Source organism: Streptomyces sp. cg36 (genome assembly GCF_041080675.1).
Lineage (GTDB): Bacteria > Actinomycetota > Actinomycetes > Streptomycetales > Streptomycetaceae > Streptomyces.
The window spans coordinates 7811042-7868712 of the sequence record NZ_CP163520.1 but is presented as its reverse complement, the minus strand read 5'-3'; the positions used below and the strand labels follow the sequence as shown (position 1 = coordinate 7868712).

Here is a 57671-nt window from a genome sequence, read left to right as displayed (position 1 = left end):
CAGGTAGTCGAGGGACATCGCGCCGTCGGGCACCGGCACGACGGCCGCGAGTTCGGCCAGGTACTCGGGGTAGTCAAGCAGGCGTTCACGCTGGACGAGACCGACCGGAACGCCGTCGAGGAGGGCGAGGAAGTCCTCGCACGGCTCCTCGCCCCGGGCAGCCGGACCGAAGTCACGGGCCACCGCTTCCGGTGTGGTCTCGTGATTCCACCAGCGGTGTACGTGGGGCTGCTGAAGCCACGTACGCAGCAGGGGGAAGTCCCGCTCCTCCATGCGACGCCATGTGATCACCATGAACACTCCGGGGGTGTGGATTCGGTGATCTCCATGGACACTCGGCTCCCAATTCCTCACGAACCACACGGACGATACGAACCACCACTGGGCCATGCGGACCATCGGGGCCGTCCTACCGGCACCCGGTGCGTCGTGGTGGTCAGACACCGAGGCCGGACAGGACTTCCGCGCCCGGGAGTTGGGCCAGTGCGCTGCCGGGAAGGATCAGCTTGCCCCGGCGCTGCCCACTGCCGACCAGGACGTACGGGGTATGGGCCACGGCCTCGTCGATCAGGAGCGGCCAGCCGAGGGGCAGGCCGACCGGGGTGACCCCGCCGTACTCCATGCCGGTCTCGGCGACCACCAGGTCCAACGACGCGAACGACGCCTTGCGCGCCCCCAGGTGCCGCCGGACGGCGTTGTTCACATCGACACGGGAGTCGGCCAGCACCAGGCACGCGGCCAGAACGGTGTTCCCGCCCCGCTTGGCCGCCACCACCACGCAGTTCGCGGAGCTCTCCGGCGCCACGTCGTACGCCTCGCAGAACACGGCGGTGTCCGCCAGGTCGGGCTCCGTCTCCACGTACAGCACGGACTCGGCGGCCTCCCGCACCGTCCAGGCCCCCAACGCCCCGGCCACGGGTCCCACCAGCCGGTCACGGACCTCCAGCGCCATGCGCACAGCGGCGAAATTCCCGAACGGGGCCTGCACCTGGTTGCTCATGGGGCGACGATAGCCAATCGGGCCGCCTCACCGGGACTCCGGCCGCCGAGCACGGCCCCCTTCTCCACCGCTCCAACGCCGCCGCCGACTCCGCTTCGAGTGCGGTGGATCCGCCGAGTGCCTCAGCTGGTACGAGCCCGGGCGGAACACGATGTACTCGCCCCATCTCTGGCGCAAGGGCGGCGCGGTATTCGATGTCGTGAGGTACAGGTCGGCCGCCCACCAAGTGAGTCCTGGGAACAGGTGATGGTGGGCGGCCGACGTACGAACAGGGATGTCTACAGGGTGGCGATACCCACGGTGATCCCTCCAGCTGCGCACACGATCCAGCCCGCAAGGGGCCGCCACAAGGTGGTGGCCGCGAGAGCGGTTGCGGCGGGGATCATGACCCCCAGGAACAGCAGGGTGGAGAGGGTCCCCCAGCCCATGTGTGCTCCGGTGACAGCCCATCCGGTGGCGGCGGCGGCCAGGGCTGCGGCGAGATGGCCATAGCGGACGTCAGTCAGCTGGGGCCAGTCACTCGGGCGCTCCTGGCGACGGCGGACGAGCCGGTAGCGGAATATGACGCCCAGTTCCGCCAGTAGGACTGCCGTCGCAATGGCGTTGACGAGCATGGTGATCCTCCATGGTCAGAACTTGCAGTTCTTCTTGATGCCCTCGATGCCCACTAGCACACCGACCATCTTTCGGAACGACGGGGTCATCTTGCGGCGCTTGGAGTAGTTGTAGATGAGCTGTGCTGTCTTCTTGAATCCGATCCTCTTCGCCAGACGGACGGCGGTGATGACACGCCCGGTCGAGCCCGCCGGGGTGAAGCCGAGGATGAAGGGGGCGACGCCGTACACGCTGCACTTGAAGATCTTCCCGGTGGTGGACCACCAGGAGGGGTCGATCACGATGGGGAAGGCACTGTTCGCGTCGAAGTCGACGTGCTGAACGAGCTTGCTGCCGACGACCCTGTAACTGGTCGCGACGTCCTTGCCGTTGGCGTCCTTGGCCCAGGGAGCGGCGAAGAACCCGGCCGGTTCCTTCGCGGGTGCCTTGTCCGCGTTCTCGTCTCCCGCCGAGAGGATGGATACCGAGCCGTCGTCGTGCGTGACGGCCTTCATCCCCGCGGGGATGCTGAATCCGGTCTCGTAGTCGTGCGGCGCGGAGCTGCTCTTGAGGATGTTCAACGTGCGCGAGCCACCATCGGTGGTGGGCTGCACGACCGTGTCGACGGGACCGGGAGAGGTGTAGACGACGTTGCCGCCCACCTGGGTGCCCTTGGTGGTGGCCTCGGGGATGGAGAGCTTGTTCGGCATCTGGGCGTTTTTGATGTCGATGCCGTTGCTCTTGCCGTCCCAGGGAACCGAGACGGTGTTCTCCTCGGTCGCGGCGATCGAGGCGTACGTGTCGTCGGACGCGGTGGCGGCCGTGACGTCGGCGGCGTCGGAGTACAGGTTCGCCAGCCCGAGTGCGTGTTCGGCGGCGGTGGGCTTCCAGGAAGTGTCCACGGTGAAGCGGACCGGATCGGACCAGCCGTTGGCGTAGTGCGTGCCGTCGAATGTAGTCGTACGGAAGCTGTAGGTCCTGCCGGAGACGAGCTTGCCGGCCGGGACCTTCACGCTGGAGGTGCTGTTCGACGGCACCGGATCGGCATTGATCGTCGCGACGACCTTGTTGGTCGAGGTGTCGGTGATCTCGTAGGTGCCGACGACCTGGTCCTCGCCGTTGGTGTCCACGGTGGAGAACCGGAGGGTCGGCGTGGTCGAGTTCACCTTGAAGATGCCGCCCTGAGACAGGAAAGGTGTGCCGGCCTGGAGGTTGGTGCCGTTGTAGGGCCGGTAGTTGTAGGTGACTTCGAGGGTGGGGACCTGGTCCTGGTTGGGGGCCTCGGAGGAGTAGAACCGCTTCCACGCATAGGTGTCGGACTCGTCCGCCGCCTTCAGCGCGATGGACCCCTCGGTGGCCTGCGCCGAAGACCACGTCTGTGCAAGCTTGGTGACGTCCGCGCTCACCCATCCCGCGTTGGAGCACGAGGCGGACTTGGTCTCGGAGGAGGTGGCGATCTTCTCCGTCAGCTGCGGCTGCCTGGTCCAGCGCGTGTTCTTGTCCGCCGGGTCAGCGGCCCACACCTCCCAGCCGCGCTTCTCACACGACCACGAGTGGTAGTTCCACAGTTTCAGCGTCGCCTTGGAGACCAGGGAGTTGGCAAAGTTCGAGGTACGGAAGGTCACGAAGGAGCGCGCGGTGCGCTTGGTGGAACCCTCGTAGTCGCCGGGCCAGCCGAGTTTCAGATCGGTGTTGGCGGACTGGTCGGCGGTGTCACCGCCCTGCACGAAGGTGTCGAACAGGGTGTCCAGCGTGTCGGTGGCCGGATCGATCGTCACCGGGTAGCGCGTCGCGGGATCGATCAGCCACTTCGCGTCGGGGGTGAGCGTCAGTTCTACGGTGTTGCCCCTCTGAGCAACCTTCATCTCGACCGGCTTGGTGTTGGCGTGCTCCAGCGACTTCTCGTCGACGGTCGCATCCCACATCACCGGCGAGGGCATCCGCGCCTGCTCCTCGCCCCGAGCATCGTTGAAGGACACCGAGCCGTCGTCGTTCCTCTCGGCTCTCACCCCCTCGGGAACGGTCATGGGAAGCACCATCGGGGCCCCGCCCTCGGGCGCCTTGTTCAGCCGCAGGAACTGCTCGAACCCTGTCCGGGTGGCCTCCACGATCACGTCACCGCCGGGCACCGCTTCCTTGTAAGTGGCTACATTTCCGTCCAGGGTCGGGGCGGGCAGACCGCCCTTCCACCGCACCGCCAACCGGTTCTTGCCCGTGCCGAGGGTGATGAGGTCGCGGGCCTGGGACGCCGGGGCCTTGGCCGCGCCCTCGATCGACTGCGGCAGCACACCCCCCTTCCCCGCCAGCTGCAGCTGCTTGGGGTGCGCCTCGGCGGCTGCTCCGCCGTCCCTCATGGCCTTGAAGTCGACGTCGACGTCCACCCACCGCCCGTCACGGATCATGCGGATCGGGCCGGCGGCCATCTCCCGGGTGAGAGCGCCGTCGGGGTTGGCGTAAACGGTGTCGGTCTCGGTGCGCAGCTGCAGCACCTCAACGCGGCGGTCCTGCACGGCTGCCGCAGCCTGTGCGGCCTCAACGCTCTCGGCTTCCTTGATCGGATGAGCCTTGAACGCCGCCAGCTCCTTGTTGAGATCCGACAACGCCTGCTCGAACTCGGCGGCTTCGTTGTCTTCGGCCGAAGGCTTGGCGACGGTGTGCGGTGTAGACGCCAGGACAGCGCCTACGGTCAGCATCGCTATACCCGCGGTGCGGGCACGCCAGCTGTACTTCACGTGGTGACTCCAGGTTCAGGCATGGCGATTCGGCCCCCCTTGTGCTTGGGCACGGAGAATCGCTGCGATCGCCCTGCGCGTCGCAAGCGACGCGAGATGACCGCTCCAGGAATAGATCTTTGACCGGGACTTTACTTTACTTGACCATCCCTTGAGCAAGTGGGGGTGCAGGTGGCGTAAACATCGATAAAACGGGCGTCGTTCGTCCATAGACGAGCGGGTGGTGGCAGCCGGGGCAGCCCTTAGCAGAGCTCCAGGACGAGGCCGCGATGCCGGCCGCGCTCGACGCGGAGGTCCATGGTCAGCCCAGCGGTACTTCCACCGGGGCGGGCCGAGGGTGCAAGAGCAACGCCCCAGCGCCGCCCCTCCCGTCCGCCGGGCCCGTCAAGCCACGGCGAACGACATCACCGCCAGCGGTGCGGACGTCGGGCTGGTCGAGCCGCCTGCGGGTTCCACCGTGATGCCCATGCCCGATGCCCGGTCTACCGGTCCGGACAGGAGCACCGCTTCGCTGCTCCGGGCGGGGTCCATCAGGCCCGCCGGCCGCATTCGTCCGGCGTCGTCGAACCACAGCTGGTAGACCTTGCCCGCAGGCGGCCGGGCGAGGCCGGAGGCCACGAAGACCGCCTTGTTGCGGCTGCGGGCGATGACCAGCGTGCCCGTTCCCCGCCCCGCGAGCCGCCCGCTGGTGGCCTTGGCGTCCGGCGCCGAAAGCACCTCGGAGAGCTGCTGGTTCTCCCGCTGCGCGGACTGCGCCTGGCTTCGGGCGGTGGCGGCCCGCTGGTGCTGCCACACCGCGATGCCGGCGGACGCGACGACGGCGGCCAGGCAGGCGGCGAGCGCGTACCGGGTCAGGGCGCGGCGATGGGCCCGCTGCGTAGTCGTCGGGGGCGGCGGCGCGGCCCGGGGCGGTTCCTGCCGTACGTTCTTGATCCGCCGCAGCACGTCGGCCTTCAGGCCCGTGGGCGCGCTGGTGGTCGTCGCCAGGCCCAGGCGCCCGGCGGTGGCCCTCAGCTCGTCCACCTCGCGCGCGCACGCCTCGCAGACGGCCAGGTGCCGTTCGAATTCCGCGCGCTCGTCGTCGAGCAGGGCGTCCAGTGCGTAGGCCCCGGTCAGCGTGTGCACGTCGACGGTCGTCACGCGGTCACCCCCAGGCAGTCGCGCAGGCGGATGAGTCCGTCGCGCAGGCGGGTCTTGACCGTGCCCAGCGGCACGGACAGCAGTTCGGCGACCTCACGGTAGGTCAGTCCCCGGTAGTAGGCGAGGGTCACCGACTCCCGCTGCAGTTCGGTCAGGGTGCGCAGACACCGGCGTACCGACTCGCGCTCCAGGCGGGTCTCCACCGCCTCGCTGACCTCGTCGAAGGCCGGGGTCTGGGCGAGCAGCGCCGCCCGGCTCTCCCGGTCGGTGGCGGCCTGGGCCGCACGGACCCGGTCCACGGCCCGCCGGTGGGCGAGGGTGAGCACCCAGTTCATGACGCCTCCGCGCGCGGGTTCATAGCGGGCGGCCAGCCGCCACACCTCCACCAGTACTTCCTGCGCCACCTCTTCCGACTGGGCCGGATCGCGCAGCACACTGCGCACAAGACCGATGACCGGTCCGATGATCACGTCGTACACGGAGGAGAACGCCTCCTCGTCGCCCCGCGCGGTCCGGGCCAGTAGTTCGGGCAGGTCTGGACCGACCTGGCGGACTCCGTCGATGTGCACTGCTTCCTTCACCCGGCGATCCTCCCGGAGATTCATGGCTACGGAAGTGATTCGGAGCCGGGGCTCCGGCGGATTGCTCCACAAGCGCCCTTTTCGACGACGCCACCCGTACCGACGCCACCGTCCACACCAGCGGCGCCATCCACACCGGCGGCGCCAACTCAGCGAACCGGCGTCGCGCCTCGCGCGGCCGGCGGGCCGGTGAGAGGAGCCTGGCGGACGCAGACATCGCTGTCCACGCCGACACGGCCGCTGCAACAGGCCCGTTCACCTGCGTTGATGTGGGCAGCCGGCACTCCTTCCTCCTTGTCGGCCACCTGCGCCGAGTCACTCCGGGGAGTGAACGGCCAATCCCGCGGCCCGTCGGCTCCGAATAGGAGTCGTGATGAAACTTCTGAGCCGAGGGGTACGCCTTCCGCTCGCAGCCCTTTCCGGACTGCTGGCCGGTTTCGCGGCACTCGCCGTGGCGGAGCTGCTCTCCGCCGCGGTGCGGCCCGAATCCGGGCCGGTCATCGCGGTGGGCGGGGCGGCCATCGACCGCACGCCTCCCGCGGTCAAGGACTGGGCGATCCGTCACTTCGGCAGCGACGACAAGCTCGTCCTGCAACTCGGGATCGTCGCCGTGCTGGCCCTGCTGGCCCTCGTGCTCGGCGTACTGGCCCTGCGCTTCCGCCGCGCCGGTGCCGCCGGAGTCCTGCTGTTCGGATTTGTGGGCGCGGTGGCCGCGACCAGTCGTCCCGACTCGACGAGTGCGGCCGACGCGCTGCCGTCGCTGCTCGGCGCCTTCGCCGGGGCCGGGGTGCTGTATCTGCTGGTCGGCCGTCTCACCACGGGGCCCGCGACCGCGAACGGGACCGCGCGGCAGCGACCGGACTCGGGAGGCCCACAGGACGGAGTGGGAGGCCCCCAGGACCGTGAGGCAGGGGCCCCGAACCGGGAGGAAGGCCCCCCGGACCGGGAGGCAGAGGCCCCGGCTCGGCAGGGAGGGGCGCAGGACTGGGACCGCCGCGGGTTCGTCGTCGCGGCGACCGCCGCCGCTGCCGCCTCCGCGGGCACCGGCTTGCTGGGCCGGGCGCTGACCGGCACCCAGGGCCGGGGCGCGGTCGCCTCCCGCAAGGCGGTGACACTGCCGCGCGTCACCTCCGCCGCCCGCCCCCTGGCGCCCGGAGCCGTCCTGCACACCCCCGGCATCAGCCCCTTCACCACTCCCAACAACGACTTCTACCGGGTCGACACGGCCCTGGTCGTACCGAAGGTGAACGCCACGACCTGGCGGCTGAAGATCCACGGCAAAGGCGTCAGCCGTCCCGTCACCCTCACCTTCGACGATCTTCTCCAGCGCCAACTCGTCGAACGCGACATCACGTTGACGTGCGTCTCCAACGAAGTGGGCGGCCCGTACGTCGGCAATGCCCGTTGGACCGGGGTGCGGCTGGCCGACCTGCTCAGGGAGGCGGGCGTACGGCCGCCGTCGCGGGGTGGACCGGCCGATCAGCTGGTGGCCCGCTCGGTGGACGGGATGACGATCGGCAGCCCGGTCGAAGACCTCATGGACGGCCGCGACGCACTCCTCGCGCTCGGGATGAACGGCGAGCCGCTGCCCTTCGCCCACGGCTTCCCCGTCCGCATGGTGGTCCCCGGCCTGTACGGCTATGTGTCGGCCTGCAAGTGGATCCGCGACATCGAGCTGACCACCTTCGACGCCTACGACGCGTACTGGGTGAAGCGGTCCTGGGCGCAGCGGGCACCCATCAAGACCCAGTCGCGCATCGACACCCCGAAGCCGTTCGCCCGCCCGAAGGCCGGCACGGTCATGGTCGCGGGCGTCGCATGGGCCCAGCACCGAGGTGTGGACCGCGTCGAAGTACGGGTGGACGAGGGGCCCTGGATGACGGCCGACCTCGCCGCCGAGGACACGGCCGACACCTGGCGCCAGTGGTCCCTTCCCTGGAAGGCCACCAGCGGCGGGCACACCCTGACCGTCCGCGCCACCGACCGCACCGGCCAGGTGCAGACCGACCGCCGTACCCCCACCATCCCGGACGGTGCCAGCGGCTGGCATTCGGTGGTGATCGACGTGGACTGACCACCCTCGCCACTGGCGACCGCCGTACCCATACACCGCATTTCACACCCCCGTTTCACTGGAGAAGCCATGAACGCCCTGCGTTTCCGCCGGATCGCCATCACCGTGGCCGCGGCTGCCGTCCTTCCGTTCGCCCTCAGCGCCTGCGGCGACGACGGCAAGAAGGACAGCGCCTCCGCCTCCCCTTCGGAGACCGCCACGGCATCGTCCGCCTCGCAACCGTCCGGGAGTGACGGCGCGCCCACCACGGACGGGCCGTTCGGCCCCGCGTGCGCGTCGGTGCCCAAGGGCGGCGCCGGTTCCTTCGACGGCATGGCCAAGGACCCCGTGGCCACCGCCGCCTCCCACAACCCCGCGCTGTCCACGCTGGTCGCCGCGGTGAAGAAGGCCGGTCTGGTCGACACCCTCAACAACGCCCAGAACATCACCGTCTTCGCACCCACCAACGACGCGTTCGCGAAGATCCCCAAGGCCGACCTGGACAAGGTCCTCAACGACAAGGCCACCCTCACCAAGATCCTCACCTACCACGTGGTCGGCCAGAAGCTGACCCCCATGCAACTCGCGAACGGCTCCTTCGACACCCTCGCGAAGAGCAAGCTGACCACCACCGGCTCGGGCACCACGTACAAGGTCAACGACTCCGCGAACGTCGTCTGCGGCAACGTCCCGACCGCCAACGCCACCGTGTACATCATCGACACGGTCCTCATGCCCAAGTAGGCCGGTGCGCGGCCGTTCCGCGCGGCCACCGACCGCCGGGGCGTGCGGTCCCGCAAACAGCGGCGGCCACACGTCCCGGCCGGGCCGCACGCGTTCACCCAGGGCCGTCGCACAGCCGTGGCGGTCCGCCTCCCCCAGGCGCCGCCACCGTAAGGTCCTCCCCAAGGACACGAGGACACGAGGCCCCACCGGCGGCCCCGGCCCCGGCCAGGAGCCGGAGGGGCCCCGGGCCGTCGGGAGGGGCCAGCGGAAAGGCTGGGACGTCACATGCGACAGCGCACTCTGGGAGACCTCCAGGTATCGGCCATCGGCCTCGGCTGTATGGGGATGTCCGCCTTCTACGGCACGGCCGACCAGGACGAGGGCGTCGCCACCATCCGGCGCGCCCTGGACCTCGGCGTCACTTTCCTCGACACCGCCCAGGTCTACGGACCGCTCACCAACGAGTCCCTGGTCGGCGAGGCGATCCGGGGACACCGCGACGAATACGTGATCGCCACCAAGTTCAACTACCGGATGGACAGCGCCGTACCGGGCGACATGTCGACGGTGGGCCGCCAGGACGGCTCCGCCGAGCACGTGCGCAGTTCGGTCCACGGTTCGCTCGCCCGGCTCGGCACCGACGTCATCGACCTCTACTACCAGCACCGGGTCGACCCGGCCGTGCCCATCGAGGAGACCGTCGGCGCGCTCGGCGAACTCGTCGCCGAGGGCAAGGTGCGGCACATCGGGCTCAGCGAGGCGAGCGCGGACACCATCCGCCGCGCGCACGCCGTCCACCCCGTCACGGCCGTCCAGAGCGAGTACTCGCTGTGGTCGCGGGACGTCGAGGCCGAGGTGCTCCCCGCCTGCCGGGAACTCGGCATCGGCTTCGTCCCGTACTCCCCGCTCGGCCGCGGCTTCCTCGCGGGCCGCTTCAGCTCGCCGGAGGAGCTCGACCAGGACGACTTCCGCCGCGGCAACCCGCGCTTCACCGAGGCCAATCTGGCGGCCAACCTGCGGCTCGCGGCGAAGGTGAAGGAGATCGCGGCCGAGAAGGACATCACCCCGGCCCAGTTGGCGATCGCCTGGGTGCTGGCCCGCGGCGAGCACCTCGTACCGATTCCGGGCACCAAGCGCCGCACCTACCTGGAGCAGAACGCGGGCGCGGCGGACGTCGAGCTGACCGCCGAGGACCTGGCCCGCATCGAGGCCGAGGTGCCCGAGGCGGCGGGCGAGCGCTACGACGAGAACGGGATGCGGGCGGTGAACCGCTGACGGTGGGGCCGCAGGGCCGCTCGGGCACGGCCCTGGTGAGCTTACCGGCCCCTCGCGCTCGGCCCCGCCTGCGCCGGCAGTGGGGTCCGTGACACGGGTGACCGCCCGGCCTACGCAGCCACGGGCGCCGCGATACGGACGACGCCCGGCCCGCCCCCTATTCGTACCGGTACTTCAGCGACTCCGCCTCCGCCCGCTCGATGTCGGCGATCGTCAGCTCCGGCATCCGCAGCTGGGCCAGCGTCACCTCGGCCGAGGTCGGCTGGGCGTCGGCGGCCAGCCACTGTTCCGGCTTCCAGGCACCGCTGCGCAGCAGCGACTTGGGGCAGTGCGGGTAGACCTCCTCGATCCCCACCACCAGCGCGCTGGCCGGGGGTTTGCCCACAGGGGTCAGCTGCGACAGCAGCTCCGGGCGGGTGGAGACGCAGGCCCGGCCGTTCACCCGCAGCGTCGTGGTGCGCCCCGGGACGACGAACAGCAGACCGGCCCGTCCGGTGGCGATGACGTTCTGGAGGGTGTCGAGACGTTTGTTGCCGGTCGCGTCCGGTATCGCCACCGTCCGCGCGTCCAGGACGGCGACGAACCCGGCGGGGCCGCCGCGCGGGGACACGTCGCAGTTGCCCTCGGCGTCCGCGCTGGCGACGAGGACCAGCGACGCACATCCGATCAACCGCCGTGTCTGGTCGGTGAGTTCGGTCATCTGCTTGCGCACGGCCGCGTCGCCGGGGAGTGCGTAGGCCCGCCTCAGCGCCTCCTGATCGGATACGGCGTCGAGGCGGAGCGAGTCGAAGGCGCTGGTGGCAAGGGGGCGTGTCATACGTTCGACCCTAGTGGGAGACCTCGCGGCCGACCGTCCTCGGTACGTGAGTGGGCTCGGCCGGCGACCGGCCGCGCCGGGCTTCGTCAGCCGGTGTCGCCGGAGCGGGCGTGGGCGTCCCGGTCCCGGATCGTCCTGGCCGCCCGGTGCAGTTCCCGCAGGACCGTGCGTACGGCTCGCCGCGCGGGGCGCTCGGGGCGGTGGAGCACATCGATGTGGCGCCGGGTGTGGACGCCGCTGAGGGGGCGGAAGGCCAGTGCGGGGTGCGGGCGAGTGGTCCAGCGCGGCATCAGGGCCAGCCCGCCACCGGCGGCCACCACTTCGGCGACCACGGTGAATTCGTTGATGCGATGGACGATGTCGAGCTGCCGGTTCGCGGCGGCTGCGATGGCGTCGATGGTCGCCATGAGCGGGAACCCGTCGTGCACGGTGATCCATGGCTGATCGGCCACGTCGCGCGGGGTGAGGCGTCTTTTCGCGGCGAGGGGGTGGTCGGCGGGCAGGGCCACGTCGAGCGGTTCGCGCAGCAGCGTGCTCGCGGCGACCGAGTCCGGCCACGGCGGTGCGTGGTCGAGACGGTGGCCGAGGACGAGGTCGTAGTCGCGGGTCAACCGCGGGAAGTGCTCTTGCGCCACGTCCTCGTCGGCGAGCGCGAGCCGAGGCCGCCGCGGGCCGGTCCCACCGCGCACCAGCAGGGGGAAGAACGCGGCTGCCGCGCTGTGGAAGGCCGCCAGCGACACATCCGCGTCGGGTCGGTCGACGAACTCCTCGACGGTGTGGCGCGCCTTGGCCAGTGCGGTTTCCACCTCGATGGCCGCCCTGGCCAGGGCCTCCCCGGCATCGGTGAGCACCAGTCGGCGTCCGTCGCGCTCGGTGAGCGGGACGGGGACCGAACGCTGCAGCAGCCGCAGCTGCTGGGAGACGGCCGAAGGAGTCATGAGCAGCGCCTCGGCCGTCGCGGTGACGCTTCCCAGTTCGCCGAGCTCCCGCAGGATCTGCAGCTGTCGTTCGTTCACTCCCGCAGTGTAGAGACCGATGCTGTAGAGATCCTTCAAGATCCCTTAAGAACATCGCTCTTGGCTTCAGAGTGGATGGGAGGCAGCGTGGGGGCGTGCTCTCCGCCCGCCGCACTGACGCAGTGCTCCTCCTCGTCGCCCTGGTCTGGGGCTCCAGCTATCTGGCCGCCAAGACCGCAACCGACGCCCTGCCCGTCCTGGTCGTGCTCTTCGCGCGCTACGCGATCTCCGCGATCGCCTGCTTGGTCCTGGTCACCGCCCAAAACCAGGGGCGCTACACCCGCGACGAGGTGCGCGTCGGGGCTTTGCTGGGGGTCACCCAGGCCGCCGTGCTGGTCCTTGAGACGTACGGCGTCGCCCACACCAGTGCCGCCAACGCCGGGCTGATCATCAGCCTCACCATCGTGCTCACACCGCTGCTGGACCGCACGGCGGGCAACGGCCCGCTGCCGCCGCGCTTCTTCGCCGCGACGGGGGTGTGTCTGCTGGCCGTCACCCTGCTGATGTCGGGCAGCGGCTTCCACGCACCGCGCGCCGGTGATCTGCTGATGCTCGCCGCCGCGGTGGTACGGGCGGCGCACGTGGCGCTCGTGGGCCGTGCGACGAAGGGCCGTGTCGTGCGGCCGTTGCCACTCACCACCATCCAGACGGTGGTCGGCTCGGCACTCTTCCTGGTGCCGGCCGCACACGGACTGGACGACCTGACGCGCATCGACGCGGGGAGCTGGGGCCGGCTCGTCTATCTGGCCCTGTTCTGCAGCGTGTTCGCCTTCCTCGCCCAGACGTGGGCGGTGCAGAACAGCTCCGCGAGCCGGGCCAGTCTGCTGCTGGGCACCGAGCCGGTGTGGGCCGTCATGACGGGCATCCTCCTCGGCGGCGAGAAGCTGACCACCCTCGCGGCCCTCGGGGCGGCTCTCCTGGTCACCGGAACGTACTGGGGACAGAGCATCGAACGCACCCATCGCGGCAGCACGATCCCGCAGGGGGTGGCGGGGCGTGCCGAGGCGCCCACCGGGGCGTGAGGGGCCTCGGCACCTCAAGGCGTGTGCCGGGCGCCTACGCACTCCGGCCGGGGCGAAGGCGCTCGGGTAAGGTCCCTGCACGTGCACGCGTTCGGGCGTGTCCGGGACATACGAAGGAAGGTCAGATGTCCGACGGGCTGGCTTGGATGGCGCAGGCGTTCGACGCGTACTGCGTCACGTTCGTACGCGGGGTGGACATCGTCGAACTGGCGCGGCGCATGGGCGCCGGGCCGGGAGACCTGCGGCCCGACGTCACGGTCGAGGAGGCGTTCGCACTGGCGATGAACGAGTGCCCGGTGGCGCTCGTGGGCGTCTGCGGCGAGTGGGCCTTCGCGCTGGAGCTGTGGAGTGACGCAGCGACCGACACTCCTACGTTGCCGCGCCTGTCGCAGGACGGGGAAGCGGTCGTGCTGCTGAGCAGTACCGGTCCGCGACGCTTTCTGCACGGCGCGGGCGGGCAGGTCCTGGCGGACTTCGAGCCGGGTGTGTCAGCCGATGAGATGGCGGGTGCGGCACCGGGCCGGTTGCGCGAGGCGTTGCTGGCAGGCGGTTTCTTCACTGCCGAGGGGCTGGCCGAGCTGGGCGAGGGCAGCAGAGAAGAGTGGATGCTGCGATCGGCGGAGACCGTCTTCGGCCTCTCGCTGCCTCGTCGGCAACTGGAGGACGGGGCATCGACCGCGGTCATGCTCCCTTGAGTTCGCCACACAGCGGTGAGGGGCGGGAGCCCAAGCCCCCGCCCCTCACTGTGTCAGACCCTGTCTACCTCTTGCGGCTGCGGAACCAGCAGATCTGCGAAAGGTCCTTGCACTCCTCGAAGCCGGGCGTGCTCAGGAAGTACTTGTCCTTGTCGATGATCCGGTTCTTGGGCACGAAGTGCAGACCCATCCGGTTGGGCGCCCCCGAGTTCTCGTCGTTGGGGATGCTGGCCCGGGCGCAGATCTCGTCCCACGTGTTCACGCGGCTGTACGTGGTGTCCTCCAGCAGCGTCCATCCACCGCCGGCCAGGGGTGCGGAGTAGAGCTGGAGGCACTCCTTGCCGTTGGCCACGGCCTGCGGCGGCATGCCGCCGCTCTGGTAGGTGGCGGCGAAGGGGTACTCGTCGCAGCTCGCCGTCTTGCCCGGTATGACGGACACCGGGTTGCCCACCCACTTGTTCGGGCCGCTGGTGGGGCAGATGATGTCCCGGTTGGCCTCCTGGCGGGACTTGTCGGCCAGGTAGTTCAACGGGGCGTTGTGGTCCCTGCTGCCCGGGTGCGAGGGCAGCTTCTGCATCACGATCCAGTAGTAGGCGGCAGCGGACGGGTCCTTGTACGAGTTCACCACGTAGGTCGGGGTGTACTCCGGGAAGACGCAGCCCGGACCCTTGGTCGCCTTGGCCTCACGGTCGCAGCGGACGGACATCTGGCCGGAGGAGTAGCTGGAGGTGGAGGTCTGCCTGCCCTCCACCTTGCCGGAGATGACCCAGTTGAGGTTGATCTTGTCGTTGCCGGACGTGCCGGTCCACGCCTGCTCGACGCTGGCCGTCGCGGTGTGACTGTCCGCGGCGGTGGCCCACAGGTTCGGTGCGGACCAGCTGACGGCGCCGGTGTTGCAGTTCGGGCTGCACGAGGGGGTGATGTCGACGCTGACGGCCAGCATCTTCGGGTCTGCCCGGTAGGGCGTCAGGGAGATCTTCTGCGTGAACTTCTCGCTGGCGACGTCCAGGTCGAGTTCTTGCTGGTAGCTGTAGGTCCAGGTCGCGAAGTGCGTGCCGTTGACGGTCTGCTCGACATCGATCAGCCCTTGCAGACAGCCCTTGGTACGGGTGAAGAACCGGGTGGCGTTGTTGGCCGAGCAGAACGGTGTGGCTGCCGAGGCGGCGAGGCCGCGCTGCTTTCCGGTCAGGCCCTTGGGAGCCGCGGTGGCCGAAGGGCCGATGCAGTACGTGGTGTTCTTCTTGCCCTTGGCCGGGGCGCAGCTCCTGGTCAGCCACGGGGCGGAGGAAGCCGACCCGGCGGACGTGACACCCGATGAAGCCTTCAGCCCGGCGGGGCTGCCGGACAGGACGCTGATGGTGTCGTCGTCCTCCGGATCAGGGGCATTGGGGTCGGCGTCGGGCAGGCGGACGTCGGGAACGGCCGCCGGCGCCGTGTAGGGCATGAAGGCCACCGCGTCGAAGGCGATGTCCTGGTCACCCGTGCCGTCGTCGGTGATGTTGGACAGCCGCACCTCGGCCGGGCCGTGGAAGCGGTACGCGCCGAGCGGCACCCAGCGGTTGGTGTTGCCCGCCTGGGAGATCACCTTGGTCTCGGTGCCGAGCGCGGTGTCGATCTCGTAGCGGGCCTGCGTGGTCTGGGCGCCGTGGTCGGGGATGTGGACCATGACCTTGGCCTGACCCTCGATCATGACCCGCCACTTGGCGGTGACCTTCAGGCGCTGGCCCTTGGCGTCGTCCTTGCGGGTGTGGGTGAAGTAGAAGTGCCCGCCGAAACCGGCGCCGAGCTGATGCGTGTCGGCCTTGCCGGGGTAGGTGACCTCCACGCCGTTGCGCCAGTAGTCCAGCGTGAACGTGCCGTAGCTGTCCCAGTACTTGGGGCAGTTCGGGCGGATGGAGGGGACGTTGGTGGGGACGTCGTCGACGATCGTCGCGGTGGAGGGCAGGTCGGAGTTGCCGCAGTGCGGCGGGTAGGCGGTGCCGTCCGCTTCCTCGGCGTAGGTGGTGTTGAAGCGGACGAACTCATTGCCGCAGCTGTACGAGCAGTCGCTCTTCCACGTGGCGGGCTTGCTCCACCAGCACTTGAAATCGGCGCGGCCGCAGGGGCCCGAGGCGGCGTCGGTGTTGCTCGCGCTGTCGCTGATCCGGCCGGGGTCGCAGTTGTTGGAGGCGTCGCAGAACAACTCCTCCGGCGGCTTGACGTGCGCGCGGTTGTACTTGGCGCTGCCCTGGACGGTGACCGCCTTGTCGCTGCCGTTCCACCACGCGTTGCGGAAGGCGCCGACCGTGGTGCCCGGGGACTCCAGGTACGCGGGCGGGTGCGCGGCGAAGCCGAGGACCTTCTCGGGGTAGGGCCAGTTCTGCGGGTGCGCGGCGGCAGCGGCGTCGTCGTTGCCGTCGGCCTTCTCCATGAACGGCAGACGGCCCGCGTCCCACTCGGGGTTGGCGGGGTTGTTCGCCCAGCCCAGGCCCCAGGCGCCACCGTTGGCGCCCGCCTCGCTCTGCGGGTGGAAACCGGAGTTGTACGCCCACAGGGCGTAGTACCAGTTCTCCAGGCGGCTCGGGGCGCCGTCGTTCAGGGTCAGACCCGCCGCGTGGGTCTCGTTCCACTTGGCGGCGAGGATCTGCAGACCCGCGGCGATGTTGACGGTGTAGTCCAGGGCGACGGCGCGCTGGGTCTCGTAGGGCCAGGCGGCCCCGCCGTGCCCGTCCTCACGTCCGGCCATCCGCATGTGGTCGGTGACCTGCGTGATGCCGTAGCCGCAGTCGGCCTTGTCCCAGTGGATGTCCCAGTCGTTGGACGTGTCGGCGTCGTAGAGGTTGATGCCGTAGAAGTTGCCGATCAGCGGGTTGCCGGTGACTCCGGGCACCGCGCTGCGCGATGCCTGCCACATGTTGGATTCCTGGGCGGTCACGCCCAGCAGCACCTGCGCGGGCACCCGGCCCCCGCCGTCCAGGGACGGGGCGGGGAAGAGGGTCTGCGGCTGATAGGCCGGCATGCCCAGGTTCTTCCAGTTGGCGGGCCGGGAGACCTTCGCGTTCAGATTGCCCACGATGGCCTGGTCGACCGCCCACTCCACCTGGCGCGGCTTGGGCTGCATCGCCTGATTGCGCGGGTCGTTGCGCGGCACCGAACACGTGCGGTCGTCGTCGATGGGCGTCTGCGACGGGTCCCCGCCCGCGGTGGCGCCCCGCAGCGCCTTCTTGGCCCTGCCGCGAGGTGCCGTGAGCTTCGGGGAGGGCGCCTTGCCCTCTCCGGCGTGGGCCGACGGCCGGGCCTGCGGGTCCACCGTGAACGCGGCCTGCTGGTCAGTGGCGGGAACGGACAGGGAGATGGCGACAGGCCGGGCCGAGGTGGCGTCCTGCGGCTGCAACCGGGAGTCCTTGCCGTCCGCCCACCGGGTTCCGCTGACGATGCCTTCGCCGCGCGTGGTGACCGTCGCGTCCTTGGGCGAGCCTGCCAGTTGGCGCACCGAGGAGGGCAGTTGCGTAGCGGCCAGGCGGGTCTGTCCGGTCACGTACACCGTGCCGGCGCCGGCGGCCAGGCCGGTCGAGCCGACCGGCCCTTCGGCGAGCACCACTGGCTGGGGGCGCATGAACGCGGTACGCCCGGGGCTCGCGCCCGGGATGCGCTTGACCTTGGTCGTCCCGTGCTGGGCGCCGCGGCCGTTGTCCAGGAAGACGATGCCGCCCTGGCTGTCGGGCACCAGACGGTAGGGCACACCGGTGGTGCGGGCCAGCGCCGAGGTCTGTCCCTGGGCGCCGATGGACAGCACCTGCGTGCCGCGAGCAGCCGCGACCGTGCCCTGGCCCGCGGGTACGGCGGAGGTGACCTGGCCCTTCACCACGACGGCGGGACTCAGCTTGCCGGTGGTCGCGTCCACCTTGACCAGCCGCGTCTCGTTCTTGTCCTGACCGGCGGACTGGGTCAGCACGGCCGTCTCGTCCGTACCGCAGCCGGGATTGTAGTACGACAGCGACGCCTGGAGATCGAGCTTGTTCACCTTGCCGCTGGTCAGGTCCACGACGGCGGTGAAGCCGCCCCGGGCCATCAGCTGCGGGTCGTTGGTGAAGGTGCGCGGTGCGTAGACGACGACGGCACGGGTGCCCGAGCCGGTCACACACGCGTTGCCGATCCACATGTCCGCGTCGAAGCCGGGCTCCGACAATGTGGCGGCCGTCTTCCACACGTAGCCTTCGCGCTTGTCCGCGGTCAGCAGGTGGAAGCCCGCCCCGTCCGCGGTGGTCGTCCACGCACGGTCCTGCGAGGACTTCCAGGCGGAGCCCAGCACGGCGTCGCGCCGCGCGGAGGGGACTTCGGAGGGGTCGGATGCCTGCCGCGCCGCGGCCCCATCCGACGCGGTACTGGTCTGGGCCCAGGCGGCAGCCTGTATGAGCCCGGTGAGCGTTGCTCCGGCGGCCACAACCGCCCAGGACGCACGCGCTCTTCGAGAGAACGTCACGGGTCTTCCTTCAATGGTTTCGCAGCTGAAGGAAGGCATCGCGCGACACCGCACGTCGCGCGTCCGGCATCCCGATGGACACCGGTCGAGGCGCGGCGTACGACCCCCCGGAAAACCAGTACGGAGCGCTCAGCGCCTTCCCCCGCCGTACTTGCAGCACGGACGGTACCGGACGCCTTCACAGGAAACCAACAGGAACCCCATGCGCCCACCCTCGACCCATCACAGCCCACCAGCAGCCCAGTTGCCCACCCCGGCCACAGGATGGTTTACCCCACCACGTCCACCCATCACGGACATTCCCCGACCCCATGTAAGTTCCGGAGAGCACCTGTTGGTTTCCTGTGGACATGTCAGGTACTGTCACGCCGGAACGTACGATTCCGGGGGGAAACGCATATGACTCGTACTCAGACACGTCCGCACGGCACCTTCAGCGCCGCAGCGGCTGACCCGCTCACCGGCCCGGCCGCACGGGCACACCGCCCGGCACAGCCGCGCCGTCCCGTCTGAGCACTCCCGCCCCAAGACACGGCAAAGTCCGCAGGCCACCATCGAGTCGGCTGATGCCGCTCACTGGTCCAAGGACAGCCCACTGGGCCGGTTCCCCACGATACGTGCCGGGAAGGCACTCGCCCGCGCCCACTGCACAGGGCGCCGGGCGCCGAGCCGGCGTTTCGCGTCTCACCCACACACTGCCGCCACGGGACACCCCGTGGCCTCATCCGAAAGCAACCTCATGCGTACAGCACTGCCCAAGCGCGTCCGTTCGCGCGCCGGTCTGGCTCTGGCCAGCATCTTCGCCGCCTTCGCCGCCCTCATCGTGATGCCCGGCACGGCGTGGGCCGCGTGTGCCCGCTACACCTGCGACAGCCACGACCCCAACGTCCAGACCTGGCAGAGCGGCCCCTTCACCGCCTCCGGCCCGTACGACTTCGGCGGCGGCTTCACCATCGAACTCCGCAAGGGCACCACGGACTCCGACCCGTATGCCTGGGCCCGGGCCCGCTTCCCCGGCGGCAGCAACCAGAACGAGTACACGATGTACGTCGAGCGCTGCCACCTCGACCACACCGTCTGCGAGATCCTCGGCCAGCGCCAGGCCGGCGGCGACTGGACCATCTCGGCGGGGGCCAACAGCAACTACTACATCACCCGCTCGGGCATGTTCTACGACCCCAGCGACCGCACCATCCGCGCCTGTCTCTACCACGGCGACTGGAGCGGCCGCACCTGCACCGGCTGGGCGTAACACCCCTCTGATCGCCCCACATTGAAGCCCCGCTGGAGCTCTCCGGCGGGGCTTCGCGCTACAGCGGTCCCGATGCGGGCCCGGCGGCGGTCACTGCGAGGCCCACCAGGTGGACGGGGTGACCACGGTGAAGCCCAGCGACTCGTACAGCGGCCGTCCGAGCCGCGAGGCGGTGAGGGTCACCGGCAGGTGCGCCATGGGCGCGAGCGAGCCGACCATGACGGCACGCCCGGCGCCACGCGAGCGGCGCGTCGACGGCGTACCGACCCAGTAGTGGCTGCCGAAACCCTCGTGGACGACGGTGACACCGGCTCCGACCGCCTCGCCGTCGAGGATGGCGAGGAACACGTCCACACCGGGCTTCCGGGACAGCGCCTCGGGAAACATCTCGCCGGGACGGTGGGGCTCGAACTGGGTCAGCTCGAAGCCGTCGATCACGATCTGCTCGGCGGCCCCCAGCTCTTCGGCGCTCCTGGCGAGGACCACCTCCATCGCGGGGGCGGCGACCGGGCCGGGCGGGCGCACCATGATCGGCATCTGCCAGTCGCGCATGCCGAGGTGGCCGAGGCCGGTGGAGCTGAACGGGTCCTCCACGTACACCGAACCCTTCGACCGGCCGACCAGCTCGGTCAGTTCGGCCACCTCTGCCGCGTCCAAGTCCGGTTCCTGCAGCAGGATGCGCGTTCCGGCCCGCTCGCCGCCGAGTACGGCCAGGAACCCGCCTCGCCGGACCACCTCGTCGCCGCGGGACTCACCCGTCGCGGCCCAGAACGCGGCGGAGTTGCGGGCCTGCCGCATCGCCGCCCCACCGGGCGTCGCAAGGTGATCCGGGCTGCCCTGCCCGCTCCGGTCCTCGACACGGGTGTCGGGGGTGGTCTGCGACGTATCGGCCATCGGTGGCTCCTGTTCGGTCACGGTGCGGCGGTCCAGGCGGAGGGGCGGACGATGTCCGGAACGGGAAGTCGGTCCGGTCTTCGTCGTGCGTCCAACCTAACGACGCAATGTGTCAGGTGACCGAGCCAATCTCAACCAAGATCCTTGGGCCAATCGCCGTTCTCCGGCCCGGCGCTCCGCGGATGCCCGTGCACCTCCGTGGACTCCACGGCTCTCCGTGGGGCTCCGAACCGCCGGAGTCGTCCTGGCCGACGGACGCGCCGCGGGCGCCTGTCCGGCCGCCGCCGGGACAGACGCCCATTGATCTCCGATCAGGCCACTGAGATCACTTGCAGTACGGCACCGGGGCGAGGTTCTTCACGTAACGGGCGGCGACCCAGCCGGACTTGCCCGCACCGAGCTTGTACCAGAGCTTGTTGCCGTCCACGTTCTGGCTGGCCTTCTTGCACTGCAGGGCGGTCACGGTGCCGTTGGGCAGCAGGGTGAGCCGCTTGGACGTGGTGGTCGCACTCTGGTGCACCCACAGCCCGCCGTTGGCGACGACCTTGCCCGTGGGTCCGGCCGCCGGGGCGGGGGCGGGGGCAGGGGCCTGGTGTGCGGCGGGCGCCGGCTTCGGCGCCGCCGATGCCGCGCTGCCGCCGAGCAGGATCCCCGTGCCGGAGAGCGCGGCGATCGCTCCGGCGGCGACCATCTTGCGCATGCCAGATACGTACATGTCTTCGCCTTTCATTCTCTTCGTTCCCTTTGGGATGTACGCCCAGTAAGACAGTAGATAGCGTCAATCCGTTCCCGGAGTCACGAAGAACTTCCCTGGCACGTCGGCGAGTTGGGGCATACCTCGTGGTTTTCAGCCACCGACGGGCCGCGTGGGACACCCGACAAAGGCGGTACGGATAGTGTCGGGCGTCCCGGGCCAGTGCCAGCGCACGATGGGGTCATGGATGACACGACCTTGATCTCCCGTTTTCTGCGCGACGGATTCGTGCAGCTGGAGGGCGCCGTCGCGCCCCGCGTGGCCGCGGACTGCGCGCGGCTGCTGTGGCATGAGACGGGCTGCTCCCCGGACGATCCGGCGACGTGGACCCGGCCCGTGCACTGGGTGGCCGCAATGGCGCAGGGGCCGTTCGCCGCCGCACCCAACTCCCCCGCGCTCCATCACGCGTACGACCTGCTGGCCGGTGCGGGGCAGCGTCCGACCACCGGCCGATCGCGCTCGCCACCGGGTCTCCGGGTGATGTCTTCCTCTGCCACCCCTTCCTGGTTCACGCCGCGCAGCCGCACCATGGCGCGCGCCCCCGCTTCATGGCACAGCCGCCGCTGATGCCCGCCCTTCCGTACGAACTGGAAAGGACCGACGGAACATACTCACCCGTCGAGGTCGCGATACGCAGGGGTCTGGGCCTGGACGCGCCGGACATCGGTCTCCACTGAAAACCTTGGTTGTCACCACGACAGGACACGACGGCCGGCTCTTCGTTAAACCCACCATCAGCGGACAGAGAGGGCTTACCTAAACTTAGTCGCATGAATGACCCGAAGACTCCGGATGGCGGCGTCACCGGCACACCCGACTCAGACGCCGACAGTGCCGCCGAGCTCGCCGCGCTGGAGGCCCAGGACGCCGCCGAGCTCGCGGAGCTCGAAGGGATGGAGGCCGCCCTCCGCGCGGAGCTCGGCCTGCCCGAGGCGGCCGAGCCGGTCGTCGCGACCGCGCCGCCGGGTGGCTGGCTGCCCTGCCCGTGCTGCGGGCACCAGATGTTCAGCGACGTGTGGTCGGACGAGATCTGCGACGTGTGCTTCTGGCAGGACGACCCGTTCCAGCTGCGCTACCCCTGGGTGGAGGTCGGCTCCAACGGGGGTGCGAGCCTCATGGAGGCACAGGCGAACTTCCAGCGGATCGGTGCGGTGCGTCAGGACCTGGTGCGCCATGTGCGGCCCCCGGCCGAGGACGAGCCCCTGGACCCGGGCTGGCGGCCCTTCGACCCGCAGCGGGACCCGGTCGAGTGGACGACGGGCGGCCCGCCCCACCCGAACGACCTCACCGAGCTGTACTGGTGGCGCCCCACCTACTGGCGCCGCCACGAGACACCCGCTCCCCCGGCAGACAGCTGACCCGAGCCTCCCCAGGTCGCCGGAAACGGTTTGTCCGGGACATCCCGTATGACATACGGTCCTGCGACACCCCCGCTGAACGGTTTGCGGGGTTCTTCATGCCCTGGGGGGTTTCTCACCATGTTGCCCAGTGTCGGCGTCATGCCGCCACCGAACGCCGTCCTGCGCTCGCCGATCGTCCCGGCCAGGGCCACCACGGTCCTGCTCGGAGTCGCCGCCGCCACCGATCTCGTCGCGGTGTACGCGGGGGTCGTGCGCCACCGGCTGACCGGCGACCTGCTGGCCCACAGCAGCGAGGAGATCAACCGCTCCGACGACCTGTACGACCTCGCCGGGACGCTCCAGCTGCTGGTCATCGCGGCCACGGCAGCCGTGTTCATCGCCTGGTTCCACCGCGTCCGGGGAAACGCCGACGTGTTCGCACCGGACGTGTCCACGCGCGGCCGGGGGTGGGCGATCGGCGGCTGGTTCATCCCCTTCGGCAACTTCTGGATCCCCTTCGGCATCGCGCGGGAGATCTGGACCGCGAGCACCCAGCGCGCGCCCGACGGATCGTGGCGCGAGGTGTCCGCCGCGCCCGTCAAGGCATGGTGGACCGTGTGGGTCCTGGCCCTGGTGACGCTCCGGATCGGCACCCAGTGGCAGAACCGCACGACGGATCCCGAGGCGTTCCGGCACGCGACGGACGTGGTCATCCTGGCCGACGCGCTCATGCTCGCCGCCGCGGTCCTCGCCATCGTCTTCGTGCGCAGGCTGACGGCCATGCAGCACACCAAGGCGACCTACGGCCCCGTCGCCGCCGTCTGAGCCACGGCAGCACTGTTCTCAGGCGCCGGTCCGGCACGTCACCGGGTCGGCGCCCCACGTCCGCGGCCGGCACCGGTTCCCCCGGCCCCGCCCCCGGCACCTTCTCGCACACCGCACGGAGTTCCCCCATGTCCCACCGCACTCGCCCCGCCGCCGCGCTGGCCGTGGCCGCCGTCGTGCTCACCACGACCACGGCCTGCGCCGCCGGGAGTTCCCGGCGCGCCGGGGACATGGCACCCAGCGGCACGGGGCAGGCCGCCGGCCCGGCCGCGGCGGCGGTCGCCCGCGCCATGGCCAAGACCGACAAGCTGAACTCGTTCGCGTACACCATGCGCGGCCGGGAACCCGGAGACGGGATCGCGGAGACCGTCGACACCGACGGGTCCCTCAGCGTCAGCCCGCGCACCCTGCGGATGCGCGTGAACGTCGCCGCGGACGGTGACGCCGGCCGCATGGAGCTCCGCAAGGGCGGCGACGCCACGTTCCTGTGGGGCGGCGGCAAGCACTGGCTCAAGTACAAGACCGCGATGCTGGCCGATGAACAGGTGCGCCACCAGGCGCTGTTCGGGCTGGAGAACGAGTTCGAGCGCAACCCGGCCGAGGAGACCGGCCAGCTGGCCGCCGCCCCCGACATCGCCCGGAACGGAACCGAGACGGTCGGTGGAACCACCACCGTGCACTACAGCGGCACGGCCACCCTCGACCAGCTCCGCCGCGCCCTGCTGGGCAAGCCGCGCGAGGCGCAACTGCGCGGCCTGCGGCTCATCAACCGTTACACGGCCTGGGGAGTGCGCTCCCTGAACATGGATCTGTGGGTCGACGGACAGGACCGCGTACGCCAGTTCCGCACGCGCGCCGACGCGGACCGCCCCCTGGACATGACGACCGTGATCACCCGCCACGACGAGCCCGCCCCGCTCCAGGCACCCCCCACCGATCGGACCGAAGACCTCTCGGACCTCACCGCCATCGAGCTCTCCAAGATCCTCAAGCAGGCCCAGGGCGGCTGATCACGGCGGAGCCGGAGGCGAGGCGCTACGTGCGGTGCGCGGGCCTCCGCTCGGGCGCACCCCCTCAAGCGGCCGATCGGGCGCAGGCGAGCCCGTACCGCCGCGCTTGACCTCAAGTCCGCTTGAGTTTCTACGTTCGTGGTCATCGGCAGCAGCCACTCAAGGAGGCACTTCCCATGACCACGAGCGTCGTTCCCGAGACCTACCGCAACGCCGTCGTCGCCCACATCATGCTCGACGGCGCCGCGCGGGCGATCGAGTTCTACACCCGGGCCTTCGGGGCCGTCGAGCTGTTCCGCCTCGACGGCCCCGAAGGCCGCGTCCTGCACGCCGAGATCAAGATCCACGGATCCACCGTCATGCTCGGCGACGCCGAGGGCCCGGTCTTCGGCGCCCCGACGGCGGTCGGAGGCACTACGGTCGCCCTGCACGTCTTCGTGGAGGACGTGGATGCCGTGGCGCATCGGGCCGCGGCGGCCGGTGCCGAGATCCTCCAGCCACCGACGGACCAGTTCCACGGCGATCGCACGGCCATCGTGAAGGACCCCTACGGCCACGTCTGGATCTTCCTCACCCATCTGGAGGACCTCACCCCGGAGGAAGTGGCCCGCCGAGCACGGGAACTCGCTCCCCGAGGTTGACCCCCGGCCCCCGGCCCGCCCCGCTCCGGAAGCACACGCGGCGAGCCGGGACCCGGACCGGCGGACACGAGCCAGGGGCCGGACCCTACGGCTTCGACTTGTCGGCCTCCCGGACCTCATGCAGGTGGATGAGGACGTCGAAGGACTTGGCGATCGCCACGTCGCGCAGCGGTTCGGGGAACATCGTGCCGACGTTGAAGGTGGGACGGGCCGTGTTCAGCCAGGCACGCGCGGAGGCCGGGGCCCTGCGCGCGTCGAGGTAGAAGTCGCGGTAGCGGACCCTGTCGAGGGTCGCCTCGTTGGTGCCGGTCTTCGCGGCGGGAACGGTGAACTTCTTCCATTCGCCGCCCAGCGCCGTGTCCTTCGACAGGAAGGAACCCCGGTCGAAGGTGAAGCCGATGGGAAGGTAGTTCTTGCCCAGGGAGTCGCGCAGGAACGACCCCTGCGTCTTGGAGTAGGTCCGCGGATCGCTGGCAACGACGCCCACGTGGTCGTTGTGGGCCGACAGGAGCACCTTGTGCCCGGTCCGCTGCTGCCACCAGGAGACGTTCTGCGCCATCACCTCGTCCCGGAAGCGCTGGGCGGCGGCGTTGGACGCCGGGTCCGCGGGGTCCAGGGTGAGGAACCGGGTGGTCTGCGCGATGGACCGGGCGTTCTGCTCGGCCCAGTCGAACGCGCTGCCTCCGGATCCCTTCAGGCCGCTGACCAGCTCCAGGGCCCGCTGCGCCTGGCCCGCCAGCCGCTGCCGCTCCGCCTGCGGCTTCTTCAGATAGGCGAAGACGTCGTCGATCGGGCGCAGCCCGGTGTACAGCGTGTTGAGTTCCGGCAGCGCCTGCGGGTGGTTCTGCTTCACGTAGTCGGTGACACGGCCGAAGAAGGCGTCGCTGACTGCGGGGGCGCCGATGTCGTCACCCATGAAGTGGACGGTACGGCCGGGGTGTTCACGGTTGTAGCCGCGCATCCACGTGAGGAGGCTGACGAACTCCTCCCGGTCCCAGGGCGAGTTCGCGAACGTCTCATGGGCGATCTCGCGGGCGTCGCCCTTTCCGGTCTGGAGGTAGTCGTCGATCCTCAGACCCGCGGACCAGCTCACTTCCAGGGCGAAGGTGCTGAAGCCCTTCTCCTCGACGAGGTAGCGGAAGACCCGCTCCTTCATGGTGAAGAACTCGTGCGAGCCATGGGTCGCCTCCCCCAGGCCGACCACCTTGGCGTCACCGACCATCGCCCCCAGGGCGCGAAGGTCACTCGTGTCGCGACCGGGTTCCGTGGACCGCAGCGGATGCGCCGCCTGCTCCAGTGCGCGCACCGGACCCTGCTTCCCGTCGGCCGCCCGGGCCTGCGCGGCCTGCGCCGCCACGGGGATGACGACCGCCCCGATCGCGAGTGCCGCCGTGGCCAGCCGCCCGCGTCGGCCGATGTTCTGGTGCTGCGTAACCATGCGCTGTGCCTCTCAACTTGCCTGGTGCAACCTGAGATGATCATCGTCCGCAGTACCGGCGTACGCAGTGGAGACAACCCCCAAACCCTTCCGGGGGGATACCCCCCGCCCCCGAAGGGGCGGGAGCCCCGGGCCGGTCACTTCACGTCTGCCGTGACCTTCCAGGGCACGACGGCGAAGGGGCAGGTGCGGCCGGGGTCGGGGCGGCAATGGCGTACGGCGGTGATGGTGGCGCTGCCGACGCCCTGCGCGTGGAAGACGGCGGTGGCGTTGCCCGCCGGTGTGACGCCACCGGCGGTGGACCGGAGCACGCCGGGGGCGCTGGACTGCGGTACCTCCCAGCTGTAGGTGAACCCGTTGCCGCGGTAGGCGGTGAGCCTCACCTCGACGTCATCACCCGGCCGCACGGTCACGGTCCGGCCTTCGTCAACGTTCGTCAGAGGGATGCGTGCGGCAGCCGCCTCCGGACGCGCCAGGGGCGAGTACGGCTGGGCAGTCGCCGGAACGGCGGCGAGTGCGCCCAGGGCCAGGGGGACGGCCAGCAGAACGGCCGAGAACTTCGGTGTCTTCACGCTCTCTCCAAGCAAGTGCATCCAGTGGAAGGGCACGCGGCCCGACGATCAGGTTGGCGTGTGAGCCGGGGCAAAGGCATGAACACCGCGCCCAAACAGCCCGATCGGACGACACCTCATGGACAGCACCACACCGCCCCCGGCCTCACCCCTCCCCCGGAACCAACAGCCCCGGGTCCACCGTGCCGACCCCGAGGCGCGGTTCGGGTATGCAGGTCCAGAGCGCCGCCAGCGCGGCGAGCCCGCACAGGAGGGCGACGGCTCCCGTGCGCCCCCTGGCCCAGGGGGCGCGGAAGCGGACCGGGTCCTCGACGAGCACCTTGGAGAGCCAGGCCGCGGCCGTGGAGACGGCGAGGAGGACGGCCGTACGCCCCCAGCCCGACATGCCGAGGCGTTCCTCGCCGAGCAGCAGGTACACGGGCCAGTGCCACAGATAGAGGCTGTAGGAGATGAGGCCGAACCAGCGCAGCGGGGGCAGGGAAAGGACGCGGCCGACCGCGCTGTGGGACGTCCGCGCGAGACAGGCGATGAGCACGGCGGCGGCCAGGGCGTGCAGGAAGAGCCCGCCTTGGAAGAGGGAGGGCGCGTTCTGGCCGTCGGCCACCACCCAGTACGCGCCTATGGCGCAGGTCAGGAGCGTGGAAGTCCAGCCGGTCGCCCGAGGACTCATTCTCGCGACGAGGCGGGTGGCGGGCGCGGTCGCCATCAGTGCGCCGAGCAGGAGTGAGAAGGCGCGGGTGTCCGTGCCTTCGTAGACGCGGGTGGTGTCGGCGGGGACGGTCAGCGCGAGCATGAGTGCGAGGGAGAGCGCCGCCCCGACCGCCGCGACCCCCGCGACGCGCCGGTCCGCCTTGGGACCGCGTGCGACCAGCCCGAGCAGTACGGGCCAGAGCAGATAGAACTGCTCCTCGACCGACAGGCTCCACAGATGGCCGAACACGCGTGTGTCGGCCGAGTTCCAGTATCCGACCTGGTCGGCGATGAAGTGCCAGTTGGCGAGGTTCGCGGCCACCCAGGGGGCGTCGTCGAGCGCGTACCGCAGCAGGGAGGGCGGGCCGAACGACCAGAGAAGGAGCAGGGTGCCCGCGAGGGTCACGGCGAGCGCCGGCAGCAGACGGCGGGCGCGGCGGCCCCAGAAGGCGACGAGGTCGACGCGTCCGCCCCGGGCCCGTACCTCCTTCAGGAGGAGGCCGGTGATGAGGAAGCCGGAGAGGACGAAGAAGAGGTCGACGCCGAGGAAGCCGCCGCCGAGATGGCCGGCGTGGAAGAAGAGAACCCCCAGGACGGCCAGACCGCGCAACCCGTCCAGGGGCGCGACGCGCCGCCCCTCGGCGGGGGCCGTCGTGGATGTCGTACGGGGGCGGCGGTGGGCGGGCGCCGAAGGGGGCGGGGTGGGCATGGGGCTCCAGCGGAAATGGGGGGGCGAAGGGGGCGGGGCTGAGGCGGGGCCCCGCCTCAGCCCTCGAACGGTCACGCGGTGGTCAGGACCCGGCGGCCGGTGCTACCTGCAGCCGAGCTGCCCGTAGACCTTGTCGCCGGTCCACGCCCCGGTGGCCCACTGGCCGACCGGCGCGGGAGTGAATCCGTACCGCTTCTTCAGCTGCTCGCCGAACCAGTGGGCGAAGGCGGCCGAGCCCTGCTGGCAGGAGTGGATGCCGTCCTTGCTGCGCTGTGCCTTGGCCGCCGTGCCGTCTGTTCCCCAGAGGGCGGTGGCGTCCAGGAAGTGGACCTTGTCCGGATGCTTGGCCGCCACGGCCTGGGCGGACCGGGGTGCGCTCTTGATCGCGGCCTCGTGCGGCTTGTAGAAGTCGTCGATCTTGAAGGGGGGCGCGGACACGAGGAGGAGGTCGGCGCCCGCTTCGTTCACCGTCTTCACCAGGCGCTCATAGGCGGCGCGCTGCTCCTCGGAGGTGCCCCAGTCGTACGTGGTGACCTGGTACGCGACGACGTCCGGCTTGACGGACGCCAGCTGCTTGGGCAGCGCGTCCCAGGTGGGCGACGCCACTTCGCCGACCACACCGCCGCCGCCCGCGGCGGCCATCGACGTGAACTCCGCCTCGGCGGCCTTCATCGCCGCGCCGAGCGCGGGCGCCTGGGCCTCGCCGATGGAGTCGCCCATCCACAGCAGTTTGTGCGGCTTGGCGTGGCTGTCGCGGTCGGCGGCCGGGGTGGAGCCGGCGGAAGCGGCGCCGGAACCACCGCCGGAGCCCTGGCAGGCGGTGAGGGCGAGCGCTGCCGCCGTCACCACGGCGGCGAGGAGGGCCGTACGGCGGGCGGGGCGCCCGAAGCGCGGGGAGGTGTGGCCACGGTCGGACAGGGAGGTGATCTTGCTGTTCATGCCTCCAGCTCAGCGCGGCCGACCGGCGTCCGGGTGGGCCGTCATCGTTTCATCACGAAATGCGGAACCCGGCGTCATACGCTTCGAGCACCCTGATCGCAGAAGGTCGCGCCCCACCGTGGCGCGCCGTTCGGCCGCCCAGCGAGAAGAGCACACCCCCATGGCACGAGTCCTGCTCGTCGAAGACGACCCCGCCGTACAGAGGGGTGTCACCCTCGCCCTGCGGCGCCGGGGCCACGAGGTGGAGGTCGCCGCGAGCGGTGAGACCGGGCTGCTCGCCCTGGAGCGCCACCGGCCCGATCTGGTGCTGCTGGATCTGATGCTGCCGCAGATGAGCGGTCTGGAGGTGTGCCGCCGCATCCGGGAGAGCAAGCAGGTCCCGATCATCATCCTCTCGGCGCGCGGCGACGAGATCGACATGGTGGTGGGTCTGGAGGCGGGCGCCGACGACTACATCATCAAACCGGCCGGCGGCGAGCTCATCGAAGCCCGGATGAAGGCCGTCCTGCGCCGGGTCGCCCCGACCCAGGGCACCGGGGATCCCACACGCGCGCCCGCCGGGCCGGAGCGGCACGGCGCCCTCGGCGTGGACCGGACGACCCTCATGGTGACCAAGCAGGGCACCGAGCTGGCGCTTGCCCCCTCCGAGCTCAAACTGCTGCTGTTCCTGACCGCCGCCCCGGGCCAGGTCTACAGCCGCCAGCAGTTGCTGGAGCAGGTGTGGGAGCACTCCTTCTACGGTGATGTGCGCCTGGTCGACGCGTGTGTGATGCGGCTGCGCGCCAAGATCGAGGACGACCCGCGCAGCCCGGTGTACGTGCAGACGGTGCGGGGCTTCGGCTACCGCTTCGGACCTCTGTGATGCGCCGCTTCAGCCGTATCCGCCCGCCGGGACTCCGGCCGCCGCGCGGGCTGCGGGTGCGGCTCGTCGTCGCCTTCCTGCTCGCCGTGGCCTTCGGCTCACTGCTCACCGCCGGACTCACCTTCCACCGGGCGCGTTCGGCCATTCTGGAGCGCACCGAGCACACCGCCGTCGCCGACCTGCGCACCCAGCTCGATTCCCTCGCCCCTGATCTGCCCTTCCCGCCCACCGCTGAGCAGTTGCGCGGCCTCACCCTCCAGCTCGACCGGGCCGGCGGATCCCGGGCGTGGCGCTCCGCCGCCTCGTACCGGTCGGGCCCGCCGGTCGCGGCGGGCTCCGGTGCGCCACCGGTGCCGACCGGGCTGCGCGAGACCGTCGAACGGACGGGCCAGGCGGCCTTCCAGCACCTGGACCGCGACGGTCACCCCTGGCTGGCCGTGGGCATGCCCGTCTCCTACGCCGACGATCCGCGACGGCCCCAGAACGCGGACAAGGCGTCGGGGCTCACCGTGTACGCGTCGTTCCCCCTCAGCGACGACGAGGCCGACATCGCCGCGCTGGTCACCGCGGCCGAAGCGGGAGTGCTGCCCGCGCTGGCCCTCGCGCTCGTACCCGCCCTCTTCGCGGCCCGCAGCGTGCTGCGCCCGGTACGCCAGCTGCGCAGCGGCGCCGAGCGCATCGCCGCCGGTGAGCTGGGCACCCGGCTGCACGCCGAGGGCCACGACGAACTCGCCGACCTCACCCGCTCGTTCAACACCATGGCGGCCACCCTGGAGAAGGACGACGCGGAGCTGCGCCGGGTCGAGGCGGGCGCACGCCGCTTCGCCGCCGACGTCGCCCATGAACTGCGCACTCCGCTCGCGGCGATGGCGGCGGTGACCGAAGTCCTCGACGAGGACGCCGCCTCGGGCGTCATGCCCGCCGACACCGCCGACGCCGTCCGCCTCGTCAGCACCGAGACCCGCGCCCTCGCCCGTATGGTCGAGGACTTGATGGAGGTCTCCCGCTTCGACGCCAAGGCCGCCCCGCTCGACGCCGTGCAGGTGGACCTGTGCACCCTGGTGGCCAAGACCCTCCAACTGCGCGGCTGGTCCGACGACCCACGGGTCACCGCCGACCTCCCGGCGCCGGTGGACGTACGCGCCGATCCGCGCCGCGTCGACGTCATCCTCGCCAACCTCGTCGGCAACGCCCTGCGCCACGGCGCCCCTCCGGTCGCCGTCGCGGTGCGGGCCTCGGGTGACGACGCGGTGGTCACCGTCACCGACCACGGCACGGGCATCGCCGAGACCGCCCTCCCCCACGTCTTCGACCGCTTCTACAAGGCGGACGCGGCACGCGCCCGCTCGGAGGGCAGCGGCCTCGGCCTGGCCATCGCCTACGAGAACGCCCTGCTGCACGGCGGCACCCTCACCGCCGCCAACACCCCTGGCGGCGGCGCCGTCTTCACCCTCACCCTGCCGCTCACCGTCGACCCGGACCAGCCATGAACCCACTTCCACGCATCCGGCGCGCCCTCGGCCCCGCCGCAGCCGCCCTGCTGCTCGGCGGCTGCGGGATCGGCACCACCGGCGCCGTCCACGCCGGGCCCCCGGCCTCCGGGATCCAGCCGCCCGGCACCGAGGCCCGTTCCGTACGCCTCTACTTCGCCGGCCCCTACGGCATCCGCGCCGTCTCCCGTCCCACCGACCGGCCGCTCAGCCCCCAGCAGGCCCTCGACCTGCTGCTGGAGGGGCCCACGCCCGCCGAACGCGAGCGCGGCCTCATCAGCCAGGTGCCACCCATGTCCGGGCAGCTCACCGCCGCGGTCGGACAGGGCGCCGTCGATGTCTTCGTCCCCCTGGAAGTGCGCTCCGGGGACCTCGACGTCACGGCGGTCGCGCAGATCGCCTGCACCGCCGCCCACGCCAACGTCTCCGGCGGCAGACCCGCCACCCAGGTCGACATCCGCATCCACGAGAACAACATCCGCTCCCGGACACCCTGGACGGTCCGCTGCGGCCCCAACGGCACCGTCACACCGGTGACCAACTGACCCGGAACGAAGCCGTGTACGAAGGGAAAGCCGGGGCAGTCGGAGACGTATCGTGACCGTACCGAGTGGAGGATTCCCCATGCTGATGGCTCACCCGGCAGTGCTGCGCGATCTGCTCGCCGAGTACGACGCACTGCGCGCGCTGAAGGCCGCCGAGGGCGACGAGAACACCCGCCGCCGACTGGAGGACGTCTCCTACACCCTGTGCGTCTCGACCGGGACGCGGGACATCGACGCCGCCGTGATCGCCGCACGCCATCGGTTGCCCGGTGCGCGGACCTTCGACGACTCCGTCGTCAGCGCGTGAGGAAGCCCACACCCCGCACGGTTGGGGCGCCTCTATGCTGCGACGATGATCAAGCCGATTGAACTCGTCATCTTCGACTGCGACGGTGTGCTCGTCGACAGCGAACGCATCGCCGTGCGCGTACAGGTAGCGCTGGGCGCGGAGTTGGGGTGGCCGCTCACCGAGGACGAGGTGATCCGGCGTTTCATCGGGCGCTCCACGGCCTCGATCGGCGAACAGGTCGCCGCCCGGCTGGGCGAGGAGACGGCCGGGGTCTGGCGGACGCGGTTCGAGGAGCTCCACCGGGAGGCGGTGGACACGGGACTGCTGCCGGTCGACGGAATACGCGAAGCACTCGACGCGATCACCCTGCCCACCTGCGTCGCGTCCAGCGGCTCCCACGACAAGATGCGCCACACCCTCGGCCGCACCGGTCTGTACGAGCACTTCGAGGGCCGTATCCACAGTGCCACCGAGGTCGCCCGGGGCAAGCCCGCCCCGGACCTGTTCCTGTACGCGGCCCGGCGGATGGGGGTGGACCCGGCCGCGTGCGTGGTCGTCGAGGACAGCCGCCCCGGCGTCGAGGCGGCCCGCGCCGCCGGTATGCGCGCCTTCGGATACGCGGGCGGACTGACCCCGGCCGAGCTGCTCGAAGGCCCGGACACGGTCGTCTTCCACGACATGCGCAAACTGCCGTCTCTCCTCGCGGAGCAGTGAGGGGCGGGCACGCAAGGTGCGTGTCCGGCCCTCACCGTTCAACTCCCGTGTGTACGCGTGCAGTTCCTCACGTCCTCCTCCTCCAGGACAGGGAGGCGTGGGGAGCGGGTGCGCTACGGCGCCGACTTCCGTACGACGAGCCGGACCAGCACGGCGACGCCCAGGGCGAGCCCGAGCACCCCGGCGGGCTGCCATGACTCGCCTGCCGCCGTGTCCGTGGTCAGGGCTCCGGCGCTCCGCAGCGCGCTACTGGGCGGCGACGGCCTCCAGTGGGCTCAGGGCAGCGGCCCGCCGGGCCGGCCAGGCCGCCGCGGCCACACCGGTCATGAGGGAGAGCAGACAGACCAGCGCCAAGGTGCCCCAGGGCAGTGCGAGGGAGTAGTCCGTCATGGCACCACCGGCCAGGGGGCCCACGGCCCAGGCGCCGAACAGTCCGGCGGCCAGTCCCAGCAGGGTGCCGAAGACGGCCACGGTCACCGCCTCCAGGCCCACCATCCGCCGCACGACACCGCGGTCCATGCCGATGGCCCGCAGCACACCGATCTCACGGGTGCGTTCCGCCACCGACATCGCCATCGTGTTGACGATGCCGAGCGCGGAGATCACCACGCCGATGGCGAGCAGCCCGTACATGAGGGTGAGCAGGTCGCCCAGGGTTCCCGCGGCCTCGTGCACGAGCTGGTCGCGGTCCTGGACCTTCAGCAGCGGACTGTCACCCACCGCCTTGCGCAGCGCGCCTTCGAGGGCCTTCGAGGTCGTGCCGTGCTCGGTGCGTACGAGGACGCGCTGGACGGAGCCGGGAAGGTGGCTGCTCTTCCGCACCTGGTCGCGTGCGCCCAGTGCGTCCTGGGCGATGGGGCTGTCCTCGTAGACGCCCACCACCTCGTACTGGCGGAAGTCGCCGCCGCGTCCCAGGACGGCGTTGAGCTTGCCGCCCGCGCGCAGGCCGTGCGCGTCCGCGACGGTGCGGGACAGGGCGATCCGGCCGGGTCCGAGGTCCTTGGCGGAGCCGCTGAGGAAGCGGAGCTTCATGACCTGGCCGACGGTGGCGGGGTCGACGCCGGAGATCTGGCGGACGTGGCCGCCGACGATGAGGGTCGAGTCGGCGACGGCGGTCGCGGTGCCCACTCCGGGGGTGTCGGCCACCCGCCGCACGGCGGCCCGGTCGATGGCGGCGGTGGGTGTGCGGGTGCCGATCACATAGTCGGCGCCGAGGCCGGCCGCGGCCTGCCGGTCGAGGCTCTGGCCCGTGGAGTTGCCGAGGACGGCGAGCCCGGCGACCAGCGCGGTGCTGATCATCAGGATGGAGGCGGTGGCCGCGGTGCGCCGCGGGTCGCGCAGGGCGTTCTGCCGCGCGAGGTGGCCGACGACACCGAACCGGCCGGTGAGCCGCCCCATCAGTTTGACCGTGGGCCGCGCGAGCAGCGGCGCCGACACGATCAGGCCCGCCACCAGCACACCGCATCCCAGCAGTGCGCTCTGGAGGTTGTCCTGCGAGGCGTCCTTGGCGCCGCCGAGCGAGAGCAGCAGTCCGCCGCCGAGTACGAGCAGGGCCAGTCCCGCCGCGGCCCGGATCCGCGACACGGCGGCGGTCGGCGACTGTCCGGCCGTGCGCATCGCCTCGACGGGCGCGACCTTCGCGGCCCGGCGCGACGGCAGCCACGCGGCGAGCACGGTGACTCCGACGCCCACTCCCAGGGCGGCCACGACGGGCCGGGCACCGATCACGAGCGGGCCGCTGGGCAGCGGGCTCCGATCGGTTCCCAGGAGGTGGGGCAGTGCCGAGGCGACCGCGAGGCCGAGCACGAAGCCGAGCGCCGAGGCGACGAGACCGATCAGGGCGGCCTCGGCGAGCACCGAGCGGGTCACCTGGCGGCGCGTGGCACCGATCGCGCGCAGCAGCGCGATCTCACGGGTGCGGCGGGTGACGAGCATGGTGAAGGTGTTGATGATGAGGAACGAGCCGATGAAGAGCGAGACAGCGGCGAAGACCAGCGGCAGTTTGGCGTAGCCGCGGGTCATGGTGTTCACGAGGATGGCCTGCTGATCCGCCTGGGCAGCTCCGGTGGTGGCTTCGGCCCGGTCGGTGGGCAGGACCGCGCCGACCCGCTGGGCGAGCGTGAACTGGCTGGTGCCGGGGGTGGCCGCCAGGTCGATGCCCGTGTAGTGGCCCGGGGACGCGAACAACTGTTGGGCGGTGCCCCTGTCGAAGAGCGCGAGGGTGCCGCCCGCCGTCACCCGGGTGTCGTCGGTGCGGACGACACCGACGAGCCGCTTGCTCATGACGGGGCCGTCGGTGGCCAGGGTGACCGTGTCGCCGATGCTGAAGCGGCCCGCGGCGGCGGTGCCGCTGTCCAGGGCGATCTCGCCGCTGTTGAGTGGCGCATGCCCCCGGAGCAGGGGGTAGCGGCTGTCCTTGCCGTCGTCCCCGGGCAGATAGGCGGCGGCCTGGTTGGCTCCCGTCTTGATGCGCAGGGGGCTGCCGTCCGCCGCGTTCAGGAGGGCCGAGCCGTCGGCCAGGGGGCGCACACCGGCCACACCGGGGACGCGGGCGAGTTCGCGTACGAGCCTGTCGTCCAGGGCGCCGGGGCCCCGAGGCGTGCCGGAGCCGGGAGGGGGGTCCTTCGGGGTCACCGTGACGGCGATGTCCGCGAAGTTCTTCGACGCGGCGGCGCGGAAGGCGGCGGCGGACGAATCCGCGAAGACGAGGGTGCCGCAGACGAACGCGACGCCCAGGCAGACCGCGAGGACGGTCATGGCCGCACGGGCCTTGGACGCGACGACGTTGCGCAGGGCTGTTCTCAGCATGGAGGGCTTTCGGGAACGAGGAGGGGGCGGGCCACACGGTGCGCGCGGGCCCCGGACTGCGGGAAGGGCTGCGGTCAGCCGGTGCGGCGGTCGCGGGTCTCGAACGTGAGCATCACGTCGAGCACCCGATCGGCGGTCGGCTCGTACAGCTCGTCCACCAGGTGGCCGTCGGCGAGGAACACCACACGGTCCGCGTGGGCCGCGGCGACGGGATCGTGGGTGACCATCACCACGGTCTGGTGCAACTCCCGTACCGAGTCGCGCAGGAAGCCGAGGACCTCCGCGCCGGAGCGCGAGTCGAGGTTGCCGGTCGGTTCGTCGGCGAAGACGATCTCGGGCCGGGAGACCAGTGCGCGGGCCACCGCGACACGCTGTTGCTGGCCGCCGGAGAGCTCGGCCGGACGGTGGGCGAGCCGGTCGGCCAGTCCGACGGTGGCGACCACGGTGTCCAGCCACGCCCGGTCGGGCCGCTGACCGGCCAGCCGCAGCGGCAGCGTGATGTTTTCCAGCGCGGTCAAGGTGGACAGCAGGTTGAAGCCCTGGAAGACGAACCCGACCTTCTCCCGTCGCAGCCGCGTCAGTTGACGGTCATTCAGCGACGACAGTTCCACGTCACCGATCCGGGTCGACCCGGACGTCACCGGGTCGAGCCCGGCCATGCAGTGCATCAAGGTGGACTTGCCCGACCCCGACGGCCCCATCACCGCCGTGAACCGGCCCTGGTCGAACTCCACCGACACCGCCTCCAGAGCGGTCACCCGCGTCTCGCCCCTCCCGTACACCTTGGTCAGACCGACGGCCCGGGCAGCGGGTTCGGTGACCGGGGTGTCGGGGGTGCCGGGGGAAGCGAACAGCTGCGACATGAGGACTCCGCGAAGAGGCGCGACGGGCCGACCACCACTGTGCGGCCCGGGGGGACACAACCATCCTCGCGGCCCTCACCTGCGTAAACATCGCTCCGCGGAAGGTACTTGAGCTCTGCCGAAGGGCAGGTGCACCCGGTCGTCCTCTGCCTTTCGGCAGGGCTACGGGCGCGGGCGCCTCTGCCTTTGGTCCAAGGCCGGCCGCTCCGCGCGGCGATCGCGAGTACGGGGCGCGGGGGCTCAGGGACGAGCGCGCGGGCCTTGTCTTTGCCCCCGGGCTTCACCCGCCCGCGCAGGCGGAGGCCCAGGCGCAGGCGCTCAGGAGGCCAGGCCCGTGCGGTGGGCGAGGAGGGCCGCCTGAACGCGGCTGGCCGACCCGGTCTTCTCCAGGATCGCGCCCACGTGCGCCTTCACGGTGCCCACCCCGATGGCGAGGCGGTCGGCGACCTCCTGGTTGGACAGCCCCTCGCCGAGCATCGCCAGGACCTCCCGCTCCCGGCCGGTGAGCCGGGCGATCCGCTCGTCCTCCACCGCCGCGCCGTCGCCCGGCCGCCCGCCGCGCAGCATCCGCGCGATCACCGAGCCGGTGACGCCCGGCGAGAGCACGGCGTCGCCCGCGGCGGCAGCGTGGACCGCCCGGATCAGCTCCTGCGGGCCCTCGTCCTTGAGGAGGAAGCCCGCGGCGCCTTCCCGCAACGCCCGCAGGACGTTGTCCTCGTCGCCGAAGGTCGTCAGCATCACCACGCGTGGCGCGGGATCGAGCGCGAGCAGCGGAGCGATGGTGGCCAGGCCGTCCTGGACCGGCATCCGGATGTCGACGAGGGCCACGTCGGGGTGGTGGACGGCGGCGAGCTCGACGGCCTGGCGCCCGTTGACGGCCTCGCCCACGACGTCGATGTCGTCGGCGTGCTTGAGGATCAGACGGACACCGTGCCGGATCATCTCCTCGTCGTCGACGAGCAGAACCCTTACGCGGGGTGCCGGGCGGTGGTCGGGGGGCATCTCGTCCATGCGACCAGGCTACGGCCAGGAACCCGGTGCAGCGGGACACGAAAGCCCCGGCCGGCGCGCGAGGAGGACGCCAGTGCGGGTCGTAGGCCGGGGCAGCCACGGGCCCGGAACGGATACCGGGTGGTCCGGGAAGTCGAGCCATACCCATTCACCGTCGCCGTCCACGGTCAGTCCGAAGCGAGCGAAGCCGGGGCGGTCCCGCTTCTCCCACCAGCGGTAGGCGGCCTCCGTCTCGTCACACAGCTTGCGCGGGCCGGACTGGACGAACCCGGTCAACCGCCCCTCCGGAACGCTTTCTTCGGCTCACCCGCTTGTTGGTGAACGTGTGGCGTCGACCGCTGCACGGCGTGCGCGGACGGATAGCCGTACTGTCCTCGGAGCAGGGAGTACGGTCCCAGGTCCGGCCCCGCCCCGGAGCACGTTCCCAGGCGCGGTTTCGTCCTCTGCGGCGACGGATTGACGGTCCGTCGGATGGTCCTCTTGGAGGGCACCGAGAAGAGCTCCGGTGCCCTACCCAGAGGGGCTTTCCCGTGAACGAACACGTATCGCAGCAGCACCGTCCCCACCGCCTCCGCGGAGGCCGACGCGGGGTGGCGGCGACCGTCGCCGTCGTGGCCGCCGCCGTGGTGGCCGGCGTCCTCGCGCCGGCCACGGCCTCCGCCGGGCCACGGCCGGACGCCGTGCAGAAGCACCTCGACGAGCTGGTCCGGAAGGACGGCGTGCCCGCCGCCCTCGCCACCGTCAAGGGGCGCGACGGCCACACCCGCACCTACACCGCGGGCGTCGGCGACACGGCCACCAAGCGCAAGGTCCCGATGGACGGGCAGGTGCGGATCGCCAGCAACACCAAGACGTTCACCGCCGTCGTCGTCCTGCAACTGGTCGCCGAGGGCAAGGTCGGCCTGGACGCGAGCGTGGACACCTACCTGCCCGGCCTGGTGCGCGGCACGGGCATCGACGGCCGCAACATCACCGTCCGCCAGCTGCTCCAGCACACCACCGGCCTGCCCGAGTACTTCGAGCACGACACCGTGCTCAACTCCCCCAAGCGCTACTACGAACCGCGCGAACTCCTCGACGCCGCACTGGCCCAGAAGGCCCACTTCGCCCCCGGCACCCAGTGGGAGTACAGCAACACCAACTACCTGCTGGCGGGACTGATCATCCAGAAGGTCACCGGCCGCCCGCTCGGCGAGGAGATCACCAAGCGCGTCATCGACCGGATCGGCCTGCGCCACACCTACTTCCCCACCCCCGGGGACGTGAAGATCCACGAGGCCCACCCGCAGGGCTACTACCGCACCGAGGACGGGTCACTGCGCAACTACACGGAGCTCGACCCGTCCTGGGCGTGGGCGGCCGGCGCGCTGGTGTCGACCAACACGGACCTGACCCGGTTCTACGGCGCGCTGCTCGGGGGCCGTCTGCTGCCCGCGGCCCAGCTCGCCCAGATGCGGACCACCGTCCCGGCCGAGGCGTTCGGCCCCGGGGTCCGCTACGGACTCGGGCTGACGAGCCGCCCGCTCTCCTGCGGCGGCGTCGCCTGGGGACACGGCGGGACGATCCCGGGCTACTACACCGCGGGCGGGGCCACCGACGGCGGCCGTGCCGTGAACTTCGCCGTGACCGTGATTCCGGACGAGGACACCGCGAAGCACGTGCAGCAGGCGGTGGACGATGCGCTCTGCCGCTGATTCCCGGACTCCCGCCGTCCTGTCGCACCGCCCCGCACCCGCCCCCTCGCTTCCCTCAGTGGAGTCCCGATGAACGCCCACACCCCGCAGCGCACGGCGCGCCGCACCCGTATGGTGCGGTACGCCACCACGGCCACGGTCGCCGCCGGGGTCGCGCTGACCGCCGTCGCCCCGACCGCGGCCTCCGCCGCACCGCGCCCGGACGTCGTGCAGCGGCGCCTCGACGCGCTGGTGAAGAACGACGGGATGCCCGCGGCCCTCGCCACCGTCACCGGCCGCGACGGCCGCACCCGTACCTACACCGCGGGCGTCGGCGACCTGGCCACCAAGGCCAAGGTCCCGGTCGACGGGCAGATCCGGGCCGGCAGCAACACCAAGGCGTTCACCGCCGTCGTCGTCCTGCAACTGGTCGCCGAGGGCAAGGTCGGCCTGGACGCGAGCGTGGACACCTACCTGCCGGGTCTCCTGCGCGGCTCGGGCATCGACGGCCGGAACATCACGGTCCGCCAGCTGCTCCAGCACACCAGCGGTCTGCCCGACTACATGGACGCCCCCGCGCTGAGCGACTTCACCACCATCCAGTACCGCTATTTCGAGCCGCGCGAACTCCTCGACGGGGCGTTGGCCCAGAAGGCGCTGTTCGCACCCGGGACCGACTGGATGTACAGCAACACCAACTACCTGGTGGCCGGTCTGCTGATCCAGAAGGTCACCGGCCGCCCCTACGGCGAGGAGGTCACCAGACGTGTCATCGACCGGATCGGGCTGCGCCACACCTACGTGCCGGCCGTCGGGGAAACCACTCTCCGCGAGCCCCACCCGCACGGCTACCTGAACACCGGCCCGGGCGCGCCGCTGATCGACTACACCGACATGGACTCCTCGATGGCCTGGTCCGCGGGGGCCGTCGTGTCCACCAACACCGACCTCAACACCTTCTACGGCGCACTGCTGGGTGGCCGTCTGCTGCCCGCGGCCCAGCTCGCCCAGATGCGCACCACTGTCCCCGCCGAGCTGCTGGGCCCTGGCGTCCGCTACGGCCTGGGCATCCAGAGCAGGCCGATCGTCTGTGGCGGCCTCGTCTGGGGCCACGGCGGCACCGCACCGGGCTACCGGAGTCGGGGCGGCGTCACGGATGACGGCCGTGCCGTCAACATCACCGTCACCACCGTCCCGGACGCGCCGACCGCCAAGCGCATGACCGACGCGGTCGACGCGGCCCTGTGCCGCTGATCTCAGCCGGGGGGCGTCTCGCTCACGGAGTCTCCCAAGGGCTGGTGTCCCTCACCGAGGGAACGGTGAACCGGTCGATGGCGACCAGGTGTTGTCCCGAGTCGAAACAGTAGCGGGTGATGACCAGCGCGCCGGGTCGCGGCTCGGTGCCCGTGGCCGGGTAGACGCAGCCCGCCGCACCGGCCGGCCGCGGTGGTTCGTGGCCGGTGGCCGCGGCTCGGACCGCCCGGTTGTCGGTGACCCCGTGCAGTTCCTCGTAGGTCATGCCGAGCCGGGGTACCGACGGCGGCGGGGTCTGCGCCGGTCGCGCGGCGTACACCAACGCGATTCCCAGGGTCATCAGCAGCCACAGCGCCAACGCCCCGAGCGCCGTGGCCCACGCCCCGGCCGTACGGCGGGCGGGCGGGGCGTGGGCCACCCCGGCGGTCACGGGCTGTGGGCCGGTGGCCGCCGGGAGGGTCCCCGCCGACGCGGCGGTGAGGCGCTGCCCGCCGCCCTCGCCCGGTGCCACCGGTACCACCGCGGCCACCTCGAACCCGCCGGACGGCGGTGTGGCGGCCTCGAAGTACCCGCCGAGCAGCTCGACCCGTTCCCGCAGACCGGTCAGGCCACGCCCGGTGCCGACAGCGGCCGCGACGGCCGAAGTGCCCGCTCGGCCCGAGGGGACACCATTGCGGACCACGACCCGTACGACCGTGTCGTCCTGGACCACCGTCACGGTGACGGGAGCAGTCCGCGCGTACCGGTGCACGTTGGTCAGTGCCTCGCGCACCACGCGGTGCACCGCTCGACGCACCGACGCGGGGCGGTCCACCAGGTCCGCGCCCGACCACTCCAGCCCGACCGCGATCCCGCCGTCCCGGGACTCGGCCACCAGCGCCTCGATGTCGGCGCGGGTGCCGGTCGCGTCGGTGAGGGTGTCGGGCCCGGTGTCCCGGCTGAGGGGGCCGAGCACACCGAGCGCCTGGCGCAGTTCCCGCATCGCGTCGCGAGTGGTACGCCGTACCAGGACGGCCTCTTCGCGCAGCTCGGGTGCGGCCTTGTCGAGGGCGAGCTCCAGCCCTCCGGCGTGCAGCGAGATGAGGCTGAGCCGGTGGCCCACCAGGTCGTGCATCTCGGCGGCGATCCGGGACCGCTCCTGAGTGCGGGCCTCGCTGTCGGCGGAGCGGCGGGCCCGCTCCGCCGCGTCACCGCGCTCGCGCAGCGCCCGCAGCAGCCGGCCCTGCTGCCCGTACACCGTCCCGGCCAGCCCGGGGACCGCGACGGCGGTGACGGCCATGACCAGGCCCATCGCCAGCCCGTACAGCGCGGATCCGGTACCGAGCCGAGGCCCGCACACCGTCGCGGCCACCACCGCGAGCAGCGCCGTGCCGCCGAGCGACCGGATGCGCCCGCGCGCCTCGCTCATCCGCCCGGCCAGTGTGTACGAGGCCGCCGCGAGCACCGGGCCCACCACGGGTGCCGCGCCGGTGAGCAGGCCGAGCGCGAGCAGCACGGCACCCGGAAACCGGTGCCGCACCAGCAGCAGAAACACACCGACCGGGATGGCCAGCAACTGGAAGCCGGGGTGCGGCGGCTCCCACTGGCTCACGGTGACCACGTACAGACCCACCGCCGCCAGTGCCACGCCCGCTGTCCCGGTCACGGGCCCGGCGAACCAGCCGGATCGCGCGGGCACACCGGGCTCCGGCCGGTCACCGGTGGGACGACGGAGGACGCGGATGAAAGGCACGTTGTTCAGTATCGGCCGCCGGATCACCACGGACATGGACCTTGCGGGCGAGGTGCGCCTCTGTCTTTCGGCAGAGATACGCCACGGGGCCATACGACCGGGCGACCATGCGGGCGAGTACGGCCTCCCGGCGGTGGCGCTGAGCGACGCAAAAATAGGGGCGGCCATCGGTCCTTGCGGCACGCCCCCCTGGACGGTGCCGCAAGGACCTGGAGGGACTGTTCGGGGCCATCCCTCCCAAGGGAGGGGGAGGAGCCGTCGAACAGCCCTGGCGGGAACGAGGACTGTCCCCTCCCTCTTCTCCGCAGCCAGCCTCCTGCGACAGCCACCCGTCACAGCAGAGGCCGTTCGGCCCTACGGCAGGGACCACAAGGCACGGCGTGACAGCCGTACGGGCCCGTGCCGACAGCGGGACGCAGCGCGCCCCCACCACCACCTCCGCGCCCGGGAAAGCCATGTCCCGGACGGACCAACTCCCGGGGATTCCACACCGCACCCGGGAAAGTCACGTCCCGGGCAATCCCTGCTCCGGGCGATCCACCCCGTCCAACGGGGCCCGTGGCCTACAGTCCAGCCAGCGGCACACGCCATACGAGCGCGGTCCCACCACCTTCGGGGATACCCAACTCCAGCTCACCGCCGAGGTGTTCGGCCCGCTCCGACATGTTGCGCAGTCCACTTCTCCGGCCACCGGGCGCGATGCCCACACCGTTGTCCGTGATCGACAGCCGCACGCTCTGCCCGTCGGCGGTCAGGACGACCTCGGCGCGGGACGCCCGGGCGTGCCGGGCGATGTTGGTGAGGGCTTCGGCCAGCACCGCCACCACCTGGTCGGCGATGTCCTTGGGCACATCGGTGTCCAGCAGCCCCTCCATCCGCACGCCGGGCGCGAACCCCAGCACCGGTGCCGCTTCACCGACGACCCGTGTGGCACGGGCGCGCAGCCCCGCCTCCGCCGTTCCGTCCCGGGTGCGCAGCCCGAAGATCGTCGACCTGATGATCTTGATGGTCTCGTCGAGGTCGTCGACCGCGCGCGCCACCCGCTCGGCGGCCTCCCCGTGCTCGATGAACCGGCCCGCGCTCTGCAGGGTCATACCGGTGGCGAACAGCCGCTGGATCGCCAGATCGTGCAGGTCGCGCGCGATGCGGTCACGGTCTTTGAGTACCGCGACCTCCTGCGCGTCCTGGCGGCGTTCGGCCAGTTCCATCGCGATGGCGGCCTGGGCGGCGAAAGCCTGGAGGGTCTCGGTCTCCGTAGGGGTGAACACCGGGCGGCAGGTCCTGCGCGCCAGCAGCACCACGCCGCGCGCCCCCGACTCGCCCGTGCCGATGGGCACGGCCACGGCCGGGCCGAGCCCAGAAAAACGCGGCGGCTCCGGCGAGATCCGCTCGTCCTGGCGGACGTCCGCGCTGGTGACCGGGGCGGCGCTGGAGAAGGCCAGCCCCATCAAACTCTTGTCCATGGGCAGCACGAGTCCCCGGTGCGCCTCGGAGTCGGTCCCGACGGCGATCTCCACCGCGAGCGCGCCGGTGTCACCCGCGGGTACCGCGACCGCGGCCAGGGCCGCACTGGTGATCTCCTTCGCCCGCTCGGCGATCAGGCCGAGGACCTCGCCGCGCCCGGCACCGGACATCAGGCGGTGGGTGACCTCCGCGTTCGCCCGCAGCCAGCGTTCCCGCAGCCGCGACTCCTCGTACAGGCGGGCGTTGTCGATCGCCACCCCGGCCGCGACGGCGAGGGTCAGGGTGACCGAGACGTCCTCCTCGTCGAACTGCGCGCCCCCGCGCTTCTCCGTCAGGTACAGATTGCCGAAGATCTGCTCACGCACCCGGATCGGGACGCCCAGGAAGGTGTTCATCGGCGGGTGGTGGGCCGGGAAGCCGTACGAGGCCGGATGCTCGGAGATCTTCGCGAGCCGCAGTGGTTCGGGGTGGCGGATCAGCTCGCCGAGGATGCCGTGGCCTTCGGGGAACGGGCCGATCCGGGTGATCTGCTCCTCGTCGATGCCCACGGTGTGGAACGCGGACAGGCTCCTGCCGTCCGGGCCGATCACCCCGAGCGCCGCGTACTCCGCGTCGACGAGCACCGCGGCGGCCTCCACGATCCCGCGCAGGGCCTGCTCCAGATCGAGCTCGCGGCCGACCGACAGCACCGCCTCCAGCAGGCTGTGCACCCGGTCGCGGGTCCCGCGCGCCGCGTCCAGGCGCGCCTGCAACTCCTCCAGCAGCTCGTCCAGCCGCAGCTGGGGCAGCGGCACGCGGGCCTCCTCGGGGCCTGCCACCTCGACGCCTCCCGGTCCCCTCGACGCACGGATCCGCACCGGTCCTCTTCCTGTGCCACGGTAGTGGCCCACCGTGCGGGGCGGCAGCGAATCCGGACGAGCCCCCGCCCCTTCCGTGGGGATCTGGCCGTTTCCCGACGGCATCACCGGATCCAACCGCCCGGAGCCGCAGGCGTGCCGCCCACCCGCGCCCCGACAGGCCGGGGCGGCGCGTGCGGGTACACCGGCCCTCATCACGGGCCCCTCGGCCCCTGCCACCGGACACGGCCGATACGGCAGCTTTGAGCGATGCGCCGAGGCCAAGGGGGACTTCGCCCTCTTCGTGCAACGGCCCGGACGGCCCGGACGCGACATCGGGACGAGGGAGGAAGGAAGTGGGTGACATGGCCCGCGTGATCGGTGAGGTGATGACCCGCGATGTCGTCGAAGCGCATCGCGAGACACCGTTCAAGGACGTGGTACGACTGCTGGACCAGCACCGCATCAGCGGGCTGCCCGTCGTGGACGACGACGACAAGGTCATTGGAGTGATATCCGAGACGGATCTGATCCACCACCGGATCGTCCGCCCGGTACGACTCGCGGCACGGCGCTTCTCCCTGTCCCCTCTGCGCCTCTCCACCCGCCGCGCCGCCGCCGTTCCCCACACCCGCACGGCCCAGGAGCTGATGTCGAGCCCGGCGGTCACGGTGCATCCGGAACAGCGGATAGCGGACGCCGCGCGGGTCATGGAGCGCCACGGTGTCGAACGCCTTCCCGTCGTCGACGAGGAGGACCGGCTCATCGGCATCGCCACTCGTCGCGACCTGCTGCGGATCTTCCTGCGCACGGACGACGAAATCCGTCGGGAGGTCCTTGGCACTGCCGTGGCCCGGCTGCCGCGGGTGTCGGCCCGTGGTGTGGCCGTCTCCGTCCGGGACGGCGTGGTCGCGCTCCAAGGGGCCGTGGAGCAGCGCACCGACATCCTCCTGGCCGTCCGGCTCACCTACCGGGTGGACGGCGTGGCCGGCGTGGTCAACGGATTGAACATCCGCGCGACCCCGGGGTCGGCCGGTCCTCCGTCGAGCCAGGCGGAACCTGGGGACGGGCATCACTGACCAGGGAGGCCACTGGTACAGCCGCCGGCGACAGGGGCGCGGCGGCCCTCCTGCGCCGCCCCGACTCCGCCGCCCCGGCGCGGCACACTGCCTTCGTATACGTGGACATCAGTCGGCAGGCCCCCGAGGGGACCGAACAGCCCCAGTTTCAGGGGCTGTTCGGTTCCGGGAGATCCGCGAGTGTCCATGGCGCGAGGTCCGCCCGTCAGGCCACCGCGGCGGCTGTCTGGTCGTGGGCCGTCCCGCCGAGCACCACCTTGAGACCACTCCCACCTCGTACGAGGTACGGCCGGATCCGGAACCTCCTGCCGGGCGGAGCGCCCCGCACCGTCGAAGGCGCAGCCCTTTCAGAACTGGCGGTTCCGCGGCTCGCGGGACCTCTCGGACCGTCCGACAGGGACCGAACAGCCCTTTGCCCGCACGTATGGAACAGCTTTGCTCACCTCATGGACGACAACCACGCGAGTTCCCTGCCGCACCGCGCTCAGCGTGTCATCGGCGCGGCCACCGTCGTGCCCCTCCAAGGCGAGATAGACGTGCTCACAGCAGTGCCGCTCACGGCCCGCCTGGACGCACTCACCGCGGACGCGTGCCCCGATCTGCTGCTCGACCTGCGGTCCGTGTCCTTCATCGACTGCGCCGGGCTCGGCGTCCTGTGCCGGGCTCGCAACCGTGCGCGGGCACGGCACGGCCGGGTGCGGCTGGTCACCGACAGCGCCCACTTCGGGCGGATCCTGCGTTGCACAGGGCTGACAGGTGTCTTCGAGGTGCTCCCGGAGTGGCCCGAGGACCCGGCGGCGCCGGTGGTCGCCGAACTGCCCGCCCTGTCGGCGGACTGAAGCCGCGCCGGACCTCGGGGACGTCGGCGTCCCCCGGTCACCGGGCCGCCGGCTCCGGCACCACCAGGCGCCGCACGAGCGGCGCCTGGTGCCTGCGGGGAGGATGTCGGGGCGACCCAGTACGCCCGCCTATGGGCCGGGGCGGTCAGGCGTTCCAGGTCCACTCGGTGATCTCGGGCAGGTCGGTACCGTGTTCGCGGATCCATGCCTGGTGGCGGGTGCGGGCGTCGGCCATCTGCTGGCGTACGGCGGCGGCGCGCACGGCGAGGCCGGGCACCCGGTCGATGACGTCCATGACCAGCCGGAAGCGGTCCAGGTCATTGCGCACGACCATGTCGAACGGGGTGGTCGTGGTACCGGACTCCTTGTAGCCGCGCACGTGCAGGTTGCGGTGACCGGTGCGACGGTAGGCGAGCCGGTGGACCAGCCAGGGATAGCCGTGATAGGCGAAGATCACCGGCTTGTCGGCGGTGAAGAGCCCGTCGTACTCGAAGTCGCTCATCCCGTGCGGGTGTTCCTCGCGCGGCAGCAGCCGCGTCATGTCGACCACGTTGACCACCCGGACGCCGAGCTCCGGCAGGTGGCGGCGGAGCAACTGCGCCGCGGCCAGCGTCTCCTGAGTGGGCACGTCACCGGCGCACGCCAGGACCACGTCCGGCTCACCGCCCGTCTCCGTGCCCGCCCACTCCCAGATCCCCGCACCCCTGGCGCAGTGCGCGCGGGCCTGGTCCATGCTCAGCCAGTCGAAACAGGGCTGCTTTCCCGCCACGATCACATTGACGTAGTCCCGGCTGCGCAGCACGTGGTCGGCGACCGACAGCAGCGTGTTGGCGTCCGGTGGCAGGTAGACCCGGACGACCTCGGGGCTCTTGTTCAGCACGTGGTCGACGAAGCCGGGGTCCTGGTGGGAGAAGCCGTTGTGGTCCTGGCGCCACACATGGGAAGTGAGCAGGTAGTTGAGCGAGGCGATCGGGGCGCGCCACGGCAGGTCCCGCGCTGTCTTCAGCCACTTGATGTGCTGGTTGACCATGGAGTCGACGATGTGCACGAACGCCTCGTAGCAGGAGAAGACCCCATGGCGACCCGTCAGGAGATACCCCTCCAGCCAGCCCTGGCAGGTGTGCTCCGACAGGATCTCCAGCACCCGGCCGTGCCGTTCCAGGTGTTCGTCGACCGGCAGACGCTCGGCCTGCCACGCCTTGCCGCTGACGCCGAACACGGCCTGCAGCCGGTTCGAGGCGGTCTCGTCCGGTCCGACCAGCCGGAAGTCGCGGCGCTCGCCGGTGTCCTGCATCACCCGGGCCAGGAGGTCTCCGAGCACGCGGGTCGGCTCGTGGAGGGTCGTGCCGGGCTTGTCGACGGGCACGGCGAAGTCGTCGAGCGGAGGAAGGGGCAGTGCGCGCAGGAGGAGTCCGCCGTTGGCGTACGGGGTGGCACCGAGCCGGTGCGTACCCTCGGGGACGACGGCCAGGACATCGGGCACCGGCCGGCCGTCGGTACCGAAGAGCTCCTCGGGCCGGTACGAGCGCAGCCACGCCTCCAGCTGCGCCAGGTGCTCCGGGTTCTCGCGCACCCCGGCCAGCGGGACCTGGTGGGCGCGCCAGGTGCCCTCCACGGGAAGGCCGTCCACTTCGGCCGGTCCGGTCCAGCCCTTGGGCGTACGCAGGACGATCACCGGCCAGTGCACGCGCTCGCGGACCCCTTCCTCGCGGGCGGTCCGCTGCATCAGCGCGATCCGGTCCAGCGCCTCGTCCATCGCCGCCGCCATGTCCCGGTGGACCCGGGCCGGATCGTCGCCGGTGACGTGGAGCGGCTCGTGGCCGTAGCCGCGCAGCAGCGCGTCGAGCTCGGCCTCGGGCAGCCGGGACAGGACGGTCGGGTTGGCGATCTTGTAGCCGTTGAGGTGCAGGATCGGCAGCACCGCGCCGTCGTGGACCGGATCCAGGAACTTGTTCGCATGCCAAGAGGCCGCCAGCGGGCCCGTCTCCGCCTCCCCGTCGCCGATCACGCAGGCGACCAGCAGGCCGGGGTTGTCGAAGGCGGCTCCGTACGCGTGGGAGAGGGAGTAGCCGAGCTCGCCGCCCTCGTGGATCGAGCCCGGCGTCTCCGGCGCCACGTGGCTGGGCACCCCGCCGGGGAAGGAGAACCGCCGGAACAGCCGCGTCATCCCCGCCCCGTCGCGCGACACGTCCGGATAGGTCTCGCTGTAGCTCCCTTCCAGCCAGGAGTTGGCGAGCACCGAGGGCCCGCCGTGTCCCGGGCCCCAGACGCACAGGGCGGCCAGCCCACGCGCCTTGACCACCCGGTTGAGGTGTGTGTACACGAGGTTCAGGCCCGGGGAGGTGCCCCAGTGCCCCAGCAGCCTCGGCTTGATGTGCTCGGGCCTGAGCGGCTCGGTGAGCAGCGGATTCGACATCAGGTAGATCTGGCCCGCGGCAAGGTAGTTGGCGGCGCGCCAGTGCGCGTCCAGGGTGCGCAGCTCGTCGTCGGAAAGTACGGTGGCGTCCTGGTGTTCGACCTTGGACATGGGTGGGACTCCGGAAGTCGTCGGGGCAGGTCATCGGGTGGTGGAGGCGGCATGGCCGACAAGAGTGCGGCGGCTCTGCCGCGCAAGGTGTACGAGCGGGAACTGCTGCGCCTGCAGACGGAGTTGGTGAAGCTGCAGGAGTGGGTGCGGGCGACGGGCGCCCGTGTGGTGGTGGTCTTCGAGGGGCGGGACGCGGCCGGCAAGGGCGGCACGATCAAGCGGGTCGCCGAGCACCTCAACCCGCGGGTCGCGCGGATCGTGGCGCTGCCCAAGCCGACCGAGCGCGAGCGCACCCAGTGGTACTTCCAGCGGTACGTCGAGCATCTGCCGGCCGCCGGGGAGATCGTGCTCTTCGACCGGTCCTGGTACAACCGGGCCGGGGTCGAGCACGTCATGGGATTCTGCACCCAGGAGGAGTACCAGCGCTTCCTGCGCCAGTGCCCGATCTTCGAGCGGATGCTGGTCGAGGACGGGATCCTGCTGCGCAAGTACTGGTTCTCGGTGAGCGACACCGAGCAGCAGGAACGCTTCCGGCGCCGGCTGGAGGACCCGCTGCGGCGCTGGAAGCTCTCCCCGATGGACCTGGAGTCCATCACGCGCTGGGAGGCGTACTCCCGGGCCAAGGACGACATGCTGGTCCACACCGACATCGCCGAGGCGCCCTGGTCCGTCGTGGAGAGCGACGACAAACGGCGCGCCCGGCTGAACACCATCGCCCATCTGCTCGCCTCCGTCCCCTACGAGGAACCCGCGCCGCAGGTGCTGCGGCTGCCGCGACGGCCGCCGTCGACCGGGTACGAGCGCCCGCCGCGCGATCTGCAGCACTACGTGCCCGACCACTCCGCGAGCCTGTGAACGGCCGGTCGCCCGCGCGGGAGCCGTTCGGCGACCGCCGCGAGGAGACCGGCCGACTCCGGCGCCAGCGGTCACGCGCACGCCACGTGCCCGTCCGGCCGCCTCCCTCACCGGGTGTCCGCCAGAGCGGGCATCAGCCATGGGACGACCGCGGCGGGTGCGGGGCTGCGGTGCGGGATGGACGAGGGTCGGCGACCATCCCGTAGGCGTAGGAAGCGGCCGGAAACCAGCCCTGCACGATCCGCACGGAGGTCCCGCGGCGCCGGGCGGCGTCGAACTCGACCCCGGGGTGACGTTACGGAGCATGATCTCCACCTCCTGCGTGCGGCCGATCCGACTCCACAGTCGTCGGCGCGGGCTCCTGGGGGCAGGGGTCCACTGGTCCCCTGGAGAGGCCGACAGTCCCGGTGGGCCGGGCGCCCGCGGACCTCGGGCCTCACGGGAACGCCGCGTCGCCCTCGTACGGGGTGAGGAGGTCCTGGGCGAGGGCGCGTGCTGACCCCGCTCACGCGCCGCGCGATCCGCCGGGAGGTCGGCTTCCTCCCGCCGAGTTGGGCCTGTCGGCCCTAGTGCATTCGGTCCGGGCACGTGATGATCGGCACGAGGGGAAGCCCGCTGCCAGTCCTCCACGCGGAACGAGGGGTCGCCATGCCAGAGCCACGCACGTTCACGGAGCAGAACCCGATCCGGGTGTTTCTGCTGGACGACCACGAGGTCGTCCGCCGCGGCCTGGCCGACCTGCTCGACGCCGAGCCCGACATCCGGGTGGTCGGCGACGCCGGTACCGTCGACCACGCACTCGCCCGCGGCCCGGCGCTGCGCCCCGACGTGGCCGTCCTGGACGTGCGCCTGCCGGACGGCAACGGCATCTCGGTCTGCAGGGACCTGCGCGACCAGATGCCGGAGCTGGCCTGCCTGATGCTGACCTCGTTCGACGACGAGGAGGCTCTGCTCGACGCGATCATGGCCGGCGCGGCCGGGTACGTCCTCAAGCAGATCAAGGGGTCCGACCTGGTTTCGGCGGTACGGACCGTGGCCTCGGGCCAGTCGATGCTCGACCCCGCCACCACCGCACGTCTGATGCGCACCTTGCGGGCGGACCCCGCGCAGAGCCCCGCCGTACCGTCCGAGCTCGCGAGCCTGTCCCCGCGCGAGCGGGACATCCTCGCCCTGATCGGTGACGGACTCACCAACCGCGAGATCGGCAAGAAGCTCTACCTGTCGGAGAAGACCGTCAAGAACCACATCTCACGCCTGCTCGCCAAGCTGGGCGTGCAACGCCGGGTCCAGGCCGCGGTGCTCGCCTCCCACCTGGACCAACTCGACCGGAACCAGCGCCCGACGGTATGACCGGTGCGGGGCCGGGTTGCCGAACAGCGCGCCTGTGCAACCCAGTTGCCGACCTCGATGGCGCGCGCTGTGCGGTCCGCGTCCAAATCGGACGGCCGGTCCGCACAGCCCGGCACGGGGTTCGCTACTGCTGGTGCCACCGGTCGTACTGGTCGGAGGGGTCGCAGACCGTAGTCTGGACGAGAGTGCCGTTGCGCACGCTGGGCGTGGACAGGCAGTATCCGCTCGCCACGTTCTGCCAGACGTCGTACCAGCCCGAGGGCGGCCCGTTGGGGTTGTCCGCGTAGAAGACCCGCCACTGCTGAGCCGTGTCCGCCGCGTTGCAGAAGGCCACGGTGGCTGTTCCCGGCCCCGAGGCAGGTGCGCTGATACACCCTCCCGTGCGCTGGTTGGTGAAGGTGAACAGGCCGGTCTGGGTGTTGAACCCTTCGAGCCACTTCTGCTCGGAGCCACCACTGCACGACCACATCTGGAGCTTCGCGGCATTCTCGGTGGCGTTGTCGAGACAATGACTCGAATTCCAGACGTTGATCGGGGTGAACCCCGCCGCCTGCGCTGGTCCGGCGGTCGTACCCAGCACCAAAACCGCGAGCGCGGCGGTGACGAGCGCGAACAGGCCCCGCCGTCGGCGCGCGGCTCCGCTCCGGTTCCCTCGTTCGAAGATCACTGTCCGCTCCTTCCGGGTCGTCGCGGATTCCCAGGGAAAGACGTGTTCCACTCGGCTCGGGCGGCGGTGGGCCACCCCGGTCGACGCAGGACGTCACGCTACTCAGAACCGAAGGAGGCCGACAGCGTCCGGGCGCGCGGACCGGGGTTTGGACGAGGTTGGGTCTACGAAACCCCACGGCGTGTACCACGGCCTCTCCCACGGGCCCCGGCTCACCCCTGCGGCACCACAGCCGCCGGGCTCGGCACATGACGGATGAGGGAGGTCAGGACGTGGCCCCCCGCAACGACGGCAGGAACTGGTCGTAGAAGTCCGTCTTGAGTTTCAACGAGCGCTCTTCCATCTCCCTGAAGCCGTCGAATGACGCTTCGCGGGCCAGCAGTTCGCTCAGGCGGCTGCCCAGTCGATCCGCATGCGTGGTGGAGAGCAGGGAGACCCGAGCAAGAGGGTTGGCCTTCGCGTCGTGCGCGTAGTGCGGGTAGTAGAAGCGGGAACGGTTCTCGCCGCCCCGGGTCAGCACCGGGCCCATGCGTTCCCACAGCCGTCCGTACTCGACGGAGACGAGGATCTCGCCCCAGAAACGCAGAAGCGTCAGCATGCGCACGTCGGCGTCCGCCTCGCCCCCCGCCCCGGCGATCGTTTCGAGGGAGTCCAGGATGACCTTCCGGGTGGTCGCCGACGGCTTCGACGTCACGATGGTGCGCTGGGAGATGCCCAGTTGCCGCAGGTCCTCGGTCATGTCCTCGCGGTGCGAGCGGGTGTGACCGTGGCTGTCCGGGTACTCCTCGCGCAGAATGACCCGCGCGATCCGCAGGCCCACCTCGTCGCTCAGGAGGTCGATCGCCAGGTCGTAGCAAGGCGTGAAAGCGAGCGAGACGAAACGGCGTTGCAGCAGTATCTCCGCGAAGGCGTCGTCCGGCAGAAGCCCGATGTTGCGGAGCACCGGGTGGGTGCCCAACCGTTCGACCAGCTCGTCCTCGAAGGCGTCGAGCCGGTCGAGCCCGCCCTCGGTACCGGGTTCGCCGACCACTCCCGCCCGGGTCACCGTCGGTGCCCCGTCGCGTCCGTCGGTTCCGTCTCGTTCTTCTTGTGGCGGCATGGCGGTGTTCTCGCTTTCCCGGGTCACAGGTTGATCCTTCCGACCGAGCCGCGCCAATCGCGCAGATCCACGGCACAGCCGATGCTCCAGAGCGTGTCCACTTCCCGTTGCACTTCTCTGCCGAGGACGGTGGCACCCCCCTCGATCTCCATCTGCGTGGAGCGGATCGCCAGCTGTCCGTGCAGGAACGAACTCACCAGGTAGTGCTCGTCGGCCTTGTAAACGGCGATCGACGGCAGTGAGTTGTACACCCGCACTTCGAGCCGGGCCCGGTCCTCGTGCCCGGCGTCGTCGACGAGCGAGGCGAGCGTGGACAGGCACTGCTCTATGTTGGCCCTCACATCACCGTCACGTGCGGGATCCCGCACCGTACGCAGGGCCTCGCTGCGCAGCCCCGCCACCGGCGACGAGGGGTGCAGCAGTAACACGCGCACGCGCACCTGCCGCTCCAGCAGGGCCTTGCGCAGTCCGCGGTCGAACTCGTCGAGGTTCGGTATCCACGTTTGCAGGATGCACACGTCACGCATGGCGCCGTCCACCAGCGTGGCGAACCGTTCCTCGGGGAACCGCTCGTGGACGCGGACCACACCGGCGTAGTGCTGTTGGCTCAACTGGTGCGCGAGGGTGTCGATGTCCAGCCGCGACAGCTGGGCGTGCACGTCGTCGAGCACCTTGAGCCGGTCGAACTCAAGGAGCAGGAAGAGCGTGACCGTGCTCAGGATGACGAGGGTGACCTTGGGCAGGGTGCTTCCCGGTGCCAACCTGTCGAGCCAGCCCAGCAGATCGGCGGGCACGATGGCGATGCCCGCCCCCGCCATCACGGCTAACGAAATCCGCTCGGCCCGATAACGCATACCGCCCCGCATCCCCCGCCCCCGCCTGCCGTCCGGCACCGTTGGCCACGATGCTAGCGGGGAGGCGGAGGCCGCGGGAGCGGTTCGCACACGAGGTGAATCGCGCCTCACCCGCTGAGGGTGAGGCGCGCGGGAGCGGTCCGGTGCAGTGTGCGCCCCATCGACCACGAAGGAGGCAACGATGGACTTTCCGCTCCTGAACGCGTTCCTGACCATGCTGTGGTTCTTCTTGTGGGTGATGTGGCTGGCCCTGCTGCTCCGGACGTTCGCGGACATCTTCCGCAGCTCCGACCTGGGCGGCTGGGCCAAGACCGGATGGCTGCTGTGCGTGATGTTCTTGCCGTTCCTGGGCGTGTTCGCCTATCTCGTCGCCCGGGGCGAGAAGATGAACGAACACAGTCGGCAGGCGGCACGGGAACGGGAATCCGCGCTGCGCGCCTACATTCGCGAGGCGTCCGGTGGGCCGACGGGGGACGGAGCGACGCGACTGACGCAGCTGGCCGACCTTCGGCGGGCGGGAGACCTGACCGACGAGGAGTACCAGCGGGCGAAGTCCCGGGTGCTGGCGTCCTGAAGGACCTCGCCGAAGAGACGCGTGAGGGCGTCACGAGATCCAGGTGCGGCACCGGCCGCGTCCGGCGCCGCACCTGGATCTCGTCCAGTTCCTCGGAGAACGGTTGACAGCATGTGTCACCACCCGGCGGGCGACGGTGCCCCGGGCCCGCGCGCTGCGGCTCCTGCCACCAGTGCGCGGTTCCATGGCCGCTCTCACAGCAATTGGAGTTCGCGCACCCGCCGCACTGCCGCCGTACGGCGGGTGACCGCCAGCTTCCGGTAGGCGTGCTTGAGGTGCGTCTTCACCGTGTTGACCGACAAGTGCATCGCCGCGGCGATCTCCTCGGTGGTCATCATCTGGGCCAGGTGCGCGACCACTTCGAGCTCGCGCTTGCTCAGCGCCTCCACCACCGGCGCACTCCCCTCGTCCGACACTCCGGTGGCGGCCGGGGCAGTGTGGGAGCCGCCCCGCGCAGGCACACGATGGAGCCGTGCCACCGCCTCGGCCTCGTCGAACCACGGAGCGAGCCAGGGCGCGGCCGCGGCTGCACGCAAGGACGCCAGCATCCGCAGCGCACGGTCACCTCGGCCTTCCGCCGTGCTGACAAGACTGCGGACCAGCGTATGGACGGCGCACACGAACGGCTCGGGGGAGGCTCTGAGCGCGGCCTCGGCCCTGTTCAGCTCGTCACGGGCCGCGTCCGGTCGGCCGGCGGCCACGGCGGCCCAGCCCTTGGCGGTGGAGGCCCACGCGCCGCATCCGCCCGGGCACGACCGGACCGGACCCTGTACCCGGGCCGCGAACTCCTCTGCTTCACGGAAGCGACCCCGCAGCGCCTGCAAGAGAGCGAGCCGCTCCAGGGCACCGTCCCTCAAATCAGCACTGCCTGCCGCGACGGCCGCCGCCAGTCCGGCTCTGAGCGCGGCCTCGGCCGACTTCAACCGCCCCCCGCACAGTTGCGCGCCGCCACGCTTCACCAGGATCAGGGAGCGCAACTCCGGTCGCTCAGAACGCTGTTCACGCGGGAGCCGGTCGAAAACGGCTTCCGCCTCGGTCGCCGCGGCCAGGGTGGAACGGACATCGCGGGGGCGTGACCGCGTCAGCACCACGACGGCGCGCGCCAGCCGAACTGGGCCGTCGATCCGCGCGTCCGCGCGCCCCGCGCGGGCGAGCACCCGCTCCGCATGCGCGAGTGCCGCGGCACATGTCGGCTCATCACCGCGGAAGAGAGCGGTTGCGGCACAGAGCAGCGCGGGCTCCGGTTCGAGGCAGAGCGCCGCTCGCACCACCACCTCCTGCGGCATGCGCTGGAACAGCTCCGCGGCGGACCGGTCCTCCGTCAGCCCGAGGACCTGCCCGATCGCCAAGTGCTGGACCACCATCCGGCTCGCCAGCCGCCAGTCACCGGCCGCGACCGCGTGGTGGACAGCCTCACCGACAAGGCCCTGTGAGCTGAACCAGGTGGCGGCCCGGCGGTGCACACGGGTGGTGAGGCCGGGCGCTTCGTGCTGCAGCCGTAGCCGCAGAAACGTGCGGAACATCCGGTGACTGCGGTACCACCCGTGCCCTAACGGCCGGAAGAAGGAATTCTGCTCGACCATCGAAGAGAAGTACCGACCCGTAGTCGGCCCCGCCAGGGCCGCGGCCAGTTCCGAGTTGACGCAATCGGGCACGCTCGTCACCAGCATCAGCCACCGCGCCTCGTCGGGCTGGGCCTCCAGGACTTCCTCGAACAGGTAGCTCGACACCGCCTGGTCGTCCCCCGCGAAGTGCCGCACGAACTGCTCCGGGTCCGTGTGAGCGACCATCGACAGGGCCGCGAGACGTAGTCCGGCCGCCCAGCCCTCGGTGCGCGCCCGAAGCGTCCTCACCGCCACGCGGGACACCGCGATCCCGTGCTGCCCCAGCAGTGCGGCGGTCTCGTCGTCGTCGAAGGCCAGGTCGTCCGCACGGATCTCGGTCAGTTCACCGCTGAGCCGCAGGCGGTGCAGCGGAAGTGGCGCGTCCTGACGGCAGACCACCACCAGGCGCAATCCGGATCCGGCCCGTCGCAGAAGACGGACCACATCCTCGGCCAGCGCGGAGCCGGCCGCGGGCCGGAAGTCGTCCAGGACGAGGACGACGGGCCGCTCCCGCCCGGCGAGTTCGGCCGCGAGTACGGCGAGGAAGCAGTGGTCGACCGTGCCACCCCGAGCCGAGGCGGCATCGGCCATCCGGACCCCGACGCCCGCGTGCCGCAGCGCTTCGAGCACACAGCCCCAGAAGGCGCCCGGCAGTTCATCGCCGTCGTCGCAGCAGACCCACGCCACCGGCCCCGGCGCCCGGCCCGTGTGCGCCCACAGCACGGCGAGAGCCGACTTGCCGGAGCCCGCGGGACCCGCGATCACGGACAACGGGTTGCGTACGCCTCGGGAAAGGCGCTCCACCTGGCGCGGTCGGCGAATCACCCAGGGAGGCAATTCGGGCACCGTCACCTTGGAGCGGGGTACCAGAAGGCGCCCGGGACGGGAGGCCGGGCGTAGTCGAGCAGAGTGGTCGGCCATCGCGGACACCACCTCCGTCGCTCGCGCTGTCGTGCGCAACCAGTCTGGGGCCGAGCGGAGGCGAGCGCAGCGTCCACGCGCGCCATCTCCCCCGGGTGAAGCGGGGGCCCAATACCGCCACAGCGGCTCCGCGGAACGCCGCGATCGCCCGTTCCCGCCCGCCTCCGCACCCGTACCGGGCCCGGTCGCACCGGCCACGCGACGAACGCCCGGATGCGTGCGCGGCCCCTCTCTCCGCGCCGGGGCGCGTCCCCGTACATGCAGGCCCCCCTCCACTCCCATGCGCCCCTCCACCGCGCAAAGGGATCGGGCGCCACTCCTTTGACACCGGAACCGGAAAGCCCTGGCGCAGACCAACGCGGCTGCGCACGGCGAGAATTCAGCGGCACCGGCCGGGAGATCGATATCGACGGCCGACCCCGTCTCGCGCCGACCCGACGCTCAAGATCGTCGTATCTTTTTTGCGTCGTTCTCGTCTGCTGTTCACCACTCAGTGATGCCACAATCGGCTGTACCGCAGATTGGGGGATGACAGATGACTGTGCCGTTCCGAGGAAGCGCGGCGGTGCAGCGCCTCCGGCTGC

General features: G+C 71.1%; 48 protein-coding genes and 2 pseudogenes (2 of these 50 running past the window's edge). 24 read left to right on the top strand and 26 right to left on the bottom strand.

Annotated elements, in window-relative coordinates:
• From AB5J87_RS34670 to AB5J87_RS34645, 6 genes are all read right to left on the bottom strand, one after another.
• Positions 1–294, bottom strand: partial view of a GNAT family N-acetyltransferase gene (locus AB5J87_RS34670; protein ID WP_369382708.1) — the 5' portion only. It extends 255 nt beyond the left edge of the window; 294 of the gene's 549 nt are visible here — the first part of the coding sequence; it begins with the start codon at positions 292–294; its stop codon lies beyond the left edge, outside the window.
• A 142-nt stretch (positions 295–436) separates the two neighbouring features.
• Positions 437–952: a YbaK/EbsC family protein gene (locus AB5J87_RS34665; protein ID WP_369383752.1), complete on the bottom strand. Its 516-nt coding sequence runs from the start codon at positions 950–952 to the stop codon at positions 437–439.
• Between the two features lie 326 nt (positions 953–1278).
• On the bottom strand, positions 1279–1614 hold the full coding sequence (locus tag AB5J87_RS34660) for a hypothetical protein (RefSeq protein ID WP_369382707.1): 336 nt from the start codon (positions 1612–1614) through the stop codon (positions 1279–1281).
• A 15-nt stretch (positions 1615–1629) separates the two neighbouring features.
• Complete coding sequence (locus AB5J87_RS34655; RefSeq protein WP_369382706.1) at positions 1630–4287, bottom strand: DNRLRE domain-containing protein; 2658 nt, start codon at positions 4285–4287, stop codon at positions 1630–1632.
• A 423-nt stretch (positions 4288–4710) separates the two neighbouring features.
• The gene (locus AB5J87_RS34650; RefSeq protein ID WP_369382705.1) at positions 4711–5466 is read right to left on the bottom strand and encodes an anti-sigma factor; all 756 of its coding nucleotides are present in this window, start codon (positions 5464–5466) and stop codon (positions 4711–4713) included.
• A complete protein-coding gene (locus tag AB5J87_RS34645) occupies positions 5463–6047 on the bottom strand; it encodes a sigma-70 family RNA polymerase sigma factor (protein ID WP_369382704.1) in 585 nt (194 codons plus the stop codon). The genes AB5J87_RS34650 and AB5J87_RS34645 overlap by 4 nt, the downstream gene beginning before the upstream one ends.
• Before the next feature lie 373 nt (positions 6048–6420).
• Here AB5J87_RS34645 and AB5J87_RS34640 point away from each other — a divergent pair, with 373 nt between their 5' ends.
• The 3 genes from AB5J87_RS34640 to AB5J87_RS34630 all read left to right on the top strand — a co-directional run bounded on the left by AB5J87_RS34640 (position 6421) and on the right by AB5J87_RS34630 (position 10101).
• Positions 6421–8121: a sulfite oxidase gene (locus tag AB5J87_RS34640; RefSeq protein ID WP_369382703.1), complete on the top strand. Its 1701-nt coding sequence runs from the start codon at positions 6421–6423 to the stop codon at positions 8119–8121.
• 69 nt (positions 8122–8190) lie between these two features.
• Complete coding sequence (locus AB5J87_RS34635; RefSeq protein WP_369382702.1) at positions 8191–8844, top strand: fasciclin domain-containing protein; 654 nt, start codon at positions 8191–8193, stop codon at positions 8842–8844.
• A gap of 267 nt (positions 8845–9111) precedes the next feature.
• Positions 9112–10101, top strand: a complete 990-nt coding sequence (locus tag AB5J87_RS34630) for an aldo/keto reductase (protein WP_369382701.1) — start codon at positions 9112–9114, stop codon at positions 10099–10101.
• Positions 10102–10258: 157 nt separating this feature from the next.
• Here the strand turns inward: AB5J87_RS34630 and AB5J87_RS34625 are convergent, their stop codons facing one another.
• Positions 10259–10918, bottom strand: a complete 660-nt coding sequence (locus AB5J87_RS34625) for an MSMEG_1061 family FMN-dependent PPOX-type flavoprotein (protein ID WP_369382700.1) — start codon at positions 10916–10918, stop codon at positions 10259–10261.
• A gap of 86 nt (positions 10919–11004) precedes the next feature.
• Complete coding sequence (locus AB5J87_RS34620) at positions 11005–11934, bottom strand: LysR family transcriptional regulator (RefSeq protein WP_369382699.1); 930 nt, start codon at positions 11932–11934, stop codon at positions 11005–11007.
• Between the two features lie 95 nt (positions 11935–12029).
• On the opposite strand from AB5J87_RS34620, the gene AB5J87_RS34615 reads away from it, so the two are divergent.
• Together AB5J87_RS34615 and AB5J87_RS34610 are read left to right on the top strand one after the other, a co-directional pair.
• Positions 12030–12956 (top strand): DMT family transporter, encoded by a 927-nt coding sequence (locus AB5J87_RS34615; RefSeq protein ID WP_369382698.1) that lies wholly within the window; start codon positions 12030–12032, stop codon positions 12954–12956.
• A gap of 125 nt (positions 12957–13081) precedes the next feature.
• A complete protein-coding gene (locus AB5J87_RS34610; RefSeq protein ID WP_369382697.1) occupies positions 13082–13651 on the top strand; it encodes a DUF6461 domain-containing protein in 570 nt (189 codons plus the stop codon).
• Positions 13652–13715: 64 nt separating this feature from the next.
• Here the strand turns inward: AB5J87_RS34610 and AB5J87_RS34605 are convergent, their stop codons facing one another.
• Positions 13716–17942 (bottom strand): hypothetical protein, encoded by a 4227-nt coding sequence (locus AB5J87_RS34605; RefSeq protein WP_369382696.1) that lies wholly within the window; start codon positions 17940–17942, stop codon positions 13716–13718.
• 910 nt (positions 17943–18852) lie between these two features.
• Here AB5J87_RS34605 and AB5J87_RS34600 point away from each other — a divergent pair.
• The gene (locus tag AB5J87_RS34600) at positions 18853–19365 is read left to right on the top strand and encodes a hypothetical protein (protein WP_369382695.1); all 513 of its coding nucleotides are present in this window, start codon (positions 18853–18855) and stop codon (positions 19363–19365) included.
• Positions 19366–19455: 90 nt separating this feature from the next.
• Here AB5J87_RS34600 and AB5J87_RS34595 read toward each other — a convergent pair whose 3' ends face one another.
• Positions 19456–20259 carry a GNAT family N-acetyltransferase gene (locus AB5J87_RS34595; RefSeq protein ID WP_369382694.1) on the bottom strand — a complete coding sequence of 268 codons (804 nt, stop codon included), beginning with the start codon at positions 20257–20259 and terminating at the stop codon, positions 19456–19458.
• Between the two features lie 325 nt (positions 20260–20584).
• Positions 20585–20959 carry a hypothetical protein gene (locus AB5J87_RS34590; RefSeq protein WP_369382693.1) on the bottom strand — a complete coding sequence of 125 codons (375 nt, stop codon included), beginning with the start codon at positions 20957–20959 and terminating at the stop codon, positions 20585–20587.
• Positions 20960–21196: 237 nt separating this feature from the next.
• Between AB5J87_RS34590 and AB5J87_RS34585 the strand changes: the two are divergent.
• The 5 genes and pseudogenes from AB5J87_RS34585 (at position 21197) to AB5J87_RS34565 (ending at position 24829) form a co-directional block, all read left to right on the top strand.
• Positions 21197–21690 (top strand): annotated as a pseudogene (locus AB5J87_RS34585) (hypothetical protein).
• Between the two features lie 93 nt (positions 21691–21783).
• Positions 21784–22371, top strand: a complete 588-nt coding sequence (locus AB5J87_RS34580; protein WP_369382692.1) for a CPCC family cysteine-rich protein — start codon at positions 21784–21786, stop codon at positions 22369–22371.
• A gap of 141 nt (positions 22372–22512) precedes the next feature.
• Positions 22513–23178 carry a DUF4328 domain-containing protein gene (locus tag AB5J87_RS34575; RefSeq protein WP_369382691.1) on the top strand — a complete coding sequence of 222 codons (666 nt, stop codon included), beginning with the start codon at positions 22513–22515 and terminating at the stop codon, positions 23176–23178.
• A gap of 128 nt (positions 23179–23306) precedes the next feature.
• Positions 23307–24188 (top strand): hypothetical protein, encoded by an 882-nt coding sequence (locus tag AB5J87_RS34570; protein WP_369382690.1) that lies wholly within the window; start codon positions 23307–23309, stop codon positions 24186–24188.
• Between the two features lie 176 nt (positions 24189–24364).
• A complete protein-coding gene (locus tag AB5J87_RS34565; protein WP_369382689.1) occupies positions 24365–24829 on the top strand; it encodes a VOC family protein in 465 nt (154 codons plus the stop codon).
• Positions 24830–24914: 85 nt separating this feature from the next.
• On the opposite strand, the gene AB5J87_RS34560 is transcribed toward AB5J87_RS34565, so the two are convergent.
• The 4 genes from AB5J87_RS34560 to AB5J87_RS34545 form a co-directional block, all read right to left on the bottom strand.
• On the bottom strand, positions 24915–26267 hold the full coding sequence (locus tag AB5J87_RS34560) for an erythromycin esterase family protein (RefSeq protein ID WP_369382687.1): 1353 nt from the start codon (positions 26265–26267) through the stop codon (positions 24915–24917).
• Positions 26268–26404: 137 nt separating this feature from the next.
• Positions 26405–26839 carry a hypothetical protein gene (locus AB5J87_RS34555; protein ID WP_369382685.1) on the bottom strand — a complete coding sequence of 145 codons (435 nt, stop codon included), beginning with the start codon at positions 26837–26839 and terminating at the stop codon, positions 26405–26407.
• A gap of 145 nt (positions 26840–26984) precedes the next feature.
• Entirely contained in the window at positions 26985–28238 is a 1254-nt protein-coding gene (locus AB5J87_RS34550) for an acyltransferase family protein (RefSeq protein ID WP_369382683.1), read from the bottom strand.
• A gap of 102 nt (positions 28239–28340) precedes the next feature.
• Positions 28341–29177 (bottom strand): SGNH/GDSL hydrolase family protein, encoded by an 837-nt coding sequence (locus AB5J87_RS34545; protein WP_369382681.1) that lies wholly within the window; start codon positions 29175–29177, stop codon positions 28341–28343.
• Between the two features lie 160 nt (positions 29178–29337).
• Between AB5J87_RS34545 and AB5J87_RS34540 the strand changes: the two genes are divergently transcribed.
• The 5 genes from AB5J87_RS34540 (at position 29338) to AB5J87_RS34520 (ending at position 33077) form a co-directional block, all read left to right on the top strand.
• Positions 29338–30039 carry a response regulator gene (locus tag AB5J87_RS34540; RefSeq protein ID WP_369382679.1) on the top strand — a complete coding sequence of 234 codons (702 nt, stop codon included), beginning with the start codon at positions 29338–29340 and terminating at the stop codon, positions 30037–30039.
• Positions 30039–31529: an ATP-binding protein gene (locus tag AB5J87_RS34535; protein WP_369382677.1), complete on the top strand. Its 1491-nt coding sequence runs from the start codon at positions 30039–30041 to the stop codon at positions 31527–31529. The genes AB5J87_RS34540 and AB5J87_RS34535 overlap by 1 nt, the downstream gene beginning before the upstream one ends.
• Positions 31526–32074, top strand: coding sequence for a hypothetical protein (locus AB5J87_RS34530; RefSeq protein ID WP_369382676.1), 549 nt, complete (start codon positions 31526–31528; stop codon positions 32072–32074). Before AB5J87_RS34535 ends, AB5J87_RS34530 begins: the two co-directional genes overlap by 4 nt.
• Before the next feature lie 79 nt (positions 32075–32153).
• Positions 32154–32381, top strand: coding sequence for a DUF5133 domain-containing protein (locus AB5J87_RS34525; RefSeq protein ID WP_369382674.1), 228 nt, complete (start codon positions 32154–32156; stop codon positions 32379–32381).
• A 45-nt stretch (positions 32382–32426) separates the two neighbouring features.
• The gene (locus AB5J87_RS34520; RefSeq protein WP_369382673.1) at positions 32427–33077 is read left to right on the top strand and encodes an HAD family hydrolase; all 651 of its coding nucleotides are present in this window, start codon (positions 32427–32429) and stop codon (positions 33075–33077) included.
• Between the two features lie 246 nt (positions 33078–33323).
• Here the strand turns inward: AB5J87_RS34520 and AB5J87_RS34515 are convergent, their stop codons facing one another.
• The 4 genes and pseudogenes from AB5J87_RS34515 to AB5J87_RS34500 all read right to left on the bottom strand — a co-directional run.
• Entirely contained in the window at positions 33324–35885 is a 2562-nt protein-coding gene (locus AB5J87_RS34515; RefSeq protein WP_369382672.1) for an ABC transporter permease, read from the bottom strand.
• A 74-nt stretch (positions 35886–35959) separates the two neighbouring features.
• A complete protein-coding gene (locus tag AB5J87_RS34510; protein ID WP_369382670.1) occupies positions 35960–36748 on the bottom strand; it encodes an ABC transporter ATP-binding protein in 789 nt (262 codons plus the stop codon).
• A gap of 318 nt (positions 36749–37066) precedes the next feature.
• A complete protein-coding gene (locus AB5J87_RS34505) occupies positions 37067–37759 on the bottom strand; it encodes a response regulator (RefSeq protein ID WP_369382668.1) in 693 nt (230 codons plus the stop codon).
• A 9-nt stretch (positions 37760–37768) separates the two neighbouring features.
• Positions 37769–38020, bottom strand: a pseudogene (locus tag AB5J87_RS34500) (hypothetical protein); the annotation flags it as partial.
• Between the two features lie 329 nt (positions 38021–38349).
• On the opposite strand from AB5J87_RS34500, the gene AB5J87_RS34495 reads away from it, so the two are divergent.
• On the top strand, positions 38350–39453 hold the full coding sequence (locus tag AB5J87_RS34495; protein WP_369383751.1) for a serine hydrolase domain-containing protein: 1104 nt from the start codon (positions 38350–38352) through the stop codon (positions 39451–39453).
• Between the two features lie 69 nt (positions 39454–39522).
• A complete protein-coding gene (locus tag AB5J87_RS34490; RefSeq protein ID WP_369382667.1) occupies positions 39523–40686 on the top strand; it encodes a serine hydrolase domain-containing protein in 1164 nt (387 codons plus the stop codon).
• A 22-nt stretch (positions 40687–40708) separates the two neighbouring features.
• Here AB5J87_RS34490 and AB5J87_RS34485 read toward each other — a convergent pair whose 3' ends face one another.
• Together AB5J87_RS34485 and AB5J87_RS34480 are read right to left on the bottom strand one after the other, a co-directional pair.
• Positions 40709–42364: a sensor histidine kinase gene (locus tag AB5J87_RS34485; protein WP_369382665.1), complete on the bottom strand. Its 1656-nt coding sequence runs from the start codon at positions 42362–42364 to the stop codon at positions 40709–40711.
• Between the two features lie 617 nt (positions 42365–42981).
• A complete protein-coding gene (locus tag AB5J87_RS34480) occupies positions 42982–44700 on the bottom strand; it encodes a GAF domain-containing protein (protein ID WP_369382664.1) in 1719 nt (572 codons plus the stop codon).
• A gap of 383 nt (positions 44701–45083) precedes the next feature.
• Here AB5J87_RS34480 and AB5J87_RS34475 point away from each other — a divergent pair, with 383 nt between their 5' ends.
• Both AB5J87_RS34475 and AB5J87_RS34470 read left to right on the top strand, forming a co-directional pair.
• Positions 45084–45797, top strand: coding sequence for a CBS domain-containing protein (locus tag AB5J87_RS34475; protein ID WP_369382663.1), 714 nt, complete (start codon positions 45084–45086; stop codon positions 45795–45797).
• A gap of 446 nt (positions 45798–46243) precedes the next feature.
• Complete coding sequence (locus AB5J87_RS34470; RefSeq protein WP_369382662.1) at positions 46244–46636, top strand: STAS domain-containing protein; 393 nt, start codon at positions 46244–46246, stop codon at positions 46634–46636.
• 145 nt (positions 46637–46781) lie between these two features.
• On the opposite strand, the gene AB5J87_RS34465 is transcribed toward AB5J87_RS34470, so the two are convergent.
• Complete coding sequence (locus AB5J87_RS34465; RefSeq protein WP_369382661.1) at positions 46782–49163, bottom strand: phosphoketolase; 2382 nt, start codon at positions 49161–49163, stop codon at positions 46782–46784.
• Between the two features lie 51 nt (positions 49164–49214).
• Between AB5J87_RS34465 and ppk2 the strand changes: the two genes are divergently transcribed.
• Both ppk2 and AB5J87_RS34455 read left to right on the top strand, forming a co-directional pair.
• Positions 49215–50018 carry a polyphosphate kinase 2 gene (gene ppk2, locus AB5J87_RS34460; RefSeq protein ID WP_369382659.1) on the top strand — a complete coding sequence of 268 codons (804 nt, stop codon included), beginning with the start codon at positions 49215–49217 and terminating at the stop codon, positions 50016–50018.
• A gap of 648 nt (positions 50019–50666) precedes the next feature.
• Positions 50667–51368: a response regulator gene (locus tag AB5J87_RS34455; protein ID WP_369382658.1), complete on the top strand. Its 702-nt coding sequence runs from the start codon at positions 50667–50669 to the stop codon at positions 51366–51368.
• A 124-nt stretch (positions 51369–51492) separates the two neighbouring features.
• Here AB5J87_RS34455 and AB5J87_RS34450 read toward each other — a convergent pair whose 3' ends face one another.
• From AB5J87_RS34450 to AB5J87_RS34440, 3 genes are all read right to left on the bottom strand, one after another.
• Positions 51493–52035 carry an RICIN domain-containing protein gene (locus AB5J87_RS34450; protein WP_369382656.1) on the bottom strand — a complete coding sequence of 181 codons (543 nt, stop codon included), beginning with the start codon at positions 52033–52035 and terminating at the stop codon, positions 51493–51495.
• Positions 52036–52300: 265 nt separating this feature from the next.
• The gene (locus AB5J87_RS34445; protein ID WP_369382655.1) at positions 52301–53161 is read right to left on the bottom strand and encodes a hypothetical protein; all 861 of its coding nucleotides are present in this window, start codon (positions 53159–53161) and stop codon (positions 52301–52303) included.
• Entirely contained in the window at positions 53158–53952 is a 795-nt protein-coding gene (locus AB5J87_RS34440; RefSeq protein WP_369382654.1) for a hypothetical protein, read from the bottom strand. The genes AB5J87_RS34445 and AB5J87_RS34440 overlap by 4 nt, the downstream gene beginning before the upstream one ends.
• A gap of 217 nt (positions 53953–54169) precedes the next feature.
• On the opposite strand from AB5J87_RS34440, the gene AB5J87_RS34435 reads away from it, so the two are divergent.
• Entirely contained in the window at positions 54170–54562 is a 393-nt protein-coding gene (locus AB5J87_RS34435; RefSeq protein WP_369382652.1) for an SHOCT domain-containing protein, read from the top strand.
• A gap of 194 nt (positions 54563–54756) precedes the next feature.
• On the opposite strand, the gene AB5J87_RS34430 is transcribed toward AB5J87_RS34435, so the two are convergent.
• On the bottom strand, positions 54757–56757 hold the full coding sequence (locus AB5J87_RS34430) for a LuxR C-terminal-related transcriptional regulator (protein ID WP_369382651.1): 2001 nt from the start codon (positions 56755–56757) through the stop codon (positions 54757–54759).
• Positions 56758–57622: 865 nt separating this feature from the next.
• Here AB5J87_RS34430 and AB5J87_RS34425 point away from each other — a divergent pair.
• Positions 57623–57671 carry the 5' end (the start) of a helix-turn-helix domain-containing protein gene (locus AB5J87_RS34425; protein WP_369382650.1) on the top strand. Its footprint extends 845 nt past the window's final position, so only the first 49 of its 894 coding nucleotides appear in the window; its start codon is at positions 57623–57625; its stop codon lies off the right edge, out of view.

Excerpts from the sequence above, each read along its gene's own strand:
- AB5J87_RS34665 (WP_369383752.1), bottom strand. The coding sequence starts at position 952 with ATGGCGCTGGAGGTCCGTGACCGGCTGGTGGGACCCGTGGCCGGGGCG.
- AB5J87_RS34660 (WP_369382707.1), bottom strand. The coding sequence starts at position 1,614 with ATGCTCGTCAACGCCATTGCGACGGCAGTCCTACTGGCGGAACTGGGC.
- AB5J87_RS34655 (WP_369382706.1), bottom strand. The coding sequence starts at position 4,287 with ATGCTGACCGTAGGCGCTGTCCTGGCGTCTACACCGCACACCGTCGCC.
- AB5J87_RS34640 (WP_369382703.1), top strand. The coding sequence starts at position 6,421 with ATGAAACTTCTGAGCCGAGGGGTACGCCTTCCGCTCGCAGCCCTTTCC.
- AB5J87_RS34635 (WP_369382702.1), top strand. The coding sequence starts at position 8,191 with ATGAACGCCCTGCGTTTCCGCCGGATCGCCATCACCGTGGCCGCGGCT.
- AB5J87_RS34630 (WP_369382701.1), top strand. The coding sequence starts at position 9,112 with ATGCGACAGCGCACTCTGGGAGACCTCCAGGTATCGGCCATCGGCCTC.
- AB5J87_RS34625 (WP_369382700.1), bottom strand. The coding sequence starts at position 10,918 with ATGACACGCCCCCTTGCCACCAGCGCCTTCGACTCGCTCCGCCTCGAC.
- AB5J87_RS34610 (WP_369382697.1), top strand. The coding sequence starts at position 13,082 with ATGTCCGACGGGCTGGCTTGGATGGCGCAGGCGTTCGACGCGTACTGC.
- AB5J87_RS34600 (WP_369382695.1), top strand. The coding sequence starts at position 18,853 with ATGCGTACAGCACTGCCCAAGCGCGTCCGTTCGCGCGCCGGTCTGGCT.
- AB5J87_RS34595 (WP_369382694.1), bottom strand. The coding sequence starts at position 20,259 with ATGGCCGATACGTCGCAGACCACCCCCGACACCCGTGTCGAGGACCGG.
- AB5J87_RS34590 (WP_369382693.1), bottom strand. The coding sequence starts at position 20,959 with ATGCGCAAGATGGTCGCCGCCGGAGCGATCGCCGCGCTCTCCGGCACG.
- AB5J87_RS34580 (WP_369382692.1), top strand. The coding sequence starts at position 21,784 with ATGAATGACCCGAAGACTCCGGATGGCGGCGTCACCGGCACACCCGAC.
- AB5J87_RS34575 (WP_369382691.1), top strand. The coding sequence starts at position 22,513 with ATGCCGCCACCGAACGCCGTCCTGCGCTCGCCGATCGTCCCGGCCAGG.
- AB5J87_RS34570 (WP_369382690.1), top strand. The coding sequence starts at position 23,307 with ATGTCCCACCGCACTCGCCCCGCCGCCGCGCTGGCCGTGGCCGCCGTC.
- AB5J87_RS34565 (WP_369382689.1), top strand. The coding sequence starts at position 24,365 with ATGACCACGAGCGTCGTTCCCGAGACCTACCGCAACGCCGTCGTCGCC.
- AB5J87_RS34560 (WP_369382687.1), bottom strand. The coding sequence starts at position 26,267 with ATGGTTACGCAGCACCAGAACATCGGCCGACGCGGGCGGCTGGCCACG.
- AB5J87_RS34550 (WP_369382683.1), bottom strand. The coding sequence starts at position 28,238 with ATGCCCACCCCGCCCCCTTCGGCGCCCGCCCACCGCCGCCCCCGTACG.
- AB5J87_RS34545 (WP_369382681.1), bottom strand. The coding sequence starts at position 29,177 with ATGAACAGCAAGATCACCTCCCTGTCCGACCGTGGCCACACCTCCCCG.
- AB5J87_RS34540 (WP_369382679.1), top strand. The coding sequence starts at position 29,338 with ATGGCACGAGTCCTGCTCGTCGAAGACGACCCCGCCGTACAGAGGGGT.
- AB5J87_RS34535 (WP_369382677.1), top strand. The coding sequence starts at position 30,039 with ATGCGCCGCTTCAGCCGTATCCGCCCGCCGGGACTCCGGCCGCCGCGC.
- AB5J87_RS34530 (WP_369382676.1), top strand. The coding sequence starts at position 31,526 with ATGAACCCACTTCCACGCATCCGGCGCGCCCTCGGCCCCGCCGCAGCC.
- AB5J87_RS34525 (WP_369382674.1), top strand. The coding sequence starts at position 32,154 with ATGCTGATGGCTCACCCGGCAGTGCTGCGCGATCTGCTCGCCGAGTAC.
- AB5J87_RS34520 (WP_369382673.1), top strand. The coding sequence starts at position 32,427 with ATGATCAAGCCGATTGAACTCGTCATCTTCGACTGCGACGGTGTGCTC.
- AB5J87_RS34515 (WP_369382672.1), bottom strand. The coding sequence starts at position 35,885 with ATGCTGAGAACAGCCCTGCGCAACGTCGTCGCGTCCAAGGCCCGTGCG.
- AB5J87_RS34510 (WP_369382670.1), bottom strand. The coding sequence starts at position 36,748 with ATGTCGCAGCTGTTCGCTTCCCCCGGCACCCCCGACACCCCGGTCACC.
- AB5J87_RS34505 (WP_369382668.1), bottom strand. The coding sequence starts at position 37,759 with ATGGACGAGATGCCCCCCGACCACCGCCCGGCACCCCGCGTAAGGGTT.
- AB5J87_RS34490 (WP_369382667.1), top strand. The coding sequence starts at position 39,523 with ATGAACGCCCACACCCCGCAGCGCACGGCGCGCCGCACCCGTATGGTG.
- AB5J87_RS34475 (WP_369382663.1), top strand. The coding sequence starts at position 45,084 with ATGGCCCGCGTGATCGGTGAGGTGATGACCCGCGATGTCGTCGAAGCG.
- AB5J87_RS34470 (WP_369382662.1), top strand. The coding sequence starts at position 46,244 with ATGGACGACAACCACGCGAGTTCCCTGCCGCACCGCGCTCAGCGTGTC.
- AB5J87_RS34465 (WP_369382661.1), bottom strand. The coding sequence starts at position 49,163 with ATGTCCAAGGTCGAACACCAGGACGCCACCGTACTTTCCGACGACGAG.
- ppk2 (WP_369382659.1), top strand. The coding sequence starts at position 49,215 with ATGGCCGACAAGAGTGCGGCGGCTCTGCCGCGCAAGGTGTACGAGCGG.
- AB5J87_RS34455 (WP_369382658.1), top strand. The coding sequence starts at position 50,667 with ATGCCAGAGCCACGCACGTTCACGGAGCAGAACCCGATCCGGGTGTTT.
- AB5J87_RS34440 (WP_369382654.1), bottom strand. The coding sequence starts at position 53,952 with ATGGCGGGGGCGGGCATCGCCATCGTGCCCGCCGATCTGCTGGGCTGG.
- AB5J87_RS34435 (WP_369382652.1), top strand. The coding sequence starts at position 54,170 with ATGGACTTTCCGCTCCTGAACGCGTTCCTGACCATGCTGTGGTTCTTC.
- AB5J87_RS34430 (WP_369382651.1), bottom strand. The coding sequence starts at position 56,757 with ATGGCCGATGCCGCCTCGGCTCGGGGTGGCACGGTCGACCACTGCTTC.